The 56174-nt window shown below is 70.4% G+C and carries 55 protein-coding genes (1 of these 55 cut by a window edge); 28 read left to right on the forward strand and 27 right to left on the reverse strand.

Translation table 11 applies throughout. The features are described from left to right. Positions 1 to 199: 199 nt before the first annotated feature. A complete protein-coding gene (locus AB0M01_RS33875; RefSeq protein ID WP_363676567.1) occupies positions 200 to 739 on the reverse strand; it encodes a hypothetical protein in 540 nt (179 codons plus the stop codon). Beyond that, a complete protein-coding gene (locus AB0M01_RS33880) occupies positions 736 to 2019 on the reverse strand; it encodes a hypothetical protein (RefSeq protein WP_363676568.1) in 1284 nt (427 codons plus the stop codon). The genes AB0M01_RS33875 and AB0M01_RS33880 overlap by 4 nt, the downstream gene beginning before the upstream one ends. 530 nt (positions 2020 to 2549) lie before the next feature. Between AB0M01_RS33880 and AB0M01_RS33885 the strand changes: the two genes are divergently transcribed. From AB0M01_RS33885 to AB0M01_RS33900, 4 genes are read left to right on the forward strand one after another with little or no spacing between them, the layout of a single operon-like run. Further along, positions 2550 to 2960 (forward strand): hypothetical protein, encoded by a 411-nt coding sequence (locus tag AB0M01_RS33885; RefSeq protein ID WP_363676569.1) that lies wholly within the window; start codon positions 2550 to 2552, stop codon positions 2958 to 2960. 2 nt (positions 2961 to 2962) lie between these two features. Beyond that, a complete protein-coding gene (locus AB0M01_RS33890) occupies positions 2963 to 3223 on the forward strand; it encodes a hypothetical protein (protein ID WP_363676570.1) in 261 nt (86 codons plus the stop codon). A 6-nt stretch (positions 3224 to 3229) separates the two neighbouring features. Further along, positions 3230 to 3988: a DddA-like double-stranded DNA deaminase toxin gene (locus AB0M01_RS33895; protein WP_363676571.1), complete on the forward strand. Its 759-nt coding sequence runs from the start codon at positions 3230 to 3232 to the stop codon at positions 3986 to 3988. After that, complete coding sequence (locus AB0M01_RS33900) at positions 3988 to 4428, forward strand: Imm1 family immunity protein (RefSeq protein ID WP_363676572.1); 441 nt, start codon at positions 3988 to 3990, stop codon at positions 4426 to 4428. Before AB0M01_RS33895 ends, AB0M01_RS33900 begins: the two co-directional genes overlap by 1 nt. 311 nt (positions 4429 to 4739) lie before the next feature. On the opposite strand, the gene AB0M01_RS33905 is transcribed toward AB0M01_RS33900, so the two are convergent. Continuing rightward, complete coding sequence (locus AB0M01_RS33905; protein WP_363676573.1) at positions 4740 to 5099, reverse strand: VOC family protein; 360 nt, start codon at positions 5097 to 5099, stop codon at positions 4740 to 4742. 62 nt (positions 5100 to 5161) lie between these two features. Between AB0M01_RS33905 and AB0M01_RS33910 the strand changes: the two genes are divergently transcribed. Beyond that, complete coding sequence (locus tag AB0M01_RS33910; RefSeq protein WP_363676574.1) at positions 5162 to 5617, forward strand: MarR family transcriptional regulator; 456 nt, start codon at positions 5162 to 5164, stop codon at positions 5615 to 5617. Between the two features lie 393 nt (positions 5618 to 6010). Here AB0M01_RS33910 and AB0M01_RS33915 read toward each other — a convergent pair whose 3' ends face one another. The 6 genes from AB0M01_RS33915 to AB0M01_RS33940 all read right to left on the reverse strand — a co-directional run bounded on the left by AB0M01_RS33915 (position 6011) and on the right by AB0M01_RS33940 (position 13660). Then, entirely contained in the window at positions 6011 to 6367 is a 357-nt protein-coding gene (locus tag AB0M01_RS33915; RefSeq protein ID WP_363676575.1) for a hypothetical protein, read from the reverse strand. A gap of 105 nt (positions 6368 to 6472) precedes the next feature. Then, positions 6473 to 9607, reverse strand: coding sequence for a glycoside hydrolase N-terminal domain-containing protein (locus AB0M01_RS33920; protein ID WP_363676576.1), 3135 nt, complete (start codon positions 9605 to 9607; stop codon positions 6473 to 6475). 92 nt (positions 9608 to 9699) lie between these two features. Continuing rightward, positions 9700 to 10812: a homoserine O-acetyltransferase gene (locus AB0M01_RS33925; RefSeq protein WP_363676577.1), complete on the reverse strand. Its 1113-nt coding sequence runs from the start codon at positions 10810 to 10812 to the stop codon at positions 9700 to 9702. Between the two features lie 4 nt (positions 10813 to 10816). Then, positions 10817 to 12136 (reverse strand): bifunctional o-acetylhomoserine/o-acetylserine sulfhydrylase, encoded by a 1320-nt coding sequence (locus AB0M01_RS33930; protein ID WP_363676578.1) that lies wholly within the window; start codon positions 12134 to 12136, stop codon positions 10817 to 10819. Between the two features lie 66 nt (positions 12137 to 12202). Beyond that, entirely contained in the window at positions 12203 to 12976 is a 774-nt protein-coding gene (locus AB0M01_RS33935; RefSeq protein WP_363676579.1) for an SDR family oxidoreductase, read from the reverse strand. 3 nt (positions 12977 to 12979) lie between these two features. Next, entirely contained in the window at positions 12980 to 13660 is a 681-nt protein-coding gene (locus tag AB0M01_RS33940; RefSeq protein WP_363676580.1) for a TIGR03089 family protein, read from the reverse strand. Positions 13661 to 13720: 60 nt separating this feature from the next. On the opposite strand from AB0M01_RS33940, the gene AB0M01_RS33945 reads away from it, so the two are divergent. Next, complete coding sequence (locus AB0M01_RS33945; RefSeq protein WP_363676581.1) at positions 13721 to 14002, forward strand: twin-arginine translocase TatA/TatE family subunit; 282 nt, start codon at positions 13721 to 13723, stop codon at positions 14000 to 14002. Positions 14003 to 14041: 39 nt separating this feature from the next. Here AB0M01_RS33945 and AB0M01_RS33950 read toward each other — a convergent pair whose 3' ends face one another. Further along, positions 14042 to 14971, reverse strand: coding sequence for a LysR family transcriptional regulator (locus AB0M01_RS33950; RefSeq protein WP_363676582.1), 930 nt, complete (start codon positions 14969 to 14971; stop codon positions 14042 to 14044). Between the two features lie 70 nt (positions 14972 to 15041). Between AB0M01_RS33950 and AB0M01_RS33955 the strand changes: the two genes are divergently transcribed. Both AB0M01_RS33955 and AB0M01_RS33960 read left to right on the forward strand, forming a co-directional pair. Continuing rightward, positions 15042 to 15887 carry an SDR family NAD(P)-dependent oxidoreductase gene (locus AB0M01_RS33955; protein WP_363676583.1) on the forward strand — a complete coding sequence of 282 codons (846 nt, stop codon included), beginning with the start codon at positions 15042 to 15044 and terminating at the stop codon, positions 15885 to 15887. Continuing rightward, complete coding sequence (locus AB0M01_RS33960) at positions 15884 to 16801, forward strand: SDR family NAD(P)-dependent oxidoreductase (RefSeq protein WP_363676584.1); 918 nt, start codon at positions 15884 to 15886, stop codon at positions 16799 to 16801. Before AB0M01_RS33955 ends, AB0M01_RS33960 begins: the two co-directional genes overlap by 4 nt. Here the strand turns inward: AB0M01_RS33960 and AB0M01_RS33965 are convergent. Together AB0M01_RS33965 and AB0M01_RS33970 are read right to left on the reverse strand one after the other, a co-directional pair. Next, a complete protein-coding gene (locus AB0M01_RS33965) occupies positions 16791 to 17342 on the reverse strand; it encodes a class I SAM-dependent methyltransferase (protein ID WP_363676665.1) in 552 nt (183 codons plus the stop codon). The two genes, AB0M01_RS33960 and AB0M01_RS33965, sit on opposite strands and share 11 nt — an antisense overlap. Positions 17343 to 17410: 68 nt before the next feature. Continuing rightward, the gene (locus AB0M01_RS33970) at positions 17411 to 18214 is read right to left on the reverse strand and encodes a siderophore-interacting protein (protein WP_363676585.1); all 804 of its coding nucleotides are present in this window, start codon (positions 18212 to 18214) and stop codon (positions 17411 to 17413) included. An 87-nt stretch (positions 18215 to 18301) separates the two neighbouring features. Between AB0M01_RS33970 and AB0M01_RS33975 the strand changes: the two genes are divergently transcribed. The 4 genes from AB0M01_RS33975 to AB0M01_RS33990 all read left to right on the forward strand — a co-directional run bounded on the left by AB0M01_RS33975 (position 18302) and on the right by AB0M01_RS33990 (position 23170). Next, a complete protein-coding gene (locus AB0M01_RS33975) occupies positions 18302 to 19198 on the forward strand; it encodes a siderophore-interacting protein (RefSeq protein WP_363676586.1) in 897 nt (298 codons plus the stop codon). 75 nt (positions 19199 to 19273) lie between these two features. Continuing rightward, positions 19274 to 20683: a M1 family metallopeptidase gene (locus AB0M01_RS33980; RefSeq protein WP_363676587.1), complete on the forward strand. Its 1410-nt coding sequence runs from the start codon at positions 19274 to 19276 to the stop codon at positions 20681 to 20683. 52 nt (positions 20684 to 20735) lie between these two features. Continuing rightward, positions 20736 to 22073 carry a hemolysin family protein gene (locus tag AB0M01_RS33985; RefSeq protein ID WP_363676588.1) on the forward strand — a complete coding sequence of 446 codons (1338 nt, stop codon included), beginning with the start codon at positions 20736 to 20738 and terminating at the stop codon, positions 22071 to 22073. Then, positions 22070 to 23170, forward strand: coding sequence for a hemolysin family protein (locus AB0M01_RS33990; RefSeq protein WP_363676589.1), 1101 nt, complete (start codon positions 22070 to 22072; stop codon positions 23168 to 23170). The genes AB0M01_RS33985 and AB0M01_RS33990 overlap by 4 nt, the downstream gene beginning before the upstream one ends. Here AB0M01_RS33990 and AB0M01_RS33995 read toward each other — a convergent pair. From AB0M01_RS33995 to AB0M01_RS34010, 4 genes are read right to left on the reverse strand one after another with little or no spacing between them, the layout of a single operon-like run. After that, on the reverse strand, positions 23136 to 23954 hold the full coding sequence (locus tag AB0M01_RS33995) for a heme ABC transporter ATP-binding protein (RefSeq protein ID WP_363676590.1): 819 nt from the start codon (positions 23952 to 23954) through the stop codon (positions 23136 to 23138). The genes AB0M01_RS33990 and AB0M01_RS33995 overlap by 35 nt on opposite strands. Further along, the gene (locus AB0M01_RS34000; protein ID WP_363676591.1) at positions 23951 to 25060 is read right to left on the reverse strand and encodes an iron ABC transporter permease; all 1110 of its coding nucleotides are present in this window, start codon (positions 25058 to 25060) and stop codon (positions 23951 to 23953) included. Before AB0M01_RS34000 ends, AB0M01_RS33995 begins: the two co-directional genes overlap by 4 nt. Then, positions 25057 to 26187 (reverse strand): ABC transporter substrate-binding protein, encoded by a 1131-nt coding sequence (locus tag AB0M01_RS34005; RefSeq protein ID WP_363676592.1) that lies wholly within the window; start codon positions 26185 to 26187, stop codon positions 25057 to 25059. Before AB0M01_RS34005 ends, AB0M01_RS34000 begins: the two co-directional genes overlap by 4 nt. Beyond that, a complete protein-coding gene (locus AB0M01_RS34010) occupies positions 26184 to 26858 on the reverse strand; it encodes a biliverdin-producing heme oxygenase (protein WP_363676593.1) in 675 nt (224 codons plus the stop codon). Before AB0M01_RS34010 ends, AB0M01_RS34005 begins: the two co-directional genes overlap by 4 nt. 24 nt (positions 26859 to 26882) lie before the next feature. Here AB0M01_RS34010 and AB0M01_RS34015 point away from each other — a divergent pair, with 24 nt between their 5' ends. Genes AB0M01_RS34015 through AB0M01_RS34025 form a run of 3 tightly spaced genes read left to right on the forward strand, consistent with a single transcriptional unit; the run spans position 26883 to position 31065 of the window. Beyond that, the gene (locus AB0M01_RS34015) at positions 26883 to 27623 is read left to right on the forward strand and encodes an LPXTG cell wall anchor domain-containing protein (protein WP_363676594.1); all 741 of its coding nucleotides are present in this window, start codon (positions 26883 to 26885) and stop codon (positions 27621 to 27623) included. Then, complete coding sequence (locus AB0M01_RS34020; protein ID WP_363676595.1) at positions 27620 to 30775, forward strand: HtaA domain-containing protein; 3156 nt, start codon at positions 27620 to 27622, stop codon at positions 30773 to 30775. The genes AB0M01_RS34015 and AB0M01_RS34020 overlap by 4 nt, the downstream gene beginning before the upstream one ends. Next, positions 30775 to 31065 (forward strand): DUF2470 domain-containing protein, encoded by a 291-nt coding sequence (locus AB0M01_RS34025; RefSeq protein ID WP_363676596.1) that lies wholly within the window; start codon positions 30775 to 30777, stop codon positions 31063 to 31065. The genes AB0M01_RS34020 and AB0M01_RS34025 overlap by 1 nt, the downstream gene beginning before the upstream one ends. On the opposite strand, the gene AB0M01_RS34030 is transcribed toward AB0M01_RS34025, so the two are convergent. The 6 genes from AB0M01_RS34030 to AB0M01_RS34055 all read right to left on the reverse strand — a co-directional run bounded on the left by AB0M01_RS34030 (position 31042) and on the right by AB0M01_RS34055 (position 37719). Then, positions 31042 to 32835 (reverse strand): ATP-binding protein, encoded by a 1794-nt coding sequence (locus AB0M01_RS34030; RefSeq protein ID WP_363676597.1) that lies wholly within the window; start codon positions 32833 to 32835, stop codon positions 31042 to 31044. The genes AB0M01_RS34025 and AB0M01_RS34030 overlap by 24 nt on opposite strands. Before the next feature lies 1 nt (position 32836). After that, a complete protein-coding gene (locus tag AB0M01_RS34035) occupies positions 32837 to 33529 on the reverse strand; it encodes a response regulator transcription factor (RefSeq protein ID WP_363676598.1) in 693 nt (230 codons plus the stop codon). Positions 33530 to 33918: 389 nt separating this feature from the next. After that, positions 33919 to 35187 (reverse strand): ABC transporter permease, encoded by a 1269-nt coding sequence (locus AB0M01_RS34040; protein WP_363676599.1) that lies wholly within the window; start codon positions 35185 to 35187, stop codon positions 33919 to 33921. Further along, positions 35184 to 35852 (reverse strand): ABC transporter ATP-binding protein, encoded by a 669-nt coding sequence (locus tag AB0M01_RS34045; RefSeq protein ID WP_363676600.1) that lies wholly within the window; start codon positions 35850 to 35852, stop codon positions 35184 to 35186. Before AB0M01_RS34045 ends, AB0M01_RS34040 begins: the two co-directional genes overlap by 4 nt. Beyond that, the gene (locus tag AB0M01_RS34050; RefSeq protein ID WP_363676601.1) at positions 35849 to 37099 is read right to left on the reverse strand and encodes a peptidoglycan-binding protein; all 1251 of its coding nucleotides are present in this window, start codon (positions 37097 to 37099) and stop codon (positions 35849 to 35851) included. The genes AB0M01_RS34045 and AB0M01_RS34050 overlap by 4 nt, the downstream gene beginning before the upstream one ends. Continuing rightward, positions 37096 to 37719, reverse strand: a complete 624-nt coding sequence (locus AB0M01_RS34055) for a hypothetical protein (RefSeq protein WP_363676602.1) — start codon at positions 37717 to 37719, stop codon at positions 37096 to 37098. Before AB0M01_RS34055 ends, AB0M01_RS34050 begins: the two co-directional genes overlap by 4 nt. 130 nt (positions 37720 to 37849) lie before the next feature. On the opposite strand from AB0M01_RS34055, the gene AB0M01_RS34060 reads away from it, so the two are divergent. Continuing rightward, positions 37850 to 38965 (forward strand): NAD(+)/NADH kinase, encoded by a 1116-nt coding sequence (locus AB0M01_RS34060; protein ID WP_363676603.1) that lies wholly within the window; start codon positions 37850 to 37852, stop codon positions 38963 to 38965. A 40-nt stretch (positions 38966 to 39005) separates the two neighbouring features. Beyond that, positions 39006 to 40103: a mannose-1-phosphate guanylyltransferase gene (locus tag AB0M01_RS34065; RefSeq protein ID WP_363676604.1), complete on the forward strand. Its 1098-nt coding sequence runs from the start codon at positions 39006 to 39008 to the stop codon at positions 40101 to 40103. Positions 40104 to 40128: 25 nt separating this feature from the next. Here AB0M01_RS34065 and AB0M01_RS34070 read toward each other — a convergent pair whose 3' ends face one another. The 4 genes from AB0M01_RS34070 to cofD form a co-directional block, all read right to left on the reverse strand. Continuing rightward, entirely contained in the window at positions 40129 to 40623 is a 495-nt protein-coding gene (locus AB0M01_RS34070; protein WP_363676605.1) for a hypothetical protein, read from the reverse strand. 153 nt (positions 40624 to 40776) lie between these two features. After that, a complete protein-coding gene (locus AB0M01_RS34075; protein WP_363676606.1) occupies positions 40777 to 41445 on the reverse strand; it encodes a DUF3105 domain-containing protein in 669 nt (222 codons plus the stop codon). Positions 41446 to 41580: 135 nt separating this feature from the next. Further along, on the reverse strand, positions 41581 to 42555 hold the full coding sequence (locus tag AB0M01_RS34080) for a coenzyme F420-0:L-glutamate ligase (RefSeq protein WP_363676607.1): 975 nt from the start codon (positions 42553 to 42555) through the stop codon (positions 41581 to 41583). Further along, on the reverse strand, positions 42552 to 43529 hold the full coding sequence (gene cofD / locus AB0M01_RS34085) for a 2-phospho-L-lactate transferase (protein ID WP_363676608.1): 978 nt from the start codon (positions 43527 to 43529) through the stop codon (positions 42552 to 42554). Before cofD ends, AB0M01_RS34080 begins: the two co-directional genes overlap by 4 nt. A 139-nt stretch (positions 43530 to 43668) precedes the next feature. Between cofD and AB0M01_RS34090 the strand changes: the two genes are divergently transcribed. The 4 genes from AB0M01_RS34090 (at position 43669) to AB0M01_RS34105 (ending at position 50145) form a co-directional block, all read left to right on the forward strand. Continuing rightward, a complete protein-coding gene (locus AB0M01_RS34090; RefSeq protein ID WP_363676609.1) occupies positions 43669 to 44988 on the forward strand; it encodes a hypothetical protein in 1320 nt (439 codons plus the stop codon). 338 nt (positions 44989 to 45326) lie between these two features. Continuing rightward, positions 45327 to 45593, forward strand: coding sequence for a WhiB family transcriptional regulator (locus tag AB0M01_RS34095; protein WP_328334816.1), 267 nt, complete (start codon positions 45327 to 45329; stop codon positions 45591 to 45593). Between the two features lie 164 nt (positions 45594 to 45757). Further along, complete coding sequence (locus tag AB0M01_RS34100; protein WP_363676610.1) at positions 45758 to 48670, forward strand: glycosyltransferase family 2 protein; 2913 nt, start codon at positions 45758 to 45760, stop codon at positions 48668 to 48670. Then, positions 48667 to 50145, forward strand: coding sequence for a DUF5719 family protein (locus AB0M01_RS34105; RefSeq protein WP_363676611.1), 1479 nt, complete (start codon positions 48667 to 48669; stop codon positions 50143 to 50145). Before AB0M01_RS34100 ends, AB0M01_RS34105 begins: the two co-directional genes overlap by 4 nt. 78 nt (positions 50146 to 50223) lie before the next feature. Here the strand turns inward: AB0M01_RS34105 and AB0M01_RS34110 are convergent, their stop codons facing one another. Further along, positions 50224 to 50670 (reverse strand): metallopeptidase family protein, encoded by a 447-nt coding sequence (locus tag AB0M01_RS34110; RefSeq protein ID WP_363676612.1) that lies wholly within the window; start codon positions 50668 to 50670, stop codon positions 50224 to 50226. Between the two features lie 31 nt (positions 50671 to 50701). Between AB0M01_RS34110 and AB0M01_RS34115 the strand changes: the two genes are divergently transcribed. From AB0M01_RS34115 to manA, 7 genes are all read left to right on the forward strand, one after another. After that, the gene (locus AB0M01_RS34115; protein WP_363676613.1) at positions 50702 to 51109 is read left to right on the forward strand and encodes a DUF3499 domain-containing protein; all 408 of its coding nucleotides are present in this window, start codon (positions 50702 to 50704) and stop codon (positions 51107 to 51109) included. Between the two features lie 84 nt (positions 51110 to 51193). Beyond that, a complete protein-coding gene (locus AB0M01_RS34120) occupies positions 51194 to 52282 on the forward strand; it encodes a Gfo/Idh/MocA family oxidoreductase (protein WP_363676614.1) in 1089 nt (362 codons plus the stop codon). Then, positions 52275 to 53006 (forward strand): ThuA domain-containing protein, encoded by a 732-nt coding sequence (locus AB0M01_RS34125; protein ID WP_363676615.1) that lies wholly within the window; start codon positions 52275 to 52277, stop codon positions 53004 to 53006. The genes AB0M01_RS34120 and AB0M01_RS34125 overlap by 8 nt, the downstream gene beginning before the upstream one ends. A 63-nt stretch (positions 53007 to 53069) precedes the next feature. Beyond that, the gene (locus tag AB0M01_RS34130; protein ID WP_363676616.1) at positions 53070 to 54458 is read left to right on the forward strand and encodes a phosphomannomutase/phosphoglucomutase; all 1389 of its coding nucleotides are present in this window, start codon (positions 53070 to 53072) and stop codon (positions 54456 to 54458) included. Next, positions 54458 to 54655, forward strand: coding sequence for a Trm112 family protein (locus AB0M01_RS34135; RefSeq protein ID WP_363676617.1), 198 nt, complete (start codon positions 54458 to 54460; stop codon positions 54653 to 54655). The genes AB0M01_RS34130 and AB0M01_RS34135 overlap by 1 nt, the downstream gene beginning before the upstream one ends. Further along, positions 54655 to 55731 carry an SIS domain-containing protein gene (locus tag AB0M01_RS34140; protein ID WP_363676618.1) on the forward strand — a complete coding sequence of 359 codons (1077 nt, stop codon included), beginning with the start codon at positions 54655 to 54657 and terminating at the stop codon, positions 55729 to 55731. Before AB0M01_RS34135 ends, AB0M01_RS34140 begins: the two co-directional genes overlap by 1 nt. A gap of 37 nt (positions 55732 to 55768) precedes the next feature. Next, on the forward strand, positions 55769 to 56174 hold the start of the coding sequence (gene manA, locus AB0M01_RS34145; RefSeq protein WP_363676619.1) for a mannose-6-phosphate isomerase, class I. The gene runs 767 nt beyond the window's last position; 406 of the gene's 1173 nt are visible here — the first part of the coding sequence; its start codon is at positions 55769 to 55771; the stop codon falls past the right edge of the window.

Raw genomic sequence — 56174 nt, forward strand, 5'->3', positions numbered from 1 at the left:
AGAAGAACAGAAGAACAGAAGAACAGAAGAACAGAAGAACAGAAGAACAGAAGAACAGAAGAACAGAAGAACAGAAGAACAGAAGAACAGAAGAACAGAAGAATTATAGGTTCAGTGCCTGGTTGCTGTTGTCTGTTCAACTGAGAAAGTCTTTGGTTCTATATGATCCGCATCACGGTGTGGCTGCCGCTCAGTTGCGTTATGCCGTGGGTCGAATCATCACCTTGAGCAGGGGTGAAGAAGGAGACGGCTGGCTCTGGCCGATCTCCTCGTATCCCCAGGACTGGTAGAGCGCGTAGACCTTTCCGTCTCCGGCCGCCGGATTGACCATGAGTGTCACGAACGGCTCGGTACGTCTCGCCAAAAGCGCATCGTGAATCCGCCGCGCTGTGCCGGTCCTTCGCCACGCCGTCCGGACGCCGATCTCCTTGAGGGCCGCTGCGGGGCCGTCGGTGTACTTGTCGGCAGGCGGCGGGCTGGTGCGTTCCCAGTACCGGTCGCCGTGCTCAATCGTGTTCGCGTAGGTGTAGCCGACGGGGAAACCATCCGCGTACGCCAGGACTGCCACAAACCCTGGCTCGGCGCCGTGCCTGTCCAGCCTTTCACCGAACGCCGTCACGGCGTAGTTCGGCAGGTGGAGCAGTTCGGACCGCACGTCGGCGTAGACGTCGACGAGGTCGCCTCGTACGTCGTCGATCGTGGTGAATGTGCGCAGTTCCAAGCCGGCAGCCGCGGTCATGCAGGGTTCCTCCAGGTGGCAACGTGTTCGGCCCAAGTCTGCACGGCGGAGCTACTTGCCGCAGTGGCGCGCAACGCAGCGCCGAACTCCTGGAGCATGCGAGTCACCCGGGCGTGCTGGGTGGCGGTCTCGGCGGGGACTTTCATCGCAGTGGCTGTGGCGACGTCGGCCATGCCCTGCGCCAACTGGGCGTGCGCCAGTCTGGTTCTGGTGATCGCAGCCGATCGGACCATGTGAGGTCGAAGGTTCGACAGGCACCGGTGCCCGTGAAACTCTGCGGTCTGGTAGTCCCCCAGGGCCAGGTGGGCCGACAGAGCTAGCGAGTCCAACTCGGCTTGGTCGTAGAACGCGAGCATCCATACTGGCCGCTCGTCGCCAGGGTTGGCGCGCAGCATCGCATCCTGTGCCTGCCCGAACGAGCGGCGCGCCCCGGAGAGGTCCTGCCCGGCTCCCTGAATCGCACCTTGCCGGGCGAGGCCGAGCGACGCGAAGAGCGAATCGCGGCGCGTGAGATGAAGGTTCCGGGCCACGTCGTTGGCGGCGATCCCGTCAGCGGGCCGCCCTGTGTGCCTGTACAGGGTTCCTGCATGACTCCAGATCCGGAACTTGATTGCCTGTTCGCCGGACATCTCGGCGAGTGCCTGCGCTTCGCGCATATGCGTGGTGGCGGCATCGAACCTGCGACCGTCGATCGCGGCCCACATTGCCGACGATCGGAACGCTGCTGCGGAAGCGTAGAGACTACTGCGCACTCGTTGGGTCGCGCCGCCGGAGTTCTGGAGGTTGAGGGCTTGGTCGGCAAGCTGACTGGCCCGTCGCTCGATGTCGACCTGTCCACCGTGACGGTGATCACTGGCGATGATCTCGGCAAAGCGCTGCTGAAGCCGATCAACGTCGCTCATACCGAGGCGCCGTCGTGCGCTGCCGGGACTACTCGATGCAGCGGCCACCGCTGCCGCGATGCCGCCGACGAGCGTACGGCGCTTCATGTCGGCAGCCCCCTGTGGCGTCGGGTTCGAGGCGGGCGAGGTGCGCGCCCGTGGTACGAACCCTAGGGCAGTAATGGGTAGGCCAGTGATGGATTCCAGCGCCTGACGGGTGGCCGTCTTGGGCCATCTGACGCGGCCGGCCTTCCAGTCCCGGACAGATGAACCGTCGAGACCTCCGTGCTTTCCGGTCACCTGAACGAGTGCGTGGTTCACGGCCTCGGCAAGGCTGTTGGAGCTGTGGCCGTGCTCGGCCATCCACTCCTCGAGCGCCCTGTTCCGTCTGCCGTCCATTCCAGAACGGTAGCTCTCACCCTCCGTGGCCGCCAGGCGACCAGGCGCTGATCACCCTAGGCCGTTCTGTGATCAGGTCGCTGATCGCCCTATTCGGAGAGTGACGAACAGAGGTTGTCTGGTGACCCCAAGCAACTCGAGGAGTTGATAGCGATGAGCCCCACAGCTCCGCGAATCTTCGTACTGGATCGACACCGCGATGTCTCGGGAGTCTCTGGCACGGGTCGTGTTGCCGAAGGCGTGATCTGGAGTGATGGCACTGCGGCCGTGCGCTGGCCGGGAGCCAATCCGACCACAGTCGCCTTCGAGACCGGACTCAAGGGCGTGAAAGCGGTTCACGGTCACGACGGTGCGACCGAGGTCAGATTTCTCGATGCCGTCCATCCAGGGCGGGTGCCCTCGGACTTCGAGTGCCCGTTGTCGACCGGCGTGAGGGTACCGACCGCGAGTCATTCCGGTCTCTGCGTCGATTGTGGCGGTGCCTGGCCGTGTGTGCGATGCGTCGACTGCATCGCGGGAGCAACCGAGAAGTGAGCACCGCCGTCGGGCAAAGCATCCAACTGCGGCCTCTGGTGTTGGGGTACGCCTGCCTTGCACCGTTCGCCGGTCGCGGTCGGCACTCGATTGTGCAGGCGAAGCTGTCGAGCTACGCACACCGGGCAGGGCTCCAGCTTGGAACGGTGTATTTCGAGCGAACCGGCTCTCTCCCCTTGTTCGAGCACATCGAGCCGACGCCGGCCTACACGAGTCTTCTCGCCGGCCTCAGGAACTCACCGGCGACCGGCGTTGTCGTGCCGTCGCCGGAGGTCTTCGGAGAAGAGCGGGACAAGCGCATAGCCGATCTGGAGGACGACCTTGGCGTCGTCGTGCATGTGGTCGATGCCGATGACCTCCACGATCCCACGACCAGATCGCGACCGAACAGCCAACGTGAGGAGTGAGCATGTCCGTCGTCGAACAACTCAAAGGGCAACTGCACGCCGTCGCTCAAGAAGCCAACCAGGGCGTCGCCGGCCTCGGTGGCTTCCAGAACAAGTTCAGCCAGGCGAGCCAGCATGTTCTCTCGTTGATCCAGGGGTCAGCGACCGGCGCGGACCGCGAGATTGCCGAGGTGCTCGACGCTGCGTCCAAGTCACTGGCGTCGGCGATGGAGTCACTCCAGATCGCCTCACACAAGTGTGGGCAGTACGCCCAGCAACTCTAGGCAGCCATGCCGTCCGAGCTTCAGCGCGTCGCGCAAGACCTCGTGACCTGCTTGGACCAACTGCCGGCGGTGGCCGCCGCTTTGGACACGCGGGCTCGGCGGTGCCGGGAGACGGCGGGCTACCTTGCGAGCTTCTCCGGCAGTAACCCGGCCCTACAAGCCGCGATTTATCACCTGGACGCAGCGGCCGCCGCGTGTGAGATGGCCTCCCGGCAAGCGGTCAACGCCCATCACAGAGCCAGGAATTGGGCGGCTTCAATGGTCGGCAATGCAGGAGGCAGTAGCGGTCAAGGCAGCACGCAGCGCCCTCAAACAGGCAACCCAGCCGGACAACCGGTCAATCGCACGATGCCCGATGTACCCGACCACAACGAGGCACCAGACCCAAAGGCCCAGACGATCATCCGCCGACTTCCGATTCGCGAGAACGACGAGGGAAAGACGCGCGGTTTCTGGTTCGGCTCGTCAGACGGCAAAGAGTCGCCCTTGGTCAGCGGGCGGGATCGGTTCCAAGAGGAGGCGGACAGATTGGCCCGGGAGCAACTTCGTATCCCGAAGACGACGACCACGTCTCACGTGGAGGTCAAGTTCGCGATCTTGATGCGTGAGCGCGGCCTGTCGGATGAGACGATCTACATCAACAACAAACCTTGTGAAGGTAGATGGGGCTGCCGAACTTGGCTGCCGAAGTTCTTGCCGCCAGGGGCCAGACTCACAGTGCATTGGCCGGACAGCGCGCCGGAGACGTTTGAAGGGGAAGCTTGATGGAATACACGGCGAGCGCGTACTACAAGCATGGTCACGACGAGAACCCTGTGAAGGTCTCAACCGTTGACGAACTCCGTGCACTGATCGACGCGGTGCTGTCGGAGCCGATCGAGAACTCCGTAGTTGCCCTCTACATCAACGAACGACCTTTGGCGCACTACGGCGCACCAGATCACGAATTGCGGCTGGCCGTGGACGCGAGCCGGAAGTTGGGCAGCATCCGGTACACGACAATTGATCAGACTCTTTACGCGGTCGGCATCGCCGCGGGCAAGACCCCTGTTCGCTACCAGTACATGGGCCACGCCGAGGAGTTTCCCGCCGATTCAGCTGTCGAACTGGACGTCCTGCTCGCAGTTGCCGCCGACTTCCTCGCAGGTGGCGCTAATCGCACGCCAGAGGGTGTCGAGTGGAACGACTGGCCGGACGATCTCTGAGAGGTCATCCGCACACCGCGTCCGACTGAGGCGGCTCCAGGGGCTCATTGGCATCCGGATCGGGGCCACCGGAGACAGTGCGATTCGATGGCTCGAGGCAGCAGTACCCCTGCTGCCCGCCGACCGTGAGGATTCGCCTGCAGTCGTGAAACTGAGAGCAGTCGTCCGACGGGTGGGACGCCGCCGGAAGGCCAGGGAGCGATGTGGTCCACGTGGACTTCGTCGCCGAGGTGGATGGTTGGTCTGACGAGGCTCGAATTCAACTCGCTGGCGCTGATTGGTTGATGGCATCGGAACAGGGTGCGGTCTGATCAACTGCGGTCGTGCAGGGTGATCTGGTAGCCGTTCGGGTCTTCGAACGTGAAGGTTCTGCCGAAAGGGCCGTCGGTGGGGGCGGTGACGATGGGGTGGCCGTCGGTTGCGAGGGTGTCGTGGATTGACTGGACGTCGGTGGCGTGGAGCCAGACCGCCGTGCCGGCGCCGGGGTGGGTCAGGTTGGAGCCGGGGATGACCTCGCGGAGGGCGAAGGCGATCGGCTTGGTTTCGAAGACCACTGCGTGGGGTGGGCCGGCTGGGGAGCGGACCAGGCCCAGGTAGTTCTCGTAGAACGCCTGGCTGGCGGCGAGGTCGTGGGCTTGGAGGGAGATGAAGTCGGGGCCGGTGACGGGCATGAAGGCACTCCTCGGGTTGTGTCAGCTTTCTGACACGAAGCAGCGTATGTCAGGATACTGACATGATGCAAGACGCGGTCGAGCTGGAGACGTCGCTGGGGTATCTGCTCAAGGAGGCGTCCAGTGCTCTGCGGGTGGCGATGGAGGAAGTGCTGCGGCCGTTGGGGATGAGCATCACGCACTACTCGTGCCTGGAGTTGCTGGCGCAGCGGCCGGGGTTGTCGAACTCCGAGCTTGCGCGGGGTGCATTCGTGACTCGGCAGTCGATGAACGTGTTGCTTCAGGCGCTGGAGCGGGACGGGTTCGTGGCCAGGCCGGCGCAGGCGCCTGTGGGGAAGGTGCTGCCTGCGCAGCTCACGGCGCGGGGGCGGGCGAGTCTGAAGGAGGCGTCCGCGGCGGTTCGGGCTGTTGAGGTCAGGATGCTGGGCGGGCTGACCGAGGAGGAGCAGGCGGGGGCGTTTCGGATCCTGCAGAGCATGGTGCGTTCGCTGCGTGAGGGCGGCGAGGAGGCGACGTGAGTGACGAGCACCTGACTGGTCACCAGCCGGACGGGCCGGGTGGGGTTTGGCGGGCGCAGGAGCCCGTGCCGGTTTGTCGGTGCGGGCGGGCGGTGGAGCAGCCTTGGCGGGCGCGGGATGCGGCGTACAGTCCGATGTCGTTTGTTGCTGGGCTGGTTTGGTACGTCGTGGTGGGGCTGGCTTGGTTGTGTGAGTTGTTTGTGTTCGGGAGGATTCTGCTCGGGGTGTTGGTGGCCGCGGTCATCGGATCGCTGGTGCTGCAGGTGGTTCGGGGGCATCGCGGGGTGTGCTGGGTGACGAGGGGGTTGTGGTTCGGGGTGGCTTTGCCGGGCGTGCCGGTGCGGTTTGTGGTGTCCTGGGGGTTCTGATCGCGCCGCACCGGCTCGTCGGAGATCAGCCGTCGCGTTTTTGGATGCCGTAGGCCATCACGATGCCGGCCTGGTGGGTGCTGGTCACGCAGAACACGACCGACTCGCTGGTTCTGCTGGGGGCCTTCCAGGCGCCGTACAGCGTCCCGGCGCTCCAGTTGCAGCGGGCCCAGACGCGGTAGGTGCCGTAGCCGGACGTGCACTGTGCGACTGCCTTCACGCGGCGGTCGACGCTGGAGCTGCAGCCGGTCGGCGGGGACGGCTCGCGGGCCTCGGCCGGGGTCGTCGTGCCGACGGTGAGGGACAGGCCTGCCGCGGTCAGCAGCAGGACGAGGGACACCGCTCGGGTCGGCATCGACAGTTTGCGTACGGGCAGATTCAACGAACGCTCCTTCGGTGGGGCTCGGACGACGCCAGGCTAGAAAGCGCGGCTGTCGTCGTACTGCCCGTACTGCGCCCGTACCAGGAGGATGTCTACCCGGGCACGCTAACCACCGGCGGGGTGCAGTTTGACCTCGGCGATGGACAGCGGGTTGGAGCGGGACTCCAGCTGGATGCGGACGTAGCGGGCTGTGGCGTCGAGGTCGATCAGGGTCGGGCTTCCGGCGGTATCGGCCTGGTGGAAGGCCCGTACGCCGGGGGTGTTGCGGGCCTCCTCCAAGGACGGCGCTGTGATGGGGGATTCCGACGCCAGGATCCAGTAGTTGCTGAGGCGGTCGGCGCAGCAGTCGGTGCGGTTGTGCAGCGCCAGTTGGGAAAGCGCCTGGGACTGGCCCAGGTCGACCTGCCACCAGGCCTCCACCGAGGGTTCGGCGGTGTGGGTGACGGAGTTGTCGCCCCAGTTGCCGCTGGTGTTGCCGTCGACGGCTCTCGAGGCTTCGGCGTTGTGGGCGGTGGTGGACTGGGTTGCAGGTTTGCCGCGGGCCAGGTTGACGCGGTGCAGGCCGGTGCCGGCTCGGGCGGTGAGGCCTGCGGTGTGGCGGGCGGTGAGGGTGAAGTCGCCTTCGCCGGAGGCTGTGGTGGGGGTGACGGTGAAGGTGGTGGTGACGGGCTTGCCGGGGCGGATCGCCGGCGTCGGGACCTCGACAGGGGTGACGGTCCAGCCGGGCGGGGCTGCCAAGGACAGCGTGCCGGGGGACAGGGTGCCGGTGATGGAGGCCTTCACTTCAACGGGTTCGAGGGCTACGGCGTCCGGTGCGACCAGCTCGATCTGTGCCTTGGGGCGGGCGACGTACGTACGACCGGCGACGGCGTCGAAGGTGATCGTGCTGCCGGTGCGGGAGTGTGAGACCGGCCGGCCGTCGGAGGTCAGCACGTAGCCGGCGCCGAAGATGTTGTTGCGGAGGGCAACTTTGCCGGAGCGGTCGGGGCGGATCCGCAGTTCGGTGGCGGTCCCGGAGCGCCAGGTCGCGCCGACAGTCAACGCGCCCCGCGCGCGCAGGCCGTCGTACGAGCCCTGGGCAGCCCACGCGTCCGGCAGTGCGGGCAGTACGTCGACAACACCCGCGTGGCTCTGCAGGAGCATCTCCGCGACCCCAGCGGTGGCGCCGAAGTTGCCGTCGATCTGGAACGGCGGGTGGGTGTCCCACAGGTTCTTCAGCGTGCTCGTCTTCAGCAGCTCGGACAGCATCTTGTGCGAGTGGTTGCCGTCGAGCAGCCGCGCCCAGAAGTTGATCTTCCACGCCTTGCTCCACCCGGTGCCGCCGTCGCCACGGCCCTCCAGGGTCTTGACGGCCGCCGCCGCCAGATCAGGCCGGGCGGAAGGAAGGATCTGCCGCCCAGGATGCAGCCCGAAGAGCTGGGACGTGTGCCGGTGCTGGTCGGTCGGGTCGTCCCAGTCCTCCTTCCACTCCTGCAGCTGACCCCACGAGCCGACCTTCGTGCCCGGGTCGAGCCGTTCCAGGATCGACGCGAGCTGCGCCTGGTACGACGACGATTCCCCGACCAGCGGCGCCGCCTCGGACAGGTTGGTGAACAGGTCCCACACGATCTGCTGCGGCATCGCGGCACCGGCGGAGTAGTCGCCGTGCTCCGGCGAGAAACTCGGGCTGACCACCAGCTTCCCGTCCCGCGGATCGACCTGCAGCTCGTCGATCCAGAACGCGGCCAGCTCCTTCATCAGCGGGTACGCGCGCTCCTTCAGGAACCGCTTGTCCTGCGTGAACCGGTAGTGCTCCCAGTAGTGCTGGGCCAGCCATCCACCGGCGTCCGGCATCCAGAACGCCAGCGGGTACCCGATCACACCCGTGAACCCGAACGGATTCGTCTGGCTGTGTACAACCCACCCGTCCGCACCGAACATCTCCCGCGCGGTCACCCGCCCCGGCGGCACCAGCGCGTCGACGAAGTCGAACAGCGGCGCGGTCGTCTCGCTCAGGTTGGTGGTCTCGGCCGGCCAGTAGTTCATCTGCAGGTTGATGTTGACGTGGTAGTCCGAGCGCCACGGCGGGGTCGTCGACTGGTTCCAGACGCCCTGCAGGTTCGCCGGCAGCGGCGAGTTCCCGCGCGACGACGCGACCAGCAGGTACCGCCCGTACTGGAAGAACAGCGCCTCCAGCGCCTTGCGCGCCTGCGGCGTCGCCGTCCCGGCCTGGTACGACGCCAGCAGTTCGTCGGTCGGCACGTCCGGCATCACCTGCCCGAGCTGCAGCGAGACCCGGTCGAACAGCTTGCGGTGGTCGGCGACGTGCCGAGCCTTCAGTACGCCGTACGAAAGGTTGCTCGCGGCATCGACCCGGCCGGTCACCCCGGCGTGCGGATCGACACCCCGGTACGTCGGGTAGACGTCGGAGTAGTCGGTCCCCGAGCTCAGCACCAGCACGGCCGAGTCGGCCCCGGACACCGTGACCGTGCCGTCCGCGTTGTCGGTCCTGGTCCCGCCGGCCGTCAGCACCTGCGCCTGCAGCTCGTACAAGAGCCCGTTGTCGTTCAGCGCGCCCTTGACCGTGATCCGGCCACGCCGGGCCGTCGCGGTCAGGGTGCGGTTCGCTTCGCCGGTCAGGCTCGCGGTGAAGCCGACCTTGCCGCGCCGGTCGGCGCCGATCCGCGCGACGATCACGTTGCCGGGCGCGCTGGCGAAGTACTCGCGGGTGTGCCGGACGCCGTCGACGGCGTACTGGACACCGGCCAGCGAGTTCGCGATGTCGAGGTGCCGCCGGTACGCCGTGGGCGTGCCGCTGTGCTGCATCGCGAGCTTCAGGTCCAGCAGCGGCTGGTAGTCGCCGAAGCCGATCTCGTTCTGGGCGAGCATGTTGGTGGCGACGTCGGGCGCGACCTTCAGGTCGCGGTCGATCAACGTGCGGATGTCGCTCAGCGCGGTCGGCCGCGGGGTGCGCCAGTTGCCGAAGTCGTAGCCCTGCTGGGAGCCGGGACCGCCGGTCCACAGGGTCTTCTCGTTCAGCTGCAGGTGCTCGGTCGCGGGGTCACCGAAGACCATCGCGCCGCTCGCGCCGTTGCCGATCGGCAGCGCCTCGGACTCCCAGTCGGTGGCCGGCGCGGTGTACCAGAGCGCCAGCTCTCCGGGGCTGCGTGGTGGCGGGACCGCCTCGGACGGTTCGGACGGCAGAGTCAGACCGGCCATCAGGGTTGCCGCAGCGAGGAGGGCGAAACCGGCTGTGCGCATCTGATCTCCCAGAGAGGTCCGATGAATTCCGCACACTGTAAGCGGGTGGTCACACGCTGTCTACAGGTCGTCGCCATGGTTCATAGGATCTCTCATCCGGTCAGCGCTCCCGCGATCAGGGCGCCGACCTGCTCCAGCTCGATCAGGAAGCCGTCGTGGCCGTACGGCGATTTGACCAGGTGCAGCGGTACGCCGGCCGCGTCGGCGAGCTCGGTCGACAGGCGCGCGGGGTAGAGCCGGTCGGAGTCGACGGCGGCGACGACGAGGCGCGACCGCAGGTCCTGCAGAGCCCGGACCAGGCCGCCGCGGCCGCGGCCGATGTCGTGGGAGTTCATCGCGCGCGTCAGTACGGCGTACGAGCCGGCGTCGAAGCGGGCTGCGAGCTTGTGGGCGTGGTGGTCGAGATAGGACTCGACGGCGAAGCGGCCGTCGCCCTGAGGGTTGCGGCCGAAGCGGGTCGCGAGCTCGTACTCCGAGCGGTAGGTGGTGTGGGCGATCCGGCGGGCGATGCCGAGACCGGCCAGAGGCGCGTGGCCGGTGTCGTAGTAGTCGCCGCCGTGCCAGTGCGGGTCGGACTCGATCGCGGCGAGCTGAGGTGCGCACCAGGCGATCTGCTCGGCGGTCGCGTAGCCGGTCGACGCCAGTACGACGGACGTCGCGACCCGGTCGGGGAACATCAGCGGCCATTCCAGCGCACGCATGCCGCCCATCGAGCCGCCGATCACGGCGGTCCAGCGGTCGATGCCGAGGGCGTCGGCCAGAGCGGCCTCGGCGGTGACCTGGTCGCGGATGGTGATCGCGGGGAAGCGGCTGCCCCAGGCCCGGCCGTCCGGCGCCCGGGAGGACGGGCCGGTCGAGCCCTGGCAGCCGCCGAGGACGTTGGCGGCGACGACGTAGAAGTCCTCAGGATTCAGGTACGTCGGGAGGAGGCCGTCCCACCAACCTGGTGTCGGTTGACCTGGTCCGGCGGGGCCGAAGACATGCGCATCCCCAGTGAGCGCATGGCAGATCAGCACCGGCAGACCGGTCGGATGTCCCCAGGTTTCGTAGGCGATCGTCACGTCCGGCAGCACCTCGCCGGACTCCAAAACAAGCGCTCCTACTGAGAAGAACTGCCGGAAGCCGGCAGGATCGCCCGCCCGCCACCCACCGGCCACCTGACCTGGTGAGTGGTCCGCCTCCACGGGCGGGCGATCCTGATCCATGGGGTCAGGCCGTCTTGGCGGCGGCGAAACCGGCTTCGAGGTCGGCGAGGATGTCGTCGACGTGCTCGATGCCGACAGCCAGCCGGACCAGGCCCGGCGTGACGCCGGCGCCGAGCTGGTCCTCGGCCGAGAGCTGGCTGTGGGTGGTCGAGGCCGGGTGGATGACCAGCGACCGGACGTCGCCGATGTTCGCCACGTGGCTGTGCAGCTGCAGCGCGTCGACGAACCGCTTGCCGGCCTCAACGCCGCCCTTGATCTCGAACGCGATCACCGCCCCGGCGCCGCGCGGTGCGTACTTCTGCGCCAGCGCGTACCACGGCGACGACGGCAGGCTCGCGTACGCGACGCTTTCCACCTCGTCGCGCGCCTCCAGCCACTGCGCGACCGCCAGCGCGTTGTCGACGTGCCGCTCGATCCGCAGCGACAGCGTCTCCAGACCCTGCGTGATCAGGAACGCGTTGAACGGCGACACCGCCGGGCCGAGGTCACGCAGCCACTGCACACGCGCCTTGAGGATGAAGGCCAGGTTGCCCAGCTCGCTGCCGACGCCGAGCGCCTGCGCGTAGGTGAGGCCGTGGTAGCTCGGGTCGGGCTGGTTGAAACCGGGGAAGCGCTCCGGGTGCGCGGCGTAGTCGAAGTTGCCGGAGTCGACGATCGCGCCGGCGATCGCGGTGCCGTGCCCGCCGAGGTACTTGGTGGCCGAGTGCACGACGACGTCCGCGCCGTGCTCGATCGGCCGGATCAGGTACGGCGTCGCCACCGTGTTGTCGACCACCAGCGGTACGCCGTACTCGTGCGCGACCTTGGCGACCCCTTCGATGTCGAGGATCTCCGACTTCGGGTTGGCGATCGTCTCGGCGAAGAAGACCTTGGTGTTCGGCCGGATCGCGGTCTGCCAGGACGTGAGGTCGTTCGGGTCGTCGACGAACGAGACCTCGATCCCGAGCTTCGGGAACGTGTAGTGGAACAGGTTGTAGGTGCCGCCGTACAGGCTCGGGCTGCTGACCACGTGGTCGCCGGCCTCGGCGATGTTCAGCAGCGCCAGCGTCTCCGCGGCCTGGCCGGACGAGACCAGCAGCGCCGCCGTACCGCCTTCCAGGCTGGCGATCCGCTGCTCGACGGCGTCCTGGGTCGGGTTCTGGATCCGGGTGTAGATGTTCCCGAACTCCTGCAGCCCGAACAGGCTCGCCGCGTGGTCGGTGCTGTCGAACGTGTACGACGTGGTCTGGTAGATCGGCAGCGCCCGGGCCTTGGTGGCCGGGTCGGACGTCTGGCCGGCGTGGATCTGCCGGGTCTCGAAGGACCAGCTCGGGGTAGTAGTCATACAAAAACGATAAAGTTACTGCACATTGACTCCGGGTGACTGTCCACGGAGTGGACAGTCAGAGGGCTACTTGCCGGGGCCGGACGGCGTCAGGTCGAGCGGGTTCGGGCCGAGCAGGATACCGCCCTCGACCGGAAGGGTGACGCCGGTGATCCAGGCGGCGTCGGCGGAGGCCAGGAACGCGACCGCGGCCGCGATGTCCTCGGGCTCGCCGACGCGGCCGAGCGGGTAGAAGGTGGCGAAGCGTTCCAGGGTGCCGGGCTGGTTGTCCCAGTTCGGCGTCCGGACCGTGCCCGGGGCGACCACGTTGAAGCGGACACCGCTGGAGCCGAAGCGGGCGGCGAAGTTCAGCGTCATCGCGACCTGACCGGCCTTGGCCGCGGAGTACTCGAGGTTGCCGAACGCGGCCAGCCCGTTCACCGAGCTGATCGTCACCACGTTGCCGCGGCTCTCCAGCAACTGCGGGAGCGCGGCCTGGATGCACTGCGCGGCGCCGACCAGCGTCAGGTCGAGCTGGCGGTGCCACTCCTCGGCGGGGGTGTTCTCCATCTTCGACGTCACGATGCAGCCGCCGGCGTTGTTCACCAGGACGTCGAGCCGGCCGAACCGCTCGACCGCCGCCGCGACCGCGGCGTCGATCTGCGCGCGGTCGGTGACGTCGACCCGTACGGCGAGCGCGTGGTCGGCGCCGAGCTCGGTCACCAGGGCGTCGAGCTTGTCCTGCTGCAGGTCGGTGGCGACCACCGCGCCGCCCTCGGCGACGATCCGCCGGGCCACCGCGGCCCCGATGCCCTGCGCCGCCGCCGTGACCAGCGCGACCTTGCCCTCGAACCTCTGCACCGTTCAGTCCTCCACGACTCGGTCGACCTTCTCGTCCGCGATCCGTCGCTCCAGCTTGGCCGGGTCGAGGTTGCGGCAGAGCACGATCGAACCACCGCCGGAGATCACTCCGGCCAGCAGTTCGATCCCGACCGGGTCGACCAGCGACCGGGTGAGCAGGATCCGCTCGGACACCGGCGCCGCGGCGGCGATCAGCTCGGCGTGCGTGCGTCCGTCGTACGCCGGGCTGGTGGCGGCCGGCGGGTTGATCGGCACGAACAGGTCGGGGTGGTTGTAGACCTCCGCGCCGTAGTCGTGCACGCCGTCCGGGACCGGGTCGCGGAAGCGCCCGCCGAGCGGCAGCAGCGCGGACGCGACCGACTCCCGGTTGCCGCGGACGCGGAAGTCCGGGCCGGTGATCGCGAGGTCGCCCTCACCGGTGGTCACCGACGCACCGGCCGACCAGGTCGCGAGCGCCCAGACGACGCCGAGCCAGTGCGGCGGGAGGCCGATCGCGACCGTCTCCTCCGGCTCGAGCTCGTACTCGTCGACGAGCAGGTTCGCGGTCTTGGCGACCCAGTTCGCGGTGGTGACCGCGCTGAGCTCGATCCGCTCACCGGTGACGTCGTCGTAGTGGGTCAGGAAAGGGCTGGCGCCGTCGCGGCGGACCGCGGCGGCGAACAGTTCGGGCAGGGTTCCGGCCATGCCGAGAAGCCTACGTTTCACATTCGGGGCTAATGTAGCGGGGGAGAAAGAAGGCTTCAGATGGAGACTCTGCTGGCGCTGCCCGAAGGCGGCGAGTGGATCGTGCTGCTGATCGTCGTGGTCCTGCTCTTCGGCGCCAACCGGCTGCCCGAGCTGACCCGCAACACCGCGAAGGCCCTGGTCGAGCTGAAGAAGGTGACCCGCGAGGCCAAGCTGGACCCGGCCCCGCAGGAGTTGCCTGCCGAGGAGCGAGCCGTCGAGCGGGAGGCGCCCGAACCGGCGAGCGACGCGCCGCTTGCCCAGCCGCCCTCGGCCCAGCAGTCGCCCCCTCCCACCAGCTGATCCGGGCTGTTGATCTGGGCCGCTTGATCCGGGCCGCGATCAGGCGTCGCCCGGGGTGCTCAGCTCGTGCGACGCAGTCCGGATCGCGCCGATCAGCAGCTTGGCCGGCTCGGGGATCGGGCCGGGCAAGCGCGCCAGCAGGATCCGGCGCAGCTCTTGCGGCCCACCCCGCACCGACAGCACCCGCACGCCGGCCGGCACCGCGTCCACCAGCGACTCCGACAGCGTCGTGATCCCGGCGCCCGCCGCGACCAGGTGCAGCTTGGCCAGCCAGTCGCGCGCCGTGTGCGCGATCTCCGGGCGCTCGTCCAGTCCCGGCCAGACGCCCATCAGCTTGTCCTCGCCGGCGCTCGGCCCGGCGATCCAGCGCTGCCCGCGCAGGTCGTCCACGCCGACCTCGTCGTACGCCGCCAGCGGATGCCCGGCCGGTACGGCGAGCCGCAGGCTCCGCTCGGTCAGCGTCTGCAGCTTCAGCGCAGGCGTCTCCAGATCCGGCGGCCGGAACGGCGGCGCCGACGCGAGCAGCGCCAGGTCGATCGTCCCCGACCGCAGCGCCCGGACCAGCGTTGGCGTCGTGCCCTCGCGGCTGGTGACCGAGATCGCCGGATGACTGCGGCGCAGCGCCCCGAGCGCTCGCGGCAGCAGAACCGCACCGGCGCTCGGGATCCAGCCCAGCCGAACCGTGCCGCCGCTCACCGGAAGCCCCGCGAGCTCCCGCGCCGTGCTGTCGAGCTCGTCCAGCACTCGCGCCGCTGACCGCAGTACGACCTGACCGGCCGGCGTCAGCCGCACGCCTTCGCGCCGCCGCTCCAGCAACGGCGCCTGCGCGGCCTTCTCCAGCGAGGCGACCTGCCGCGACACCGCCGACTGCGTGTACCCCAGCGCCACGGCCGCGGCCGTGAACGTGCCGCGCTCGGCGATCTCGCGGAACACCCGCAGCGCGGTCGGGGAGACGTCGGTGTAGTCCATGACGTTTACGCATATTACCTGTGCTCAACTCTCGTTGGAGTCATGGCCGAACCGTTCCTAGATTGGCGTCATGAACACACGAGTCGCAGTGGTGACCGGTGCCAACCAGGGCATCGGTCGTGCAGTGGTGGAAGGTCTGGCCGACCGGTTCGGCCCGGACGACGTGATCCTGCTGACCGGCCGCAATGCCGAGCGGGTCGCTGCCGCCACGAAGGAGATCGGACGCAAGCAGGTGGTCGGGCGCGTGCTCGACGTCACCGATGCCGGCGCGGTGGCCGCGCTGGCGGCCAAGTTGCAAGCGCAGTACGGCGGGGTCGACCTGGTCGTCTCCAACGCGGTCGGGCCGCTCGTCCCCGAGCGCACCCAGGCCGAGCAGGTCGACGAGTTCCTGGCTGTCGCTAATGGCGGAACGAGCGCCGTACTGCGGTCGTTCGAGCCGGTGCTGAAGCCGGGCGGCCGGTTGATCGTCGTGGCCAGTTCGCTGGGCACGCTCGACCACCTCGATCCCGCCGTCCAGGGTCGTTTCGACGGCGTGACGCTCGATCAGGTCGAGGCCGCGGTCGAGGAGTACCGGGTCGCGATGCACGCCGGTACGGCGGCCGCGCAGGGCTGGCCGGACTGGATCAACGTGCCGTCCAAGGTCGCCCAGGTCGCCGCGGTGCGCGCCGTCGCGGCGGAGCGCCGTACGGCGGACCTGGCGAACGGGACGCTGATCGCCGCGGTCTGCCCCGGGCTGGTGCACACGCGGGCGTCGCGCCCGTGGTTCGAGGACTTCAGCCAGGCGCGCACCCCGGAGGAGGCGGCCGGGCCGTTGCTCGACTTCGCTCTGCAGCCGCTCGACCCCAGCACGTACGGCGAACTGGTCCGCGACGGCAAGGTGCTGCCGTGGAACCCCGGAGAGGAGGGACAGCAGTGATCAGCACACCTTTCGGTTTCAGCAGCACCGCGGCAGAAGTTGCCGAGGGCATCGATCTGACAGGGCGCCGGGCGGTGGTGACCGGCGGCGCGTCCGGGATCGGCGTCGAGACCGCGCGGGCGATCGCCGGAACCGGCGCCGAGGTGACGCTCGCGGTCCGCGATCTCGCGGCGGGCGAGGCGGTGGCCAAGGACATCGCCGCGACGACCGGCAACGAGCTGGTCCGGGTCGCGCACCTCGACCTGACCGACCAGGACTCGGTCGGCGCGTTCGTCGCGGACTGGCAGGGGCCGCTGCACATCCTGGTGAACAACGCGGGCGTGATGGCGAGCCCGGAGACGTTCACGAAGGAGGGCTGGGAGCTGCAGTTCGCGACCAACCACCTCGGGCACTTCGCGCTCGCGACCGGGCTGCACACCGCCCTGGCCGCGGACGGCGCGGCGCGGATCGTCGTCGTCACCTCGTCGGGCCACCAGCGCTCGCCGGTGATCTTCGACGACCTGCACTTCGCGTTCCGCCCGTACGACCCGTGGCTCGCCTACGGCCAGTCGAAGACCGCCAACGTCCTGTTCGCGGTCGAGGTGACCCGCCGCTGGGCCGCCGACGGCATCACCGCGAACGCCGTGATGCCCGGCGCCATCCTTACCAACCTCCAGCGCCACCTGGAAACCGGCCGCAGCGGCTCGGTCCGCCCCGACCAGATCAAGACCACCGAACAAGGCGCCGCCACCTCGACGCTGCTGGCCGTCTCGCCGCTCCTGGAAGGCATCGGCGCCCGCTACTTCGTCGACGCCCAGGAAACCCCGGTCGTCCACCAACGCACCGGCAACTTCACCGGCGTCGCCGACTACGCCGTCGACCCCACCAACGCCGAACGCCTCTGGACGGTCTCGGAGCAGCTGCTCACACGCTGAACAGATTCATCCGGTACGCCGCCGCGCGCGGGTGAAACGCGAGCAGTCGCAGCAGCGCCCGGTACGCGACCGGCAGCCGAGCAGCTACTGCCCGCTGCGGTAGGGCAAGCGAGCGGGAGTCCTGCAGCCGCAATCCCCAGGGCTCCAGCTCGCGCGGCTCGTCACAAGCCCACGCGAACGCGGCCTTCGTGTGCCTGAGCGCGTCGTGGGTCCGCTGCCCGTCGACCATCGCCCGCCCGGCGGTGTCGAACGCCACCAGCGCACCGGGAAAGTGGTCGTGCACCAGCGCCACGGCGTACTGGGCGTCATCGCGCGGCAGGTAGAACAGCACGGCTTCGGCGACGAAGAAGTACGGCGCCGGATGCGCGCGCACGGCCTCGATCCAGGCGGGATCGGTGATCGACCCGGCGAGCATCCCGCGCCGCTCGCTCGGCGCGAAGAACTGTCGCCGCAGCTCCATCGCGTCGGGGAGGTCGAGCTCGAACCAGTGGCAGGTGCCGTTGTCGAGGCGCTCGAAGCGGGTGTTGAGGCCGGCGCCGATCTCGACCTCCGTCCCACCGGGGTTGGCGCGGAGGAAGTCGCTGACCTAGGCGCCGAGATGGGGCTGCATCAGTCGTTCATCCGGCGCCAGTAGCCGCAGAAGTAGATGTGGGACTTGTCGAAGCCCCGGTCGGTGACGAGGTGGCGGCGGACGGAGGTGACGAGGCTCGACTCGCCGGCCAGCCAGGCGTACGGGCGGCCGGTGGGGAGGGCTGTCTCGCGGAGGCGGCGCAGGAGGAGGTCGCAGTTGGTGGGGCGGGGTTCGCCGCGGTGCAGCCAGTGGATGCGTACGCCGGGGTGGCGGGGGATGTGGAGCTCGTCGGCGCGGGTGCCGACCTCGATGAAGGCCAGGGCGCGGGCGCCGGGATCGAGCTGCTCGATGATCGCGGCGATGGCGGGGAGGGCGGTCTCGTCGCCGACGAGGAGTTGCCAGTCGGTGTCGAGCGGCGGTGCGTAGTCGGCGCCGTCGCTGAGGATGCCGAGGCGGTCGCCGGGAGCCGCGGTGCGGGCGAAGGTCGAGCCGGGGCCGTGGCCGTGCAGGACGAAGTCGATGCCGAGGCGGCGGGCGCCCGGGTCGAAGGCGCGGACCGTGTAGTTGCGGACGACGGGCCTGGAAGCGTCCGGCATCTCCTGCAGCTCCGGCCACCAGCGTTCGGTCGTCGGCAGCACCAGCGCGGCGCCGGGCTGCGGCGGCAGGAAGATCCGGACCAGGTGGTCGGGCGCGGTGTACTCGAACCGGTCCAGCTCGGGCGCGCCGACGGTGACGCGGACCAGCTGCCGGTTCAGCACGGTGCGCGCCAGGACCGTGGCCGCGATCGGCCGGCGTACCAGTTCCAGGCCGGCCGACAGGCCGGGATCCACCCCGAGGCTCATGCAGGTTAGGTTAGCCTTAGTTGAGTCGTGGGGTCCATGGCTGGTGAGGAGATCGCGGTGTCACAGGGAGCGGTGTCACAGGGAACCGTGTCACAGGGAACCAGGACGATCCGGTCCGAGATCCGCAGGCTCACCCGGTCGGGGGACTCCCGGGTGATCTGCCCGGTCACCGTCGTCGCGGTCGAGCCGCTGACCCCGGGCTTCAGCCGGGTGGTGGTCCGTGGCGACGGGCTGGCGGCGTACTGGACGATCCGGCCGGCGGACGCGTTCAAGCTGATGATCCCGCCGGACGGCACCGGCAGCGTGCGGATGCCGAAGCTCGGCCCGAACGGCGCGCCGGTCTGGCCGGCCGACCGTCCGCTCCCGCTGATGCGGGCGTTCTCGGTCCGCTCGTTCGACCCGGCGACGCTGCGTCTGACCTTCGACGTCGCCCTGCACGGCGCCGGCCCGGCGATGACCTGGCTGGCCAGCACCCGGCCGGGCGACACCCTGGTCCTGCTCGGGACGCGCCGCGAGTTCTCCATCGGCGACGGCGTCGCGAACCACCTGCTGATCGGCGACCCGACGTCGCTGCCGGCGATCGCGAGCATCGTCGAGTCGCTCGATGCCCCGGCGACGGTCTTCCTGCAGGTGGAGAGCGAGGACGACCAGGTCCTGGTCCCCGGCGACGTCCAGTGGATCGTCGGCCCGCCGGGCGTCGGCCCGGACTCCCCGCTGGAGAAGGCCGTTCGCTCGTACCCGCGCCTGCGCGGCCGCACCCAGGCCTGGCTCGCCGCCGAAGCGGGCGTCGTCCGGTCGCTGCGGCCGTACCTGCTGAAGGACCTGGCCGTGCAGCGCGACGACCTGCACACGGTCGCGTACTGGATCGCCGGTCAGACCGCCGAGGGCCGCGACGCCGAGCAGATGCGCTGGTACGCGAAGGCCGGCGCGGAGGGCCTGGACACCACCGACCCCGCCGTTCTGCAGGGGCTGGAGTTCTCCTGAGTACGACGAAGGTCTGACCCCGGTTCCGACCGTGGGCCGATGCTTGCCCTCGGCATGCTTTCTAGGGTCGTCGGTATGTGGACACCTGTGGTCGCGGTAGCGACGAGTCTGAGTCTGTTCGGTCTGGGCGATCCGGTCTGGCCGGAGCTGGGGAACGGAGGGTACGACGTCGTCCGGCAGAAGCTCGACTTCGGTTTCGCCGACGACCTGGGCACCTACACGGCCAGTACGACGCTGACCGGGCAGGCGACCCAGCGGCTGCGGGAGTTCGACCTCGACCTGCTCGGCCCGAAGGTCAGCGCGGTCAAGGTGAACGGCCGCGCGGCGACCTGGAAGACCATGCCCGAGGGCGAGCTGGTGATCAAGCCGGCCGCCGCGGTCGGGAAGGGCCAGGCGTTCGTGGTCAAGGTCGACGTCCGCAACGACCTCCCGGAGACGACCGCGCAATCGCCGTTCCCGCCCGGCCTGATGCGGATCGACGGCTGGGTGCAGACCGAGAACCAGCCGTCCGGCGCGCGCCGGATGCTCGCCGTCGCGGACCACCCGGCGCAGAAGGCGCCGACCGACATCAGCATCACCGGACCGTCCCGGCTCAACTCGATCGCCAACGGCCAACTCGTCGCGACCGTGAAGAGCGGCGCCCGGACCACCCGGTTCTTCCACGAGGACCGCAAGCTCGCGACCGAGCTGCTCCAGGTCGGCCTCGGCCCGTTCACCGTCCTGCACGCCCGCGGCCCGCACGGCCTGGACCTCCGGTACGCCGTACCGACCGCGCAGCGGGCCGCGATCGAGCCGCAGCTGGCGTCGTTCGACCGCTCGGTGCGGTTCCTGGAGCAGCGGCTCGGCAAGTTCCCGGGTCGCCGGGCCGGGGCGTACATCACGCCGGCCGGCGGCGAGCTGGAGACCCAGGGGCTGACGCTGCTGAACGCCGAGAGCATGACCAAGGAGGGTTTCGAGCAGAACGGCACCGAGGCGGTCGTGCTGCACGAGCTCGCGCACGAGTGGTTCGGCAACTCGGTCTCGCCGCGGCAGTGGTCGGATCTGTGGCTGAACGAAGGCCACGCGGTCTACTACCAGACCGTGTTCGGGGCGGAGCACTGGGGAAACACGACGGTCGCCGAGGCGATGCGGTGGACGTATGAGGACAAGGATCTCGACCTGTTCTCGCACGGGCCGATCGCGCAGCCGGATCCGGCGACGTTCCCCGGAGAGCAGCAGCTGCTGAAGCCGTACGACGTGGCGGCGTACCAGGGTGGCGCGTTGACGCTGTACGCGCTGCAGCAGGAGGTCGGGGCGGCGACGTTCGAGAAGATCGAGCGGACCTGGGTGCGGGAGCACGCGAACGGGCTCGGGAGCACGGCCGAGTACATCGCGAGCGCGTCCCGGGTGGCCGGGCGAGACCTCGGACCTTTCCTGCGCAGCTGGCTGTACGGCACGAAGCTGCCCGCGATGCCGGGCCACCCGGACTGGAAGCCCGCGCACTGATCCCGGGGGCGCACTCCGCGGTACCGCGGAGTGCGCCTTGTAGGGTCGATCCATGCTGATCCTGATCGGCCTCGCGCTGATCCTGGCCCTGACTGTTGCCACCGGCTACTTCGTCGCCCAGGAGTTCTCCTACGTCGCCGTGGACCGGAACCGGCTGCAGGGCCTGGCCGACGAGGGCAACGCGGCCGCGGCCCGGGCCCTCAAGGTCACCGCCCGGCTGTCGTTCGTGCTGTCCGGCGCGCAGGTCGGGATCACCGTGACCGCCCTGCTCGCCGGGTACGTCGCCGAGCCCTACCTCGGTGAGGGGCTGCAGAAGATCCTCGGCGGCGCCGGCGTCCCGGAGGGGGTCAGCCTGACCATCTCGGTGATCGCGGCGCTGCTGCTGGCGACGATCATCCAGATGGTGTTCGGCGAGCTGGCCCCGAAGAACCTGGCGATCGCCCGCGCGGAAGCGATCGCGCTGCGGCTGTCCCGCTCGACGCTGATGTACCTGACGGTGGCCGGGCCGGTCATCCACCTGTTCGACGCGACCTCGAACCGGATCCTGCGCCGGGTCGGGATCGAGCCGGTCGAGGAGCTGCCGCAGGGCGCGACCGCGCAGGACCTGGACCGGATCATCGCCACGTCGTACGAGCAGGGCCTGCTCGACCGGGACACCACCCGGCTGCTCGACCGCGGGCTGGACTTCCGCGGCCGGATCGCCGGGGAGGTGATGATCCCGCGGGTCGACGTGGTCACCGTGCACGAGGACGATCCGCTGACCCGGGTGGTCGAGCTGCTCGACACCGGGCACAGCCGGTTCCCGGTGGTCGCGTCGTCGGTCGACGAGGTGGTCGGCGTGATCGCGGTCAGTGACGTGGTCGAGGTGGAGCCGGGCGACCGGCACCACGTGACGACCGGCTCGCTGGCGTCGCCGCCGGTCGTCGTACCGGACACGCTGCCGCTGCCTGCCGTGCTGGAGCAGCTGCGGACGACGCACCGGCAGCTCGCGATCGTGGTCGACGAGTTCGGCGGGTTCGCCGGGGTCGTGTCGCTGGAGGACATCGCCGAGGAGCTGGTCGGGCCGATCCGCGACGAGGACGACCTGCCCGAGGGCGACCTGGTGGTCAACGGCGACGGCAGCTGGACGTTGCCGGCCCGCTGGCGGCTCGACGAGGTCGAGGAAGCGACCGGCATCTCGCTGCCGGAGGACGAGGACTACGACACGGTGTCCGGACTGGTGATGGCACGGCTCGGGCGGATCCCGGTGGTCGGTGACGAGGTGGTGATCGCGTTGCCGCCGCGCTTCGACCACGACGGGCGGCAGGTCCCGCTGGAGCGCGCCCGCGTGACCGTCCAGACCGTACTGCGGCACGTCCCCGGCCTGATCGTCCTGGAGCGGCTCTCATGAGTACGACGGTCGCGCTGCTGATCTCCCTGGTCCTGCTGATCTGCAACGGCTTCTTCGTGGCGGCCGAGTTCGCGCTGGTCGCCTCGAAGCGGCACCGGCTCGAACAGGCCGCGGCCGAGGGCAGCCGGTCCGCCCGGGCGGCGATCGCCGGAGTCAGCGAGCTGTCGCTGATGCTGGCCGGCGCGCAGCTCGGGATCACGCTGTGCACGCTGGGTCTCGGATCGCTGTCCGAGCCCGCGGTCGCGCACCTGCTGCATCCGCTGTTCGAGCTGATCGGCTTGCCGGAGAACGTCGGGCACGTGATCGCGCTGATCATCGCCGTCGGCGGCATCGGCCTGCTGCACGTGCTGCTCGGCGAGATGGCGCCGAAGTCGTGGGCGATCAGCGACCCGGAGCGGTCGGCGCTGATCCTCGCGCTGCCGTTCCGCGGGTTCACCTACGTGTTCCGGCCGCTGCTCTCGGTGCTGAACTGGATCGCGAACGTCTGTGTCCGGGCGGTCGGCGTCACGCCGCAGAACGAGATCGCCAACGCGCACGGCCCGGACGAGCTGCGGCTGCTGATCGAGTCGTCCGGTGAGCACGGCACGCTCGAGGCGGCCGAGCACGACCTGCTGACGGCGATGCTCGCGCTGCAGAACACGACGGTCGCGCAGGTGATGACGCCGACCGCGCAGTTGGCGACGGTCCCGGCCGAGGCGACCGCCCGCGAGGTCGAGGTCGCGAGCCGGCAGCAGGGCCGGTCGCGGCTGGCCGTGGTGTCGGTCGAGGCGCGGTTGCTCTGCGGGATCGTGCACGTCCGCGACGCGGCGCGCGCGACCACCGGTGGTGGCGACACGTTGCACGCGTCCGACCTGATGACCGAGCCGCTTCGCCTGGCCGCCGGTACGCCGGTGGCGGCGGCGATCCGGGTGATGCGCGAGAAGCGGTCGCAGCTGGCCGTCGTACAGGCTGATGACGGGTTCCCGGTCGGCGTGGTCGCGCTGGAGGACCTGCTGGAGGAGGTGATCGGGGAGTTCGACGACGAGACCGATCCCATCATCACCGCCGCGCGAGAGAGCAGTATCACCGCCGAGCGGGAGAGCGGTCGGGAAGGATGATCGGCGCCCCGGTCATCGGGTGCGGCCAGACCTCGACCTGGTGCTGGTAGACGTCGGTCACCAGCTCGGCGGTCAGTACGTCGGCCGGTGACCCGTACGCCGCCAGCCGGCCGCGCGACAGCACGGCGACGCGGTCGGCGTACCCGGCGGCGAGGTTGAGGTCGTGCAGCACGATCACGACGGCGTCGCCGTCGGCCGCGCGCTGACGGGCGAGCTGGAGCACGTCCTCCTGGTGGTGCAGGTCGAGCGCGGCGGTCGGCTCGTCGAGCAGGAGCAGCTGGGTCTCCTGCGCGAGGGCTCGGGCCAGCGAGACGCGGGCGCGTTCGCCGCCGGACAGGGAGTTGAAGACGCGGTCGGTGAACGCTTCCGCGTCGGCCCGCTCGAGCGCCGTACGGATGGCGTCGGCGTCGCGGTCGGCGCGTTCGGTGCGGTCCCACGGGGAGCGGCCCATCGCGACGATTTGGCCGACCGGGAACGGGAACGAGATCGTTGCCTGCTGCACCATCACGGCCCGGCGCATCGCCGCCTCGACCGGAGACCAGTGGCTCAACGGCTCGCCGTGCAGCTCGACCGCGCCTTCGTCGGGTGCGAGGTCGCCGCTCAGGACGCCGAGCAGCGTGGACTTGCCGGCGCCGTTCGGGCCGACCAGGGCGACGACCTCACCGGTGCGGACCGGCAGCGTGACCTGATCGAGGATCTGGGTGCCGCCGAGCGTCACCGAGATGTCGTGGGCGGCCGCGATCGTCGTACCGGCGTCGAGGCGGTCGGGCAGGCGGCGTCTCATCCCCAGCCTCCTTGGCGGGCGCGGGTGCGGCGGAGCAGCCAGAAGAAGAACGGCGCCCCGACCAGCGAGGTGATCATGCCGATCGGCAGGTCGGCGTTGCGGATCAGCGTGCGGGCCAGCAGGTCGGCGCAGATCACCAGGACGCCGCCCGCCAGAGCGCTTGCCGGGAGCAACAACCGGTGGCCGGGTCCGGCGATCATCCGGATCAGGTGCGGGACGACCAGGCCGACGAACCCGATGATGCCGCTGAACGCGACGCTCGCGCCGACCAGCAACGCGACCACGACGATCGCGACCAGCCGGAGCTTCTCCACGTCGACGCCGAGATGACTCGCGGAGCGGTCGCCGAGCGCGAGCAGGTCGAGGCGCCTGGCGAGCACGAACGCGGCGGCCAGGCCGACCAGCGTGAACGGCGCGACCGCGGAGACGGCCTGCCAGGTGGCGCCGTTCAGGCTGCCGAGCTGCCAGAAGACGAGCTGCTCGCGGGCGCTGGTGTCGGCGATGAACGTCGCGAACGAGATCAGCGTGAAGGCCAACGAGTTGACCGCGATGCCGGTGAGCACCAGCGTCACGACCTCCGTGCGCCGTCCTGCGCGCGACAGGCTGTGCACGAGCAACGTGGTGGCCAGGCCGGTGCTGAACGCGGCGGCCGCGATCGTCCAGTTGCCGAGCCAGGTGACGCCGGTGACGATCACCAGGCTCGCGCCGACCGCGGCGCCGGACGAGACGCCGACCACGGACGGCTCGGCGAGCGGGTTGCCGAAGACGCCTTGCATGAGGGCGCCTGCTGTCGCCAGTGAAGCGCCGACGAGCACCGCGAGGGCGACGCGCGGGAAACGCACCTTCCACAAGGCGTTGTCGCCCTGCGGGTGGTGCGGGAGCGGACCGAGGTCGAGCGGGAGCCGCAGGTGCAGCAGGCTTTCGAGACCGCTGTCGATGTGGTGTAGGACCGAGCCGATGATTTCGGCCGGCGGGATGGGTAACTGACCGACACCTACGGCGACGACAGCCATCAAAAGCAGGGCGATCGTCAGGCCGGTGAGGAGGCCGGCCGAGCGCAGGCGGCTCCGCCGCTGCGCGGGTGCGGAGGTGGTTGCCGGGGTCAAGGGGCGGCAGGGGTGTAGGCAGCCTTGGCCAGCGCCTCGACCGTGCGGCCGGTGCGGGGGCCGAAGCTGAGCAGTTCGGTGTCGTTCATGTCGACGATCCGGCGGTGCTGACCGGCCGGGGTCTGCGCGATCCCGGGCAGTTTCAGCAGCCCGTCGACGCCCTTGAGCGATTTGAGGCCCTCGGTCATCACGAGGATCAGGTCCGGCTGCGACCGGATCAGCGCCTCGCTGGTGAGCGGGACGAACGGTTTCGTCAGCCCGATGTCGGTACCGGTGTCGACGCCGCCGATCGCGGTGATCATCGCGTCCGCGCCGGAGCCGGGGCCGCTCATCAGGTAGACGCCCGCCGAGCCGCGCACGTACAGGAACGTCATCCGCAGCGGTTTCGCGCCGGCCGGGGCGAGGCCGAGGGACGTCACGATCTCGTCCTGCGTACGGCGTACCAGCTGCTCACCGCGCTGGGGAACGCCGAGGGCGCCCGCGACCGCGCGGATCTGGCTGGGGATGTTGTCCATCGTGCGGGCGTCGTCGAAGAAGACCACCGGGACGCCGGACGCCCGCAGCTGCTCGAGCACCTCCGGCGGGCCGATGCTCTTGTCGGTGAGCACGACGGTCGGGTCGAGCGCGAGGATCGCCTCGGCGTTCAGGTCGTGCGCGGACGGCGTGACCTTCGGCAGCTTCGCGGCCTTGGGGAAGCCGGTGGAGGTGTCCCGGCCGACGACGTGGTCGCCGAGGCCGAGGCTGAAGACGATCTCGGCGAGGGTTCCGTACAGGTCGACGGCGATGATGCGGCTCGCGTCCTTGACCTGGACCTGCTTGTCGTCGCAGGACTTCACGGTGACGGGGAGCTGCGGATCGGCGCCCTCGACCGGGTCGATCGAGTGGTCGGCGAGGGTCGCGGTCGACGGGCCGGTCAGGGTGTGCGGGTCCTGCGCGCCGGTCGTGGGAGTTGCCTTGGGTAAGGGTTTGCCGTCGGCGCCGGTGCTGACGGCGAAGCCCTTGACGGCCGGGAGACAGGCGTCGACGACGCCGGGAGCGGCGGCCTCCTGCGAGGCGGCCGGGCCGGCACAGCCGACGGTGGTGAGCAGTGCGGCCACGACCAGTGCGGCCGGCGGTCGGAGCTTCACGAGGCGACCTGCGGGTGGCGCGGGAGCACCAGCTCGGCGATCGACGTGAGGACGTCGACGTTGAAGCGGTAGGCCAGCAGGACCTCCTCCAGCACCTGCTCCTGCTCGCGCTCGTCGAAGCCGGTCTCGTCGAGCAGCGCCCGGTACCGGTCCTTGAACGGCTTCACCGCCGGGATCTGCTCGAAGGTGTAGAACCGCACCCCGTCCCGCTCCAGCCCGTACGCCGACGCGACCAGCCGGCCGATCGCCTGCCCGCCGGACAGGTCGCCGAGGTAGCGGACGTAGTGGTGCGCGATGAACCCGCCCGGCCAGGTCGCCAGCTCGTCCAGGCGGTCGGCGTACCGGCGGGTGGCCTCGGTCGGCTCCGGGATCGGGACGCCGGCCGCGCGCAGGAAGGCGAGATCGGCTTCGAGCGCCAAGCAGCGGTTGAGCTGCGGGAAGTGGAACGGGCCCGCGATCAGGTCGTCGGCCAGTCCGGCCCCGACGCGTTCGAGCGCCTGGTAGATGACCGCGTGCTGCGCCACCAGCGCGGCGTACGCGCCGAGGTCGAGGCGGCCGGTGGTGAGGGCGGTCAGGTAGGTGCTCCCTTCGGCGTCTCGGTGCAGGCTGAGACTCCGTTCCCGGAGGCGCTGCGAGAACGGCTGGGCGGTGGAGCCGAATGGTGAGGTCACAAGACTTAGGTTAACCTAAGTTAGGTGAGGCTAACCTATGCGTGTGTCGCTGGACTGTTGGTCGGAGGGATCTGGGGGATCTGGTCGGTCGCGAACGCCGCACCGGCCGCGACCGGTCCGCAGGGGCAGGTGGTGACCGTGTCGCGGAGCCAGGGACTGGACCCGGCCGGGACCTCGGTCACCGTGCGCGGCCGTGGTTTCGACCTGAACAAGGGCATCTACGTCGCGTTCTGCGTGAACAAGGGCCCAGGGCAACTGCCGTCGCCGTGCCTGGGCGGCGTGGACATGCAGGGCGCCTCCGGCACGTCGGCCTGGATCTCGTCCAACCCGCCGTCGTACGGCGAAGGGCTGGCGACGCCGTTCACCCGCAGCGGCGGCAAGGGCTCGTTCGAGGTCCGGCTGACGGTGAAGGCCAAGGACCAGTTCACGAACTGCCTGGACCAGAAGGTCGCGCCGAACGGGTGCGTGATCGGCACCCGCGCGGATCACACCAGGACCGCTGACCGGACCGCCGACGTGCTGATCCCGGTCAGCTTCGCGGGCGCCGGGTCCTCGAAACCGAGCGCGACGCCGACCTCGTCGACCACGCTGGCCAAGCCGACCGTCACCGACGACAAGACCACCCCGGTGAAGCAGCAGCAGGGCGGACCGCTGGCGAACACCGGCGGCACCACGATGTCCCTGCTCGTCGCGGCCGCCGTACTGGCCGTCGTCGGCACCACCACGATCCTCGCCACCCGCCGCCGCAAGGAGCCCACCGCATGACCCGCCTCCGTGGCTTGTTCGTCGCCCTGGCAACGCTGGTTGTCGCTTCCGGTAGCGCCTTGTCCGCAGTGGCTGCTAACCCTGTGGTCTTCGAGCCCAAGCTGGAGGTCTCCAAGACGACCGGCGTGGCCGACGGCGAGGAACTCACCGTCCGGGGCTCCGGCTTCGACCCGGCGGCCAACCTCTCGACGCGGGTTCCGGTGACGCCGGGGCAGCCCGCCGGCGTGTACGTCGTGTTCGGTTCGTTCGCCGACGACTGGCGGCCGTCCACCGGTGCCGACTCGACGACGCGGACGCTGCTCGACACCAAGTGGGTGCTGCCGCAGGCGTCGTACGACCAGGTCGGGACCGACTTCCCGAACCAGAAGCCGCGGCTGGTGCTGCTGAACGCCGACGGGACCTTCGAGGTGAAGGTGAAGGCGAAGATCGTCGCCGAGAACCCGCGCAACTACGGCGTCTACACCTACCCGGGCGGCTCCGCGGTCAATGCGGCCCACGAGCTCGCCGTACCGGTGACGTTCGGGAGTGGCGGTGACCCGGAGCCGGAGGGACCGCCGGTCGGCAGTCTCGACTGGGGGCTCAAGGCATCGTTCCGGACCTACATCGAGGGCAGCATCGCGCACGGCTCGATCACGATGCGCGAGCCCGCCACCCGGAACGCCGACGGCACGTTCCGCTTCCCGGGCGGCAGCGGCACGGCCGAGCAGGTCGGCTTCACCGGCGGCGTCTACTTCAAGGGCCACGAGATGCAGGCCGGCAACCCGCTGCTCGAGGTCACCGTCACCGACGTCCGGGTCACGACGAGCGGGAGTGCCGGGACCGTGATCGCCGACGTGGTCAGCAAGAGCCTGGAGACCGGGCAGCCGACGACGTACGACGACGTGGTGCTCGCCGATGTCGACTTCAGTGCCCACCCGGTGGTGGTCAAGGACGGCGTGGCCACCGTGACCGCGGCACCGACCAAGCTGACCGCGGCGGGGGTTCCGGCGTTCGCGAACTTCTATGCGGCCGGGACGGCGCTCGACCCGATCAGCTTCTCGGTCGCGCTGACGACGGCGCCGGTCTGGACGCCGAAGCTGGAGCTCCTCGGTGCCGACGGGCAGCCGCTGGGGACCGTGCCTGCTGCCGGGGCGACCGTGACGGTGCGCGGGAGTGGGTACGACCCGGCCGCGAACCCGTCGACGCGGCCGCCGGTGACGCCTGGGTTGCCCGCCGGGGTGTACGTCGTGTTCGGGAGTTTCGACGAGGTGTGGCAGCCGTCGAAGGGCGCTGCGGCGGGGACGCGGCGGGTGCTCGACCAGAAGTGGGCGCTGCCGGACGCTTCGCGGCCGGGGGCGGCGAATCCGGCGTACGTGACGTTGACGCCGGACGGGACGTTCGAGACGACGCTGACGGTGAAGCCCGCAGACACGGCGAGCGGGACGTACGGCGTCGCGACGTACGCGGCGGGTGGGGCGCTGCCGAACGCGGCGCAGGAGCTGTTGAAGGTGGTTGCCTTTGGCAACGCTGTGAAGCCTGCGTTGACGGTTTCGCCGGCGGTCGATCTCGCGGATGGACAGGCTGTTGTGGTGAAGGGGACCGGGTTCGCGCCTGACCGGGCGCTGTACGTCGCGCAGACGCCGCAGGGCACGGTCGGCGAGTCGAACCCGTCGCCGTTCTCGGGTGCGCAGCGGGTCGTCACCGGAGGGGACGGGACGTTCGAGGCGACCGTCGAGACGGCGGTGACCTTCACCAACGAGGGCGTCGACGTGGACTGCCTCGCGATCGCCTGCCACATCGCGAGCTTCAACTCGCCGCTGGCCTCGGACAACGAGGTCGTCGACCATCGCGGCGACCGGTCCCAGGACGTGTTCCAGAAGATCACCTTCAAGCCCGCCGGGCCGCAGCCGGTCCTGCCGGTGGTGACGACGCAGCCGGTCGCGGCGTCGGTGGTGGCCGGGGGCACCGTGAGGTTCACCGCGGCGGCGACCGGTACGCCGGTGCCGACGGTGCAGTGGGAGCGCAGCGCTGACGAGGGGAAGAGCTGGGCTCCGATCGCGTCGCCGTCCGCGGTGGCACCGGCGTTGAGTCTCGCCGGGGTCACGGCGGCGGACGACGGGTCGCGGTACCGCGCGGTCTTCAGCAACGAGGCAGGGTCGGCGACGTCTTCGGCTGCTGTGCTGACGGTTGTGGAACCTGCGGTGAAGGTGTCGCCGGACGAGGTGCTGCCGGGGGCTGAGTTGCTGGTCGAAGGGACGGGGTTCCTGGCCGGTGCGAAGGTGACCGCGGTGGTCGATCCGGAGTCGACGCCGGGCGCGCCGGAGTTCAGCTTCTCGAACGGTCACGGGCAGACGGTGGTCGTGAGTGGGCCGGGGCTGAAGGTTGCCGGGGGCAAGCTGGTGGTGGCCGAGGGGGCGAAGGTGTCGGCGCGGATCAGCGGGCTGGCGAACAGCAAGGCCAACACCGTGGCGGCGCCCAGCGGGTTCTACCTGCTGACCGCGGTCGACAACGGGCCCGGGAAGCAGGCGTCACCGGCGATCGGGGGCGCCGACATGAGCGGCGCGTCCGGGACTTCGCAGTGGATCACGAACTATCCGTACGCCGGTTCGGAGGAGCTGGTGGTGCCGATCGGGGGTGATCTGGTGGCGACGACCTCGGTGGAGGTGAAGTCGTTCGACGAGAACACGAAGTGTGCCGAGGCGGCGAACGGGTGCGTGCTGTACCTGCGGGCTGATCATCGGTCGACGGGGAATCGGTCGTTCGATGTGCGGATTCCGTTGGTGTTCGGTGGGGAGCGGCAGGCTGCGGTGGGTCAGTACGTGGCTGGTGCTGACGGGAAGGTGAGCTTCCGGTGGAAGGTGCCGGCGTCGTTGGCGGTGGGGAAGCATGTGATGACGGTGGCGGCGGGGGAGAATGTTGCTAGTGGCAACTTCTCTGTGAAGGGGGCTGGTACACCGACGCCGACGCCGAGCCCGACGCCGACGGCCGGTCCGACGCCGACGGCGGCGCCGACGAGCTCGGAGCCGCCCGTGAGCGACACCCCGACCAAGCCGACGGGTGCTTCATTGGCCAGCACCGGCGGGGCGACGTTCTGGCTGCCGGTCGCGGGTGGCGTGCTGTTGCTGGCTGGTGCCGCCTTGGTGCTGGTGGCTCGACGGAAGAAGGCGTCCTGATGACCGACCCGTTCACCCCCGACGTCGTGACCGCCGTGCTGCGGCACATGAACGAGGATCACGCGGACGACTCGCTGCAGATCGTCCGCGCCCTCGGCGGGTACCCGGACGCGGTCAGCGTGCAGCTGGCCACCATCGACCCGGCGGGCGCCGTGTTCGCGGTCACCGTCGCGGCGGGCGGCGTCGTACGGGTGCAGCTGCCGTGGTCGGAGCAGATCGTCGAGCGGCCGCAGTTCCGGCGGGAGTTCGCGCGGATGCACTCCGAGTCAGTCGGAGGTGCCGAGGGGTAGCCGGACGGTGAAGGTCGAGCCCTGGCCGAGGGTGCTGCGGGCGGTCACCTGACCGTGGTGCGCCTCGACCAGGCTGCGGACGATCGCCAGGCCGAGGCCGCTGCCGCCGGTGTGCCGGTTGCGCGACTGCTCGGCGCGCCAGAAGCGGTCGAAGACCTTGGGGAGGTCGTCGGGGGAGATGCCGGTGCCGGTGTCGATCACGTCGATCACCACGTCGCTGCCTTCCCGTCGGCCGGTGACACGGACGCTTCCGCCCGCCGGTGTGAAACGCAGGGCGTTCACCACCAGGTTGCCGACGACTTGGCGGAGCCGGACCGGGTCGGCTTCCAGCTCGAGCTCCCCGTCCGCCCCAGCCGGCGCGGACGGGGAGGGGGCGGAGGTGAGGGTGACTTCTGCGGCACCTGCCTCGGAGTGGTGGGCGGCGACGACCTGTTCCAGCAGGGTCGGCAGGTGGACGCGTTCGGGGTGGATGCGGAGGTTGCCGGCGTCCGCCGTCGCCAGGTCGCGGAGGTCGTCGATGATGTGCTGGAGCAGCGCGGCCTCCTCACTCAGGGACTGGATGAACGCCTGGTCGGGCTTGGTGACGCCGTCCTCGACCGCCTCCAGCCAGCCGCGGATGTTGCTCAGTGGCGTCCGCAGCTCGTGGGCGATGTCGCTCACCATCGCGCGCCGCAACGCCTCCGTCCGGGCGCGGCTGTCGGCGAGTTCGTTGAACGCGGCCGACAGCTGCCCGATCTCGTCGCGTCCCCGCACGCGGACCCGGACCGACTCGTCCCCGCCGGTCATCCGCCGCGACGCCCGGGTCAGCGCCCGCAGCGGCTGCACGAGCCGGAACCCACCCGCGACGGTGATGATCACCGTGATCAGCAGCACCGCGGCCGCGACCCCGGCGATCCGCTTCTGGTTCGCGGGCGACAGGTCGAAGCCGGCCTCGGCGCGGCTCGGGGTGTTCACGAACAGCCGCGCCAGCGGAGCGACGTACGGGTCGAGCTGAGTCCGCCGGGACTGGGTGACGCAGGCTTCGATCCGTTCACCCGGTACGCCGTCCGGCGGGACCGGGCCGCTGACGTCGGGGTCGAAGACCGACCAGGTCAGGTCCGGTTGCAGCTTGACGGTGAACTGGATCTTCTGGCCGGCCAGGCAGGTGTTGATCAGCGCCTGCAGATCGCTGTACGGCTTGCGTTCCGAGCGGGTCAGCTGATCGAGCACGCCCTGGGTGTCGCAGCTGCTGATGGTCGCTTCACTGGCGCCGACGATCCGCGGCCGGCCGGTCGGCGCGGTCTGGATGATGCCGACCCCGGTCCGGCCGCGCACACAGTTCAGGACCCGTTTCGCGACGTCGCCGAGGAACTTCTGGTCGGCCGCGTTCAGCTTGAACGGGCCGACCACCCGCGGGTCGATCCGGTCGGCGCCGCCGAGATCGGGGTCGACCGCGAACGGGTCGATCGTCACCGACGATGCGCTGGCCAGGTCCTTGGCCGGTCCGGCGATCAGCTTGCGGTCGTTCGTGGTCAGCGTGATCTGCCGGCCGGTCTCGCGGCTGAGCTGCTCGATCAGCGTGCCGACACCGGGCCAGGCGGCGTGCGTCGCGGCGTACCCGAGCAGGGCGTCGTAGATCTTGCTGTCGTCGGCCAGCGCCCGGCCCTGCTCCTGCTGGATCGCGACCGTCGTACTGCGGGCCGCCAGCCACGCCGTCGCCGCGATCGAGCAGAGCGAGACCAGGACGGCGCCCGCGAGCAGCCGGACCAGGATGCTCCTGCGGGCCGCCATCTCAGGCGTCGGTCAGCTTGTAGCCGACGCCGTACACGGTCAGCAGGCGGACCGGACGGCGCGGCTCCGGCTCGATCTTCTTGCGCAGGTTGAGCACGTGGGTGTCGATCGTGCGGGTGGTGATGTACTGGTCGATGCCGTGCAGCTGCTCGAGCAGCTGGGCCCGGGTGAAGACCCGGTGCGGTTTCGCGGCCATCGTCGCGATCAGGCGGAACTCACCCGGCGTACAGGCGACCTTCGTGCCGTCGGCGTACAGCTCGTGGCGGTCCAGGTCGACGGTCAGCCCGCCGACGCGCAGCATCTGGTCCGGCTCGGCACTGCTCGGAGCCTGCCGGCCGCGCCGCAGCAGCGTCCGGACCCGGGCCGCGAGCTCGCGCGGGCTGAACGGTTTGGTCATGTAGTCGTCGGCACCGAGATCGAGACCGAGCAACATGTCGTCCTCCTCGGTCCTTGCCGTCAGCATCAGCACCGGGAGGTCGGACTCGCGCCGCAGGATCCGGCAGACATCCAGCCCGTCGACCCCGGGCAGCATCACGTCCAGCACCAGCAGATCCGGCTGCAGCCGGCGCACCTGCTCGAGCGCGGCCCGCCCGTCACCGACCACAACCACCTGGTGATGCTCCCGCTCGAGGTACCGCCGAACCAGCTCGGCCTGCTTCGCGTCGTCCTCGGCCAGCACGACCTGCGCACACATGGTCCCCACTGTAGGTCGGCCAGTCGTTGCTCCCGGCACACTCACGCCAACCGGGACGAGATCCTGACAATCGGCGTTGTCTACCCCGGGCACACCAACCACCGCCCCCACTCGTCGCGGCCCTGACACCCGCCGCCCGTTGCACCCAGCCACCGCCCTCACCTCGGCCGCCAACCGCAGAGGCCCGCCGCCCCCTTCACCCCAATGCCCACGGGGTGCGCCAGCCGCCCACCCGAACGCGACTTTGAGCACCGGCCAGTCATTTCTGGACCGGCAAAGTGGCTGGCCGGTGCTCAAAGTGGGGATGGCGGGTCGTGGATGGGGCGACTTTGGGCACCGGTCAGGCGTTTTTTCGGCGCTGGAGTGGCTGAGTGGTGCTCAAAGTGGGGTCAGTCGGCGGCGAGGGCTTCGGTGGGGGTGAGGAGCGACGCCCGTACGGCGGGGTAGACGCCGGCCAGGACCCCGACGGCGATCGAGGCGCCGATGCCGGCCAGCAGGGCGTTCGCCGGGATGACGACCGGCCAGTGCTGCGAGTTGGCGTAGGCGATCACGCCGAGGATGCCGAGGCCGGCGCCTAGCAGGCCGCCGATCGTGCAGAGCACCACGGACTCGGTCAGGAACTGGCCGCGGATCTGGCCGCGGTTGGCGCCGAGGGCGCGGCGGAGGCCGATCTCGCGGCGGCGTTCGAGGACGGAGATCACCATCGTGTTCGCGACGCCGATGCCGCCGACCAGGAGGGCGACGCCGGCCAGGCCGAGGAAGAGGGTCGAGAACGCGTTCTGGGTGATCCGCTGGGCGGCCAGGGCCTCGGACGGGCGGCTGACCTGGACGAGGCCGGGCTGCTCGGGGTTGAGGGTGCGGCCGAGGACCGCGCGGACGTCTTCGAGGGAGGCGTCGGTGGCGCGGACGTAGACGACCGACGGGCGGCCGTCGAACCCCAGGGAGGTCCTGGCGGCGTCCCAGCCGACCAGGACGGACTGCTCGACGTCCGGCGCGAGTGGGGAGCGGGCGAGGACGCCGACGACGGTGAACCAGGTGTCGTTGAGCAGGATCCTCGGCTTGGGCTGGCCGGGTGGAAGGTCGGTGATGCCGAGCCAGGTCGCCGCTTTCGCGCCGAGGACGACGGTCGGGAAGCGTTCTTTGGCGGGGGTGAGGAAGCTGCCGGAGTGGATCTTTGCTCCGAGCAACGGGAGGAGGTTGGGTTTGCTGGCGAGCACGGTGATCCCGGTGCTGCCGCCGTCGACCTTGTCCGTACGGCGAACGCCGGCGTGCACGTTGGCGACACCGCTGACCTCTTGCACGGGGCCGATTCGCCCGGCCATCCCGATCGATGCCGTCGGCAACCCGGCGGGCTGGTCCTCGCCTTGGTTGGGGACCGCCGCGGCCCGGAGGAGGTCGGGGCCGAGGGAGGCGAGCTCGTCCATGACGGCTTGCTGGCTGGAGGCGGGGATGCCGGTGACGACCACGACGGTGGCGATGCCGATGGAGATCCCGAGGGCGGAGAGGGCGGCGCGGAGGGGTTTGGTGCGGAGTCGGGTGAGTCCGAGCAACAAGAGGTCGGAGAGCGCCAGCCGCACCGGGGAGCTGGCGGCTGCGCCGCTCGTCCGCGCGGCGGCGCCGCGGCGGGATCGGGGGGCGAGGCCTCTCAACCCCCTCATCCCTCCACCAGGCGGCCGTCGCGGACTTCTACTTTTCTGGGAAGCTGGGCCGCGATCTCCCGGTCGTGGGTGATCACCGCGATGGTGGTTCCGGTGCTGTTCAGGGTGGTGAGGAGGTTCAGGACCGCCTGGCCCGTCGCCGTGTCCAAGGCGCCCGTGGGCTCGTCGGCGAGGACCAGCGCCGGGTTGTTGACCAGCGCCCGTGCGATGGCGACGCGTTGGCGTTCGCCGCCGGAGAGTTCGTGCGGGCGATGGGTCGCCCGGTGCGAGAGGCCGACCTTGTCGAGCGCCTCCAGGGCCAGCGGCTTGCGCCGGCGGCGCGGCGTGCCGGCGTACAGGAGGCCGGTGGCGACGTTCTCGGTGGCGGTGTGGCCCTCGGACAGGTGGAACTGCTGGAAGACGAAACCGATCGAGCGGCCGCGGAGTGCGGAGAGCTGGCGGTCGGAGAGGGCGGTGACGTCGTGGCCCTGCAGCTCGACCGTGCCTGCGGTCGGGCGGTCGAGGGTGCCCATCAGGTTGAGCAGCGTGGACTTGCCGGAGCCCGACGGGCCGACGATCGCGAGCAGCTCGCCGGAGTCGATGCGCAGCGAGACGTTGTCGAGGGCACGCACCCCACCGGCGTACTGCTTGACCGCGTTCCGCAGCTCGACGACGGGGGTGCTCACGACGTCGTCACCACCTTCTGGCCGGCCTGCAGCCCGGTGCCGGTGATCTCGACGTTGCCGGCGGCAAACATTCCGGTCTTGACGCCGACCAGTGACGTCGCGGTGCCGTCGACGACCTGTACGGCGTACCCGCCCTCGCGGAGCGCCAGCAGCGCGGCGACCGGTACGACGAGCACGCCCTTGCGGACCGCGCCCGGGACGGTGACGGTGGTCGGCCCGGAGTCGATCCCGCTCGCGGCGGACTGCTGGTCGAGGGCGATCGTCGCGGTGACCTGCGGCTTCTTGGTGCCGTCGGCCGGGTTTCCGTCGCTCGGCGGCGGGGCCGCGTCGGTGCTGACCGCGCGGACCGTGCCGGTGGTCGCCTTGCCGTTCGGGAGCGTGAGCTTCACCTTCACCCCGGCCTGGACCCCGGCGGTGTCGTCGGCGTCGAGCGGGAGCGTCACGACCTTCTCGGTCGAGGTGACGCCGAAGACGTCGGCCGGCGCGGGATCACCGAGGGCGACGGCGATCGAGTCGATCCGGACGGCGTTCGGGAGCACGACGACCGAGGCCGGGTCGAGGACACCGGTCTGGTCGAGGTCGAGCGACTTCTGCCACTGCTTGATCGCCTTCGTGGTGGCGGGGGTGAGCTTGTCGCTGCCGGTGGTGCCGAGGAAGCCGAGGGCGGCGAGGTTCTGCTTGACGACCTTCACATCCGGGCCGGCCGGGGGTTTGGCGGGTGGGTCGGCGGGGGTGTTCGGCGGTGGGCCGGACGGGGATTTGGCCGGGGAGTCGGGTGGAGAGTTCGGCGGGTCGGCGGGGTTGTCGTCGGGCGGTGGTGTCTTCTTCGCCGGCGGTGTGCCGAGGGTGCGGAAGAGCGGGGTGCTGCCGTAGAAGAGCACGACCGGTTTGTCGTCGACGCGCAGCAGGACGTCGCCGCGGTCGACAGTGGTGCCTGGTTTCGGCAGCCAGGTGATCGTGCCGGTCGCGCGCGTCTTCACGGTCTTGCGGCCGCCGTACCCGAGATCGCCGGAGAGTTCGCGGGCCTGGGAGAGGTCGGTGCGCTGGATCGCGACGGTCTCCGCCGGGTCCGGGCCGTCCGCGGCAACCGCGGGCGGGGGCTTGTCGAAGACGCGAAAGCCCGCGTAGCCGGCGCCCGCGACCAGCACGGCGCCGAGCGCCAGCGCGACGGCCCGCCGCGAGCGCCCGCGGCCGGGGCTGCCCGCTCGACGCGGCGCGTCGGCGGGCGGCGTACCGAGGGTGCTCACTTGCCGGCCACCTCGCGCTGGCACTCGGGGGTGAGGTCCATGCCCTTGCGGATCGACTCGGCATCGTTCTGCGGGCCGCCCAGCGACGGGCCGACGATGCCGGTGTCGGCGCCGGTCGACAGCTCGACGTACTTGACGCCCTTGTTCTTCAGGCACTGCACGACCTTGCGGCCGAAGTCGAGCGCGTCCGGGTTCTTCGCGTCGATCTCCCAGGCCGGCAGCGGCAGCTTGTTCGCGCAGGTCGCACCTGCCTTCTTCGCCTTCTCCGGGTCGGTGGTCCGGCCACCACTGCCCAGTACGCCGGACTCCTTCGGCTTCGACCGCTCCGACAGCACGTCGATGCCGTTCTCCTTCATGCAGACCAGGTAGCCCTGGTACAGCCGGTCGCGGTCGGCGGCGGTCATGTCGATCCGCTCCCGGACCCGCCCGGCGTCCGGGTCGGCGGCGGACTGCTGGCCCGACGGCTTGCCGGTGGCGGCCTTGCCGGGCGTCGGCGTGGTCAGCGTGGCGATCTCGGGCGTCTTGTCCGCCGTACCGGCCGACGAGCTGCCCCCGCAGCCGGTGGCGAGCACCGCGACGAGGAGCAGCGGAGCCCAGCGGATCAGTCGTGTCGTGGTCATACCGGCCACCCTGCCGATCGAATGTCAGGGAAATGTCGGCCGTCGGTGGCGATCTTGTCCGGAAGCCCTACGGTGGTGCAGACAGGGCCGGAGCATCCGCCGGTCCCGCCGGGATCAGAAGGAGAACACCGTGCCCATCAGTCGACTCGGTCTGGTCGTGCACCAGGGCCGTCCGCTGGCCGTCCAGGCCGCCGACGTGGTCCGTGCCTGGTGCAAGACCAACGACATCGGCTGCACCGACATCGACGTCTGGAAGCAGCACGAGGACCGCCGCGGCGGGATGGACGAGCTGCACCACGCCGGCAACCCGGACCTGGTCGTCACGCTCGGCGGCGACGGCACCTTCCTGCGTGGCGCCCGGATCGCGGCCAAGAACGACGCGGCCGTGCTCGGCGTCGACCTCGGCAAGGTCGGGTTCCTGACCGAGGTCGCCTGCAGCGACGTCGAGGCGGCGCTCGAGGCCGTGCACCGCGACGAGGCAACGATCGAGCAGCGGATGACGCTGACGATGCGCGCGTCCCGGGCGTTGGAGATCCCGTCCGGCATGGACGCGCTGCTGCGGTACGGGCACGGCCCGGCGCTGCCGCCGCCCGCCGTACGGCCGGAGACGGATGCGGACGGGTGGGGTGTCGCGCTCGATGTGACCGCGCTGAACGATGTGGTGCTGGAGAAGCTGGCTCGGGACCACCAGGTCGCGCTCGGCGTCTACCTGTCGGGGCGGCTGCTCGCGTCGTACTCGGCGGACGCGGTGATCGTCGCGACACCGACCGGCAGTACGGCGTACAGCTTCGCGGCGGGTGGACCGATCCTGTCGCCGACCACGGAGGCGATCGTGTTCACGCCGGTCGCGCCACACATGACCTTCAACCGGACCGTGATCGCCGCCCCGGACGAGCCGATCGGGCTGCGGGTGCTGCCGCACTCCGGGCAGGCCGCGGTGAGCATCGACGGGCAGCTGCGCGGTGTGCTCGACCCGGGCGACTGGATCGGGGTGTACGGGTCGACCCGGCCGTTGCGGCTGGTCCGGCTGCGGCCGACCGACTTCTACGGGCGGCTGCGCGACCGGTTCCGGCTCACCGACGCGCCCGCGACCGGGATCGACGGCGAGTCGGACGCGGTCTGGGTGCCCAGCGGCGGTGAGGTGCCGGCCGACATGGCGCACCTGCGGCTGCCGTCGGCCACGCCGGTACCGGATCTGCCGGCGGGGGAGGCCTGCGAGGTTCCCGAGGACGAGCAGACCAGCTGATGAAGTTGTCTGGTCGGCTGGGCAGGTAGGGTTCCTCCTCATGCGGAACGTGGTGATTCTGGCCGGTGGCTCGGGCACGCGGCTGTGGCCGTTGTCCCGGGCGGACAAGCCCAAGCAGGTGCTGCCGCTGGCAGCCGGGAGCTCGCTGCTGCGGGTGGCGTACGACCGGCTGGCCGGTCTGGTCGACCCCGCGAACATCTACGTCTGCACGGTCGCGGCGCACACCGACCTGGTCCGCGAGGAGCTCCCCGAGCTCGGCGAGAACAACATCATCGGCGAGCCGGTCGGGCGCGACACCGCGAACGCGGTCGGTCTCGCGTCCGCGGTGGTGGCCCGCAACGATCCGGACGCGGTGCTGGCGATCGTCGGGTCGGACCACCTGATCACGCCCGAGGCCGAGTTCCGGCAGGCGATCGAGAGCGGTTTCGAGCTGGTCGAGCAGCGGCCGCGGTCGCTGGTCACCTTCGGGATCGAGCCGACCCACCCGCACACCGGGCTCGGGTACGTCGAACGCGGCGACCACATCGACGGTACGGCGGCGTACGTGGTCGATCGCTTCCGTGAGAAGCCGGACCGCGCGACGGCTGAGGAGTACCTGGCCACCGGGCGCTTCTGGTGGAACTCGGGGATGTTCGTCTGGCGGGCCGAGACGGTGCTGAGCGTGCTCGACGCGCTGCTGCCCGAGTCGGCCGCGCAGCTGCGCCAGGTCGCCGCCGTCTGGGACACCCCCGACCGCGAGGCGACCCTCGCCGAGATCTACCCGACGCTGCGCAAGATCTCCGTCGACTACGCCGTCATGGAGCCCGCCTCGCAGGGCAAGGTGGACGCCGACGTGGTGGTCGTCCCGATGCCCGTGCACTGGCTCGACGTCGGCTCCTGGGCCGCGCTGGCCGGCACCTACGAGGTCGATGCCCGAGGCAACCGCCACGACGGCTCGGCGCTCAGCTGCCTGCTCGACTCCAACGACAACGTGATCGTCACCGACGACCCCGACCACCTGATCGCCGCGGTCGGCCTGCGCGGCCACATCATCGTGCACACCCACGACGTCACCATGGTCTGCCCGCTGGCCGACGGCGAACGGGTCAAGGACCTGGTCGCCCAGGTCCAGTCCGACCACGCCGAACGCTACGTCTGAGCCGCGCTTGCCGGCGCGGGGCGGATCAGCAGGCGAACCAGCCGCTCCAGGCGTTGTTCCGCAGGCGTTGGCAGAACAGGCCTCCGGTGGTGGTGCCGCCTTCGAGGTCGATGGTGCCCGGGCTCGGGATGTTCGTGACGTTGATGCTGCTGGTCAGATTCGCACCACCGAGACTTTTCCAGCCGGTGGCCGCGATCGTCGTCGCGCCGCGGTACTGGTGGACCGCGTTCCACGCGGAGCGTCCAGGACTGATCACGAACGTGTGCTGCCGAGTGACCGCACCGTCGGTCCAGTACACGTTCGTTACCGTGGTTCCGCACAAGAGGGTGCCACGGTAGCCGCCGGAGTACACGTCGATCGTCGTCTGGCCGGCGCCGCACTGCGGGTCGTAGTACTCGATCCGCGGCGCGCTCCAGGCAGTGCCTGTCGCGCTGGCCGGCTGAGCTGAGGGAGTTGATCCGGCGACGGCCAGACCAGTGGCGGCGAGGATGCCGGCCAACAGGCGGGTCAGTTTTCGCACGAGTGGCCTCCTGATCCAGGATGCGTCGAGCGCCGACGCTTTCCGAGCCTAGGACAGTTCGCCAGTGAGGTGACAGGCAGTTGCAGCTTGTTGCAGAACGCCGAAGGGCACCCGATCCGGTGGATCGAGTGCCCTTTCAGGCAGAACAGGCGATCAGCCGCCGTTCGGCTCCTGGGCGTCCAGGGCCGGGTACTTGTCCATGAACTGGGTCAGGGCCTCGCCGGAGACCGAGCCGCAGAACTGGCGGTGACCGAAGGCCTCGGTCGCACCCTGGGCGTTGCCGCTCCAGTGCGAGAAGGCGACCTGCTTGCCTTCGGGCCAGGCGGCACCATCGGACTCCTTGAAGGGAGCGGCGATGAACTTGCCGAGCGACGAGTCCGGCAGCTTGGCCTTCGAGATCTGCTCGATCTGGTCGATCTGGTCCTTCGGGAGTGTGTCGCGGTACCAGAGGATCGTGTAACCGTGCTCGAGGTTGTGCACGAGGTTCGGGACCGGCGGACGGTCGTCCTCGGCGTAGAACTTCTTGCCGAATGGGGCCCAGGTCGCGTAGTGCGGCCCGGACGACGGCGGCGACACCGGGTACATGATCACCTTGCCGTCGGGCTCGTGGATCTGGGTGCCGCTGGCCTTGTCGTCGATGATCTTGTCGCACGACGCGGCGCCGGACGCCACGCCGAACGTGGACAGGGCCTGGTCACGGGTCCGGGAGTCCTGGATCAGCTTGATCGCCGGGTAGGCGATGATCGCCAGGCCGACCACGATCGAGGCCGCGACGATGAGCAGGGTGCGGCGCTTGTCGGACCGGGCCTGGTCCCGCTGCATCTTCTCTACCATCTCGCGGCGCGACTGCTTCTGCGACGACGCTTTACCCACAGTGATTGGTCTTCCGATCCGGGCGGTCCGGCGCCGCCGTGCGGATGCAGTGTACGCAGCCCGCCTGAGAAGTTGCCTAGAAAACTAGTCCAAGCGTGAGCCGAACGTGACCGTCGCCTCACTGCCCGAACCGGTCCGGACGGCGACGCCGTACCCCTCGGCGTGCAGCAGGACGGCCAGCCGCTCGGCGATGATGCCGACCGCGACGGGGTTGTCGCCGAAGACCGTGACGGCGCTGTCGCCGACCTCCAGGTGCACGTCCTCGTCGTTCACCAGCAGCCCGTCCCACAGCGCCGGGTCGACCTCGCGCGGCGCACCGGGCGGCGTCCGCTCCAGTACGGCGGCCCGCGCGGCCTCCCGGGTGCCCAGGCTGAACATGTCGTTCTCCGCGTCCCGCACCAGCGCCCGAGCGCCCGGACCGTGCTCACCGACCGCCAGGACGACGTCCGAGAGCCCGCGCAGTACGGCAACCGGCACCCCGTCGGCCTTGCCCTTCACCAGCTCGCCCGCCGACGCGATCTCGTCGGCCACGGCGGGCTCGGTGACGGCCAGGACGTTCCCGTGCGAGTCCGTCGTGCCGCGCAGGTCCTCCACGACCCGTACGCCGGCCGCCCCGATCGCCAGGTCGGTCTGGCCGACCCGCCACGGCCGCCCGAGCGTGTCGGTGACCACGACGCCGACGTTGACGTCGTACCGGTCCTTCAGGGCGGTCCGCAGCTCGCGCGCCGAGTGGTCCGGATCGACCGGCAGCAGCAGCACCGTGCCCGGCGCGGTGTTCGACGTGTCGGTCCCCGCGGCGGCCATCACCAGCCCGTGCCGGGTCTGGACGATCCGGGTGTCCCCGCGGCGCGCGACGACCCGGACCAGCTCGGCGTCGACCGCCTCGGCGCGGGTCAGGTGGGTCAGGCGGTCCTCCGCCTTGCTGACGATCTTCGAGGTGACCGCGACCACGTCGCCGTCGCGCAGGTCGGCGGCCTCGCCGATCAGCGCGGCCAGGTCGTCCCCGGCCGCGACCTCGGGCAGTCCGGTGACCGCGAAGATCTCCAGGTGCTTCCTCATCGGCGTACTGCCTCCGCCAGGCTCAGGGCCGCGTCGGCCATCGCCGCGGTCAGGGTCTCGTCGGTCATCCACAACGGCACCGCCTGGGCGTGAATTCCGGCGCCGGCGATCGAGTCGAGCTGGGCGGCGTCGGAGGTGTCGATCAGCCACCCGTCCAGGACGCCGCCGCGGGCGCGGGCGCCGTAGTACCGGGCCACGGCGGACGCGGTCGACTCGACCCCGACGGCGGCCAGCACCTTGTCGGCCATGCCGCGAACCGGACCGGTGCCGATGATCGGCGACAGCCCGATCACCGGTGCCGCGGTGTCGCGGACCGCCTCGCGGATCCCGGGCACGCCGAGGATGGTGCCGACCGAGACCACCGGGTTCGACGGCGGCAGGATCAGCACGTCGCAGTTCGCGATCGCCTCCAGCACGCCCGGCGCGGGCTTGGCCTTCTCCGAGCCGACCGCGACGATCTGGTGCGCGGGCACCTCGGCGTGCAGCCGGACCCAGTACTCCTGGAAGTGGATCGCCTTCTTGGCGCCTGGGGAGTCCGGGTCGTCGATCACGACGTGGGTCTCGACCCGGTCGTCGCTCATCGGCAGCAGCCGCACCGGCAGCTTCCACCGCTCGCAGAGCGCCTGGGTGACCGCGCTCAGGCCGTACCCGGCGTCCAGCATCTGGGTCCGGACCAGGTGGGTGGCCACGTCCCGGTCGCCGAGGCCGAACCAGGTCGGCTCCACGCCGTACGCCGCCAGCTCCTCCTTGATCACCCAGGTCTCGTCCTCACGTCCCCAGCCGCGCTCCTTCGAGATCCCGTCCCCGAGCGTGTACATCACCGTGTCCAGGTCGGGGCAGACCCGCAGCCCGAACAGGGTGATGTCGTCCGCGGTGTTCCCGATCACCGTGATGTCGGCGTCGGGCCGGGCCTTCAGCAGGCCGCGCAGGAAGGTGGATCCGCCGATGCCACCGGCCAGCACTGTCAATCGCATGGGAAGAGTCTGCACGAGTCGTCAATGCGACGAGCCACCGCACGACTATGCTGCCATGCGTCCGACAACAGTTCCGAAGTGTGTTATCCGTCAGATGCCTTGAATAACGCACGGCCCCCCAACATCCCGAGGAGCCCTCGTGGTCACCGACGCAACCAAGAAGCTCAGAGAGCCGGTCGCGTACATCCTTCTCGCCTTCGCCGGCCTGGTCGCCCTGGCCTCGCTGCTCCAGCTGTTCGTCGGCGGGGCCGGGTTCACCGCCTCCGCCAGCGGGGTGCGCAACGTCCTCACCCCGCTCGAGGTGTCCGGCCTGCTGCTCGCGGCGGTCCCGGCCGTCGCGGTGTGGCTGGTGGCCGAGGCGGGTGAGCGCACCCCCAACGCCCGCACCGTCGCGCTGGCCGCGCTGGTGATCGTCGGTCTGACCGCGCTGGTCGACCTGATCACGGTGTTCGCCATCTTCGGCTCCTCCAGCGACGCCGGCCCGAAGATCGCCGGCTTCCTGGTCGGCCTCGGTGGGCTGGCGATCTACGGCGCCTCCGGCTACTACGTGCTCAACACCTTCCAGACGCTGCCCGCCCCGGTGCGCGTCCCGAAGCCGGCCCAGCAGGGCCAGTTCGCCGGTCAGGGCCAGGGCCAGTACGGCGGCCAGTACGGCGCTCAGCAGGGCGGCCAGTACGGCGGCCAGCAGGGCCAGCAGTACGGCGCCTACGGCAACCAGTACGACCAGGGCGGTCAGGGGCAGAGCCAGTACGGCCAGTACGGCGCCGGCGCTGCCGCCGGTGCGGCCGCGGGTGCCGCTGGTGGGTACGCCGCCGCGCAGCACGGCGACCAGCAGTGGCCGCAGGAGCAGAACTGGAACCAGGGCGAGCAGCAGCAGGCCTGGTCCGCTGACGACCAGCAGGGTGACCAGCAGGCCTGGTCGGCTGCCGAGGCGCAGGGTGCCGAGCCGACCCAGCAGTGGAGCCCCGAGGGCCAGCAGCAGTGGGGTGGCGCTGACGCGCAGGGCCAGCAGTGGCCGCAGGAGCAGCAGCAGTGGGGCGGTGACGCCGGCCAGCAGCAGTGGGGTGGCGCCGACGCCGCGCAGTACGGCCAGCAGGGTCAGTCGGAGTGGCAGGGCCAGGAGCCGGCACAGCACCAGGCCGGTCAGCACGACGCCGGCCTCCAGGAGGCCGCTGCGCACGACGTAGCCGAGCAGCCGCAGCACGACGCCGGTCAGGCCGCGGGCGAGGGCTGGTCGGACCAGAACTGGCAGCAGGGCGGCCAGACCTGGCAGGGCGACGAGGCTGCTCCGGCAGCGACGCCGCAGGCCCAGCCGGAGACCGAGGCGGCCGACGAAACCCGTGTGGATCCGCGGGTTTCCGAGGACCGCGCCGACACCGCGAAGGACGACGACCAGCCGCAGCAGCCGGGTGGTCAGGGCCAGGCCGGACAGCAGGGCTGGTGGTCGCAGCCGTCCTGAGCGACGGCCCTGCCGGGCACCGAATGTGGCGGACAACGCATTCCCGTACGGCAGGTTCGTGCCAATCCTGGAACGGTTTCCGGTGGTTGACACCGCAGTGAGGAGTCCGAGAGGCCTGTGTACACAGGCCTCTCGTTCTTTTGCAGCCGTGTTGCGGATGCCGCCAATAGCAGACCACGGCTTGACTTTCGTGGATTGCAGGAATGTAATTTCAACCGTGTCGTTCGTTGGACACTCGGTATCGGGGACCGTTTTCAGCACACAGGACGGTCGAGGTCAGGCATGTGGACCGCACTCCACATGTACAGGGGAACGAACAGGGTCGAGGAGGTCGTACCGTGACAGAAACGCTGCTGGCGATTGTCGACGGTGAGGCGATCGAGGAGGAGCCGAACTGGCAGGAACGGGCGCTGTGCGCCCAGACCGATCCAGAGGCTTTCTTCCCGGAGAAGGGCGGATCCACCCGCGAGGCGAAGAAGGTCTGCCTCGGTTGTGACGTCCGGGGCGAGTGCCTCGAGTACGCACTGCAGAACGACGAACGCTTCGGGATCTGGGGCGGGCTGTCGGAGCGGGAACGCCGCAAGCTGAAGAAGAAGGCCGTCTAGCCACAAGTCAACACAAACTTTCGCGTGCGGCCCCGGTTGACGACTGTCCACCGGGGCCCGCGGCTGTTTACGGGCGCCTGCGCACTTCGCGTAAGGTGAGGCCTCGCCGTGACCCTCAGGGATCGTGGCAGGCCGATCCTTCCCCTTGAGGTGCAGCGCTCCTGATGGAACCCGAAGCTCCGGCCGGCTGGGACTTCTTCGACGCCGTCGACTTCCCGACCGGACTCACCGACGACCCGATGGGTCGCGCCCAGGTCCGGCACGTCGTCACCGCCGTCGTCGTCGGCCACGAGGGAGCCGCCTGGCTGCCGCGGCTGACCGAGGCGCTGTGGGCGATGGCCCGCCGCCCCGACCGGCTGATCGCGATCGACACCGGTTCCACCGACGACACCGCGCAGTTGCTGGCCGAGATGCCCGGCGTCGAGCCGGTGGTCAGCATGTCCGCCCGGACCGGCTTCGGTACGGCGGTCACCCGCGGCCTCGAAGCGGTCGGCTTCGCGCCGATCCCGTCCGCGGTCGGCCCGTACGGCGACGACGGCCACGCCCCGGTCGTCGAGTGGCTCTGGCTGCTGCACGACGACTGTGCACCGGCCCCCAAGGCGCTCGAACAATTGTTGCTCCAGGCCACTTTGTCGCCGGAGACCGGGATCTGGGGCCCGAAGCTGCGGCTGTGGCCGCGCGACCGTGAGCTGCTCGAGGTCGGTGTCACCACGTCGCTCGGCGGCCGCCGCGACACCGGGATCGAGGCCGGCGAGCTCGACCAGGGCCAGCACGACCAGCCGCGGCAGGTGCTGTCGGTGAGCTCGGCCGGAATGCTGGTCCGCCGTGATGTCTGGCAGGCGCTGCACGGGTTCGACCCGCGGCTGCCGATGTTCCGCGACGACCTCGACTTCGGCTGGCGGGCCAGCCGCGCGGGCTTCCGGGTCGGCGTCGCACCCGACGCGGTCGTCTACCACGCCCAGGCCGCGGCCACCGGCGAACGCGCCCTGGCCGGCACCCGGCGGCACGCGTACCAGCTGGACCGTGCCCACGCCTACTACACCGTCCTCGCGAACGCCCCCGGCAAGCTGCTGCCGCTGCTGATCCTGCGCTTCCTGGCCGGCACGATCCTGCGCTCGGCCTGGTTCCTGATCGGCAAGACGCCGTCCGGTGCGGTCGACGAGTGGACGGCGTTGCTCGGTACGGTCCTGGCCGGCGGCTGGACACAGGCCCGCAAGGACCGCCGCCGCCTCGACAAGGTCCCGTACGACGAGATCAAGGGCCTGTTCTCCCGGTCCGTGCACGCTCTGCGGCACAACCTGGAGGAGACCGGCAGCACGATCTCCGAGCGGCTGCGCGAGGCCTGGGCCGACGAGCCCGAGGAGCAGGCGCCGACGTCGGCCCGCCGCGCCAAGAGCACGGCCCGGGTCGCCGTCGACCAACCACGCTGGCGTCGGCAGCTGATCCGCCGGCCGTTCCTGGTCGCCTGGGTGGTGCTCGCGGTCGGTGCGATCGTCGCCGCCCGCGGCCTGATCGGCGGCGGGGTCCTCCGGTCGAACCTGATGCTTCCGCCGCACGAGACCCTCGCCTCGCTGTGGCACGCCGCCGCGGCCGCGCCGGAGGGCGTCACGCCGCCGGCCTGGCTGGCGCAGTTCTGGGCGCTGTCGACGGTCACCTTCGGCCCGTCCGGTGCGACCAACCTGCTGCTGCTCGGAGCGATCCCGCTGGCGGCGCTGGCCGCGTGGGCGTTGCTGCGGGCCTTCGTCGTCGACCGGGTGGCGCGCGCGTGGGGCGCTTCGGCGTACGGGCTGGCGGTGTTCACCAACGGCGCGATCTCGCAGGGCCGGATCGGGACGGTGGTGGCCGCGATCGTGCTGCCGCTGCTCGGCGCGGCGGTGCACACGGTCGCTCGCCGCCGGCGCGTGGTCATCCAGGGCAGCTGGCGGGCCGCGTGGTTCGCCGGGATCTGCCAGGCGGTGCTGTTCGCCTTCACCCCGGCGCTCGGGCTGCTGGTCGGCATCGCGCTGGCCGCCGGTGCGGTGCTCGGCCTCGGCTGGCGGCGTCAGGGCCGGCAGCTGGTGTTCTCGGTGGTGCTCGGGCTGGTGCTCGTGCTGCCGTGGACGATCCAGCTCGTGCTGCACCCGTCGCGGCTCGGGCAGGAGGCCGGTGGTCCTCCGACCGCGGGCGTCGGCCCGGGCGACAGCCTGGCCAACCTCCTGACCGGTACGCCGGTCGGCGCGCCCGCGCCGTGGTGGTTCGCCGTACCGCTGATCCTGGTGGCCCTGCTCTCCCTGACCCGCGAGACCCGGCAGCGGTACGAGCTGGTCGGCTGGTTCGCCGCGCTGGCCGGTCTGGCCGGGACGCTGATCGCCAGCCGCCTCGGTGGTGGCAGCGGGCCGCTGATGTTCCTGATGACGGCCGGCTGGATCGTCACCGTCACCGTCGCCTGGGACTCGGTCGGCAAGTCCGCCGACCTGATCGTCCAGGGCGTGCTCGGGATCGTGCTGGTGGCCTCGGTCGTGACGGCCGGGTTCTGGCTCGTCCGCGGTGACGATGGCCCGCTGTGGCGTGGCCCGGCGCAGGACCTCCCGGCGTACCTGGTGTCCTCGCAGGGGCCGCCGCAGAACGCTTCGATCCTGGTGGTCCGCAAGGACCCGACCAGCGCGACCCGGTTCTCGCTGGTCCGTGAGGGCGGGCCGCGGATGGGTGCGCTGGAGGCGGCGCCGAAGCCGGAGCAGACCAAGCCGATCACCGACGTGCTGTCCGCGCTCGGTGGCGGCGGGACCGGTGAGGAAGGGCGCCAGCTGGCCGCGCTCGCGGTCGACTACGTGTACCTGCCGGCGCCGGTCGACCCGACACTGATGTCGACGCTCGACTCGCTGCCGGGCCTGACCCGGGCCAGCGCTGCCGACAACGACGCGTCCTGGCTCGTCGACCGGACCAAGATCGAGGGCAAGACCCCGGTCGAGTCCCAGGTCCGCAGCCTGTGGCGGGTGCTCGGGATCATCGCCTGGCTGATCGCCCTGATCTTCTGCCTGCCGAGCGCCCGGCGTACTGTCGCCGTCCCGCACGGCACCCACGCCCGGAGGAGCTCGTGACCGCCCTGCTGTCGGACCTCAAGTTCCGGATCGGCGCCTGCGTGCTCGCGCTCGCGCTGGCCGGCGGGGTCGGTGTGGTGACCAAGCCCAAGGCGGCGAGCACGCGTGCCGAGGGTGTCGAGGAGCCGGCCCGCACGGTCGTCAACCGGACCGCCCTCGCCTGCCCGGTGCCCGGTGCGGGCGTCAAGACGCAGAGCCAGGTCAGCGCGGTCTCCCCGACCCTTCCGGACGGTACGCCGACCGCGGCCGGCGACGAGGCGCCGCTCTCGATCGCGCCGCTCGACACGACCGCGAACCCGGTCGGCTCGGTGCTCGCCCGCGGCCGGATCGCCTCGACCGCCCCGACCGGCAAGCTGACGACCCTGGGCATCCAGGGCACCGGCCCGCTCGCCGCGGGGACCGCCGCGACCGCGACGACGACCGCGGACGAGGGCGTCAACCGCGGCATGGCGAGCGTTCCCTGCGTCGTCCCGGGCTCGGACTTCTGGTTCGTCGGCGCCTCGGCCGCTCCCGGCCGGCGCGACGTGCTGGTGCTGACGAACCTGGACAGCATCAACGCCGAGGTCGACGTCTCCCTGTACGGCGCCGCCGGGCAGCTGGAGGCGCCGAACGCGCGCGGTGTCGTCGTCCCGGCGCGGGGGACCACGGAGATCTACCTCGGCCAGGTCGCCGCCGGGCAGCGCGATCTGGCGCTGCACGTCGAGTCGACCGGTGGCCGGGTCGCTCCGGCGGTCCGCGACAACGCGACCAACGGGAAGGTCCCGGCCGGGGTGGACTGGCTGAACCAGTCGGCGACGCCGGCGGAGAAGATCGTCGTGCCGGCGATCGCGCCGGGTGGCGGCGTACGGATCCTGACGGTGGCCAACCCGACGGATCTGCAGGCCACCGCGAACATCACCGTGAACGGGCCGAACGGGCCGTTCAAGCCCGCCGGGCTGTCGACGATGCAGATCCCGGCCGGGTCGGTGAAGGTGATCCGGTTGGAGAAGGTGCTGCACGGCGACGCGTCGGCGGTCACCATCACGTCCGACCAGCCGGTGACGGCGTCGGCGCGGGTGACGGACTCGACGGTCCGCGAGTTCGCGTCGATCGGCGCGACGGAGCCGCTGCGCGGTCCGGGCTACCTGGTGCTGCCGGCGCATGCGCAGCCGGCGGTGCTCCAGGTGACCGCGCCGGGGGAGACCGCGGGCGTCAAGTTCGAGCTGCGGGACGCGGCGAACAAGATCGTCCAGGCGCGGTCGGTCGATCTGGTGGGTGGCGCCACGACGCTGATCACGTTCAAGCCGCAGCCGAAGCCGACGTACCTGATGGTCGAGCAGCTGCGCGGGGACATCGTCGCGGGCGTCACGCTGATGCCGGCCGCGAAGCCGGACGAGGACGACGTACCGCAGGTCGCCGTCTGGCCGCTGACGACTTCGCTGGTCTTCCGAGCCCAGCTGGGTGCCCAGCCGGACGTCGGCGCCGCGCTGAAGTAGACGTGTGCGGGTGGCAGCATCCGCACACACTTGAAGAGCACCTACTTCAAGTCAGCGCGGATGCTCCTACCTGCAGGCTCAGTCTTCTTCGGCGTCGAAGTCCGGGTCGATCTGCTCGGGGGACAGCGCCAGGACGTCGGCCAGCTCCAGGACCAGTGCCGAGCGGACCAGCCAGGCCAGTCCGGCGCCGGAGCGCTCGGCGCGGAGCTCGATCGGGCGGCGGAAGACGACGATCCGGTACGGCTCGTGCGACGTGCCGCCGGTGGAGTGCGTGAGCGGGATCTCGCCCGCGTGCGCGTCCAGGTTCGGCACGTCCTCGATCGCGAACTCGACCCGGGCCACCACCTGCGGCAGCCGTTTCTCCAGCCGGGTCACCTCGATCGCGACCACCTCGTCGAACTGCGCGGCGGCGGAGCGCTGCAGCGGCAGTCCGCGCGGCGCGAAGCTGCTGGGCCGGCTGATCGGCCCGAGCATGCCCCGGCCGTGCCGGTCGATGTGCCTGCGATGACGGCGAGCCTCGGTCACGCGCTCAGCCTAGTGGGGGTAACGTCTGGTCGTGAGCATCGCCAGGATCTGTTCGCGCGCCGCCTGTCATCGGCCGGCGGTGTCGACGCTCACGTACGTGTACGCCGACTCCACCTGCGTCCTCGGCCCGCTGGCCACCTACGCGGAGCCGCACTGCTACGACCTCTGCGCCGACCACGCCGACCGGCTGACCGCGCCGAACGGTTGGGAAGTGATCCGGCTCGCCCCGGACCCGGCCGCCGCCGGCCCCTCGTCGGACGACCTGGAGGCGCTCGCGAACGCCGTACGGGAAGCCGCGCGGCCGTTGCCGCCGCGGGAGACCGGCCGTCCCGGGTCCACCACGCCGGGCGCTCCGGTCGAGGTCGCCCGCCGCGGGCACCTGCGGATGCTGCAGGACCCGGGCAACACCGCGAACCAGGGGAACACCGAGCAGGGCTGATTTTCTCCACTCGATGGGGAAACTGTTCCGCAGCGTGGGAACCGGGTTGACCGGGCGTGCAAGTACTGACAAGACTCCTGACCTGTGAACGATCAAAAACTACGGGTCGGAGTGGTCGGTCTCGGCTTTGCCGGGCGGACCGCACTCGAAGCGTTCTCGGAGCTGCCGGACGTCGAGGTGGTGGCACTGGCCGGGCTGGAGAAGGACACCCTGGCCGAGCTCGGCGAGAAGCACCGGGTACCGCATCTCTACGAGAAGTGGGAGGACCTCCTGCAGTACGACGGCCTGGACGCCGTCAGCATCGGTACGCCGACGCAGCTGCACGCGCCGATCGCGCTGGCCGCGCTGGAGCAGGGGCTGCACGTGCTCTGCGAGAAGCCGCTGGCCCGCACGGTCGACGAGGGCCTGGCGATGGTCGAGGCGTCGAAGAAGGCCGGCAAGGTGCTGAAGGTCATCTTCAACCACCGCGAGCGCGGTGACGTCGCGGCGCTGAAGCACCAGATCGACGAGGGCCAGCTCGGCCGGATCTACTACGCCAAGGCGCACTGGATGCGCCGCAACGGCATCCCCGGCATGGGCGGCTGGTTCACCAACCGCGAGCTGTCCGGCGGCGGACCGCTGATCGACCTCGGCGTGCACATCCTGGATCTCGCGCTGCACCTGCTGAACGAGCCGACGATCACCACGGTCACGGCGGACACGTTCGCCGAGCTCGGCCCGCGCGGCCGGGGCAGCGCCAGCAGCACGATCCGGCCGACCGTCGACACCCTCGGCTCGAAGTTCGAGGTCGAGGACCTGGCCACGGCGTACCTGCGGCTCGAGGGCGGCGGCGCGCTGCAGCTGGAGACCAGCTGGGCGACGTACCGGGCTCCCGGTGACAACTTCGGGATCGAGCTGTTCGGCACCGAGGGCGGCGCCAAGATCGAGGTGCAGAACTACACCACGACGGACACGCTGCGGATCTTCACCGACGTCGGCGGCGTCCCGGCCGAGGTCCGTCCGGCCACCGGCGCCGGGCTCGGCCACCGCGCGGTGGTCAGCGAGTTCGTCGCGATCGTCCGGGCGGGCGACTGGACGTCCCACAACGGTTCCGAGGCGCTGCTCCGGACCCAGGTCATCGACGCCTGCTACGCCTCGGCGAAGGCGGGACGAGAGGTTGTGCTCAATGGTTAACGTCACGGTGTGGGGCGAGAACGTCCACGACCAGCGCGACGCGTCGGTCCAGAAGGTCTACCCCGACACGATGCACGAGACGATCGCGGCCGCCGTCCGGGCCCAGCTCGGCGAGGACGCGAACGTGCGGACCGCCTGGCTGCAGCAGGACGAGAACGGCCTGACCGAGGAGATCCTGGCCGACACCGACGTGCTCACCTGGTGGGGCCACGCGGCGCACGGCGACGTCGACGACGCCGTGGTAGACCGGGTCCAGCAGCACGTGCTGTCCGGGATGGGCCTGATCGCGCTGCACTCGGCGCACTTCTCGAAGATCTTCATCCGGCTGATGGGCACCACCTGCTCGCTGGACTGGCGCTCCGAGAACGACCGCGAGCTGCTCTGGACGGTCGCCGCCGGGCACCCGATCGCGCAGGGGGTCCCGCACCCGCTGGTGATCGAGCGCGAGGAGATGTACGGCGAGCTGTTCGACATCCCGCAGCCCGACGAGCTGGTCTTCGTCAGCTCGTTCTCCGGCGGCGAGGTGTTCCGCTCCGGCTGCTGCTACCGCCGCGGCCAGGGCCGGGTCTTCTACTTCCGCCCCGGCGACCAGGAGTACCCGACGTACCACCAGCCGGAGGTCCAGACGATCCTCGGCAACGCCGTCCGCTGGGCCGCGCCGACGTCGCCGCGTCAGCTCCCGACGGTCCACCACCGCAAGAACCCCGGGTGGTTCGAGAACTGAGTTGTCCACAGCCAAGGCGTGCCTCGTGAGCGGGGCACGCCTCCGGCCGGATAAAGTCCGGGCATGGTTGACGTAGCTGCCATCTTCAAGGCGTACGACGTACGCGGGGTCGTCCCCGACCAGCTCGACGAGTCGGTGGCCCGGGCGACCGGTGCCGCGTTCGTCGAAGTGCTGGACGTGCTGTCCGGCCCGGGGTCGGTGGTGATCGGGTACGACATGCGCCCGTCCAGCCCCGCGCTCGCGGCCGCGTTCGCCGAGGGCGTGGCCAGTACCGGCGCCGACGTGATCGTGATCGGGCTGGCGTCGACCGACATGCTGTACTTCGCCAGCGGCCGGCTCCAGCTGCCCGGCGCGATGTTCACCGCGAGCCACAACCCCGCGCAGTACAACGGGATCAAGATGTGCCGCGCCGGCGCCTCGCCGGTCGGTGCCGAGTCCGGGCTGCGCGACATCGCGGACCTGGTCGCCAAGACCGTCAGTGAGCCGACCCCGAGCGTTCCGGTGCCGGGCAAGATCACCAAGAAGGACCTGCTCACGGCGTACGCCGACCATCTGCACGACCTCGTCGACCTGTCCGCGATCCGCCCGCTCAAGGTGGTCGTCGACGCCGGCAACGGGATGGGCGGGCACACCGTGCCGGCCGTCTTCGCCACCGGCCCGGTCGAGATCGTGCCGCTGTACTTCGAGCTCGACGGCAACTTCCCGAACCACGAGGCGAACCCGCTGGACCCGAAGAACCTGGTCGACCTGCAGGCCAAGGTCGTCGAGGCCGGCGCCGACCTCGGCCTCGCCTTCGACGGCGACGCCGACCGCTGCTTCGTGATCGACGAGCTCGGCCAGCCGATCTCCCCGAGCGCCGTGACCGGCGCGGTCGCCGTCCGCGAGCTGGCCAAGCACCCGGGCTCCGCGGTGATCCACAACCTGATCACGTCCAAGGCGGTCCCGGAGCTGATCACCGAGCACGGTGGGACGCCGGTCCGGGCCCGGGTCGGGCACTCGTTCATCAAGCAGCAGATGGCCGAGACCGACGCGGTCTTCGGTGGCGAGCACTCCGCGCACTACTACTTCCGCGACTTCTGGCGCGCCGACACCGGCATGCTGGCCGCGCTGCACGTGCTGGCCGCGCTCGGCGAGCAGGACAAGCCGGCCAGCGAGGTCTTCGCCGAGTACGAGCGGTACGTCGCCTCCGGCGAGATCAACAGCCGGGTCGACGACGCCGCCGCCACGGTCGCCGCGATCGAGGACACCTACGCCGGGCGGGACGGGACTACCGTTGACCACCTGGACGGTCTGACCGTGGACGCGGGACAGTGGTGGTTCAACGTCCGCGCGTCCAACACCGAGCCGCTGCTGCGGCTGAACGTCGAGGCCGGGGACGCCGCCACCATGGAGCGTGTCCGGGACGAAGTACTGGCCCTGATCACCGGTGCACCGGTGGAGGAGAAGAACTGATGGCAGTGAACCTGGACCCCGACCTGCTGAGCATCCTGGTCTGTCCGAAGTGCCGCTCGGAGTTCCGCGTGGACGACGAGGCGAACGAGCTGGTCTGCACCAACGCCGCCTGCGCGCTGGCCTACCCGGTCCGCGACGACATCCCGGTGCTGCTGATCGACGAGGCCCGCGAGACCAAAGAGGCCGAAACCCACTGATGAGCTCCTTCGACGACTCGCGGCTGGACGACCCCGCCGCGCTCGAGGCGACCGACCACCTGCTGCGCCGGCTCGCCGGTGCCGGAGCCCGCGTCCGGGCCGAGATCGACGCCGCCGAGGAGGTGCTGTCGAAGCTCGACTCCGACGGTTTCCGCCCGCGTGCGATCGTCGCGGCCGGCCGGGACGCCCGTCTGGTCCGCGCGGTGCTGGAGCCGGTCTGCCCGGTGCCGTTCGTGGCCTGGCCCGGTCCGGGGCTCCCGGGCTGGACCGGTCCGCTCGACCTGGTGATCGTGCTCGGCGGCACGGCCGCTGACCAGGAAGCCATGTCCGCCGCCTCCGAGGCCGTTCGCCGGGGCAGCGGTCTGATGGTCGCCTGCCCGGCGGACTCGCCGATCGCCCAGGCCTCGGCCGGTTCGCGGCACGCGATCCGCCTGCCGTCGCAGTCCGACGACCAGCTCGCCGCTGCCGTCGCCGTGCTGCAGGGGCTGCACCAGATGGAGCTCGGGCCGGTCGTCGACGCCAAGGCGGTGGCGACGCTGCTCGACGACGTCGCGATCGAGTGCTCGCCGAACAACGACGTCGCGTCGAACCCGGCGAAGGATCTGTCGCTGATGCTCGCGGACGCGATGCCGTTGGTCTGGGGTGGATCGGTTCTCGCCGCTCGTGCGGCTCGTCGTGTTGTCGAGGCCCTGCGGTTGGCCAGCGGCCGTCCGGCGCTCGCCGCCGACGCCGGTCACCTGCTGCCGGTGCTGAACCAGCCGCCGCGCGACCTGTTCGCCGACCCGTTCGACCAGCCGGACGACCTGCGTCCCGGCCTGGTCATCCTGGACGACGGCGTCGAGGACGCGGGCGTCGCCGAGCACCGGCGCCAGCTGGAGGAGAAGGCCGAGCGGCACGACGTCCGGGTGCACGTGGTCACGCAGGCCAGTGGCACCGACATCGCGCGGTACGCGGCGCTGACGCAGCACGGCCGGTACGCCGCGGCGTACCTGGGGATCGGTCTGGGCCGGTACGGCACCGAGGCGACCGAGACGCCGATCGTCCCGGGCAACCCGGCCGTCGACCCGGCTTGGTGATGGTTTTTCCCAGTACTAGGAAGAGTGTGGTGACAGGGTGGTAGTCCGGCTCAGCAACACCGTGCGCGACTACGCGTGGGGATCGCCGACCGCGATCCCGGCGCTGCTCGGGGTCGAGCCGGACGGCAAGCCCCAGGCCGAGCTGTGGATGGGCGCGCACGAGTCGGCGCCGTCGGTGCTGGCGTCGGGGGAGTCGCTGTACGACCTGGTGTCTTCAGCGCCTGCTGAGGTTCTGGGTGACGAGACGGCCGAGCGGTTCGACGGGCGTTTCCCCTTCCTGGCCAAGATCCTGGCGGCGGCGCAGCCGTTGTCGATCCAGGCGCATCCGTCACCGGAGCAGGCTGTCGACGGGTACCGGCGCGACGAGGAGGCCGGGATCCCGCGGGACGCGGCCGACCGCAACTACAAGGACTCCTGGCCGAAGCCGGAGATCCTGATCGCTG

Source organism: Kribbella sp. NPDC051770 (assembly GCF_040681455.1).
In the GTDB taxonomy this organism is placed as follows: Bacteria; Actinomycetota; Actinomycetes; order Propionibacteriales; family Kribbellaceae; genus Kribbella.

Bases quoted from the DNA above. Each gene is read 5' to 3' on its own strand.
- AB0M01_RS34020 (WP_363676595.1), top strand. From the start codon at position 27,620: ATGACCCGCCTCCGTGGCTTGTTCGTCGCCCTGGCAACGCTGGTTGTC.
- AB0M01_RS33995 (WP_363676590.1), bottom strand. From the start codon at position 23,954: ATGAGACGCCGCCTGCCCGACCGCCTCGACGCCGGTACGACGATCGCG.
- AB0M01_RS34035 (WP_363676598.1), bottom strand. From the start codon at position 33,529: ATGTGTGCGCAGGTCGTGCTGGCCGAGGACGACGCGAAGCAGGCCGAG.
- AB0M01_RS34065 (WP_363676604.1), top strand. From the start codon at position 39,006: ATGCGGAACGTGGTGATTCTGGCCGGTGGCTCGGGCACGCGGCTGTGG.
- AB0M01_RS33875 (WP_363676567.1), bottom strand. From the start codon at position 739: ATGACCGCGGCTGCCGGCTTGGAACTGCGCACATTCACCACGATCGAC.
- AB0M01_RS33950 (WP_363676582.1), bottom strand. From the start codon at position 14,971: ATGGACTACACCGACGTCTCCCCGACCGCGCTGCGGGTGTTCCGCGAG.
- AB0M01_RS33990 (WP_363676589.1), top strand. From the start codon at position 22,070: ATGAGTACGACGGTCGCGCTGCTGATCTCCCTGGTCCTGCTGATCTGC.
- AB0M01_RS34135 (WP_363676617.1), top strand. From the start codon at position 54,458: ATGGCAGTGAACCTGGACCCCGACCTGCTGAGCATCCTGGTCTGTCCG.
- AB0M01_RS33985 (WP_363676588.1), top strand. From the start codon at position 20,736: ATGCTGATCCTGATCGGCCTCGCGCTGATCCTGGCCCTGACTGTTGCC.
- AB0M01_RS34100 (WP_363676610.1), top strand. From the start codon at position 45,758: ATGGAACCCGAAGCTCCGGCCGGCTGGGACTTCTTCGACGCCGTCGAC.
- AB0M01_RS33970 (WP_363676585.1), bottom strand. From the start codon at position 18,214: ATGAGCCTCGGGGTGGATCCCGGCCTGTCGGCCGGCCTGGAACTGGTA.
- cofD (WP_363676608.1), bottom strand. From the start codon at position 43,529: ATGCGATTGACAGTGCTGGCCGGTGGCATCGGCGGATCCACCTTCCTG.
- AB0M01_RS33905 (WP_363676573.1), bottom strand. From the start codon at position 5,099: ATGCCCGTCACCGGCCCCGACTTCATCTCCCTCCAAGCCCACGACCTC.
- AB0M01_RS34040 (WP_363676599.1), bottom strand. From the start codon at position 35,187: ATGAGGGGGTTGAGAGGCCTCGCCCCCCGATCCCGCCGCGGCGCCGCC.
- AB0M01_RS34055 (WP_363676602.1), bottom strand. From the start codon at position 37,719: ATGACCACGACACGACTGATCCGCTGGGCTCCGCTGCTCCTCGTCGCG.
- AB0M01_RS33880 (WP_363676568.1), bottom strand. From the start codon at position 2,019: ATGGACGGCAGACGGAACAGGGCGCTCGAGGAGTGGATGGCCGAGCAC.
- AB0M01_RS33925 (WP_363676577.1), bottom strand. From the start codon at position 10,812: ATGGATCAGGATCGCCCGCCCGTGGAGGCGGACCACTCACCAGGTCAG.
- AB0M01_RS34075 (WP_363676606.1), bottom strand. From the start codon at position 41,445: ATGCAGCGGGACCAGGCCCGGTCCGACAAGCGCCGCACCCTGCTCATC.
- AB0M01_RS33920 (WP_363676576.1), bottom strand. From the start codon at position 9,607: ATGCGCACAGCCGGTTTCGCCCTCCTCGCTGCGGCAACCCTGATGGCC.
- AB0M01_RS34080 (WP_363676607.1), bottom strand. From the start codon at position 42,555: ATGAGGAAGCACCTGGAGATCTTCGCGGTCACCGGACTGCCCGAGGTC.
- AB0M01_RS33955 (WP_363676583.1), top strand. From the start codon at position 15,042: ATGAACACACGAGTCGCAGTGGTGACCGGTGCCAACCAGGGCATCGGT.
- AB0M01_RS33945 (WP_363676581.1), top strand. From the start codon at position 13,721: ATGGAGACTCTGCTGGCGCTGCCCGAAGGCGGCGAGTGGATCGTGCTG.
- AB0M01_RS33890 (WP_363676570.1), top strand. From the start codon at position 2,963: ATGTCCGTCGTCGAACAACTCAAAGGGCAACTGCACGCCGTCGCTCAA.
- AB0M01_RS34025 (WP_363676596.1), top strand. From the start codon at position 30,775: ATGACCGACCCGTTCACCCCCGACGTCGTGACCGCCGTGCTGCGGCAC.
- AB0M01_RS33910 (WP_363676574.1), top strand. From the start codon at position 5,162: ATGATGCAAGACGCGGTCGAGCTGGAGACGTCGCTGGGGTATCTGCTC.
- AB0M01_RS34140 (WP_363676618.1), top strand. From the start codon at position 54,655: ATGAGCTCCTTCGACGACTCGCGGCTGGACGACCCCGCCGCGCTCGAG.
- AB0M01_RS34130 (WP_363676616.1), top strand. From the start codon at position 53,070: ATGGTTGACGTAGCTGCCATCTTCAAGGCGTACGACGTACGCGGGGTC.
- AB0M01_RS33940 (WP_363676580.1), bottom strand. From the start codon at position 13,660: ATGGCCGGAACCCTGCCCGAACTGTTCGCCGCCGCGGTCCGCCGCGAC.
- AB0M01_RS34125 (WP_363676615.1), top strand. From the start codon at position 52,275: ATGGTTAACGTCACGGTGTGGGGCGAGAACGTCCACGACCAGCGCGAC.
- AB0M01_RS33895 (WP_363676571.1), top strand. From the start codon at position 3,230: ATGCCGTCCGAGCTTCAGCGCGTCGCGCAAGACCTCGTGACCTGCTTG.
- AB0M01_RS33900 (WP_363676572.1), top strand. From the start codon at position 3,988: ATGGAATACACGGCGAGCGCGTACTACAAGCATGGTCACGACGAGAAC.
- AB0M01_RS34030 (WP_363676597.1), bottom strand. From the start codon at position 32,835: ATGGCGGCCCGCAGGAGCATCCTGGTCCGGCTGCTCGCGGGCGCCGTC.
- AB0M01_RS33930 (WP_363676578.1), bottom strand. From the start codon at position 12,136: ATGACTACTACCCCGAGCTGGTCCTTCGAGACCCGGCAGATCCACGCC.
- AB0M01_RS33980 (WP_363676587.1), top strand. From the start codon at position 19,274: ATGTGGACACCTGTGGTCGCGGTAGCGACGAGTCTGAGTCTGTTCGGT.